The sequence below is a fragment of the Flavobacterium sp. genome (assembly GCF_036759525.1).
Lineage (GTDB): Bacteria > Bacteroidota > Bacteroidia > Flavobacteriales > Flavobacteriaceae > Flavobacterium.
In genome coordinates this window covers 1-56,034 of the sequence record NZ_DAIOUN010000016.1, presented here as the reverse complement: position 1 = coordinate 56,034, position 56,034 = coordinate 1, and the positions used below count along the sequence as shown (strand labels likewise).

Below are 56,034 nucleotides of genomic sequence, written 5' to 3'. Positions count from 1 at the left end.
AAACCCCGGAAATCTCAAATTAGGAACATTAACTATTTTATCTCTATTTTCAATCATTACATTATTATTTTTTTTATTGTCAGTATTAAGGATTTTCAATAAAATTTAAACATTAGTTTTCAGTACTCTTTTTTCCCCTCTACAGAAAGATGCAATACCTGATAAGTGCGACACAATTGTATTTACTTCTACTTTAAAAATATCTAATACTGACGCTTCCTTTGGTGGAGACATCATCATAGCTTCGTGATGCCATTTAAATTCTGAGCAGTTTTTTTTAACCTTTTCATCTTCAAAAGATATTGTCGTTTTGTGAGCAAAAAGATTTCTAATTTCAGCCAATTTTTCCAAATCACTTTTAATTACTTTATCAATAAAACCCAAACAATAAAGCATTTCAACTTTTGACAAAAATGTTCCCAAAAAACCTTTATGACTTAAAACTTTTTCAACAGTTGAAGAATTTGAAGGGAAAAAATTTTCCAAACAATACGATAATAAATCTTCTACATAGGCCATTCCTACAATAACTATTGCTCTGTCATTATGCTCATAATTGAATTGCATATGAAAGGACTGCAATCCTTCTAATGAATCAAAATATCTTTTTAAATCTTTTCCTTTAATTAAATTCATTATTTCAGTTTCTTTTAAATGTTTTCAAAAACCAATCCTAATTCTTTAAAGTAAACATCTATTTCTTTATCCAATTCAGATCGCTTAGCTTCCAATTGTTTTATTTCACGCATAACTGCCTCTATGTCTATGGCTTCTTCCTCTTCAAAAGTATCCACATATCGCGGAATATTCAAGTTATAGTCATTAGTAGCAATCTCTTCCAAGGTGGCTCTATAACTATATTTTTCTAGTGAGGTACGATTTCTGTAAGTATCGATAATTTTATCAATGTGTTCATCACGCAAAATGTTTTGTGTTTTCACTTTATCAAAATCATTACTTGCATCTATAAATAAAATATCTTCCGGATTTTCTCTACATTTTTTAAATACCATGATACAAGTTGGAATACCGGTGCCATAGAAAATATTTGCGGGTAATCCTATAACAGCATCTAAATAATTTTTATTTTCTATCAAAAATTTTCTAATATGTTGTTCGGCAGCACCTCTAAACAAAACACCATGGGGTAAAACAACTGCCATGATACCGTTTTCAGCTAAATGATAGATCATATGCTGTACAAAGGCAAAATCAGCTTTACTGGCTGGTGCTAGCTTTCCATATTGACTGAAACGGTCGTCACTTGTAAAAATGGGATTGGCACTCCAATTAGCAGAAAAGGGAGGATTAGCCACTATGGCCTCAAAGGGTAAATCATCAATATGTTGTGGATGCTCTAAAGTATCTTCTTGCTTAATATCAAAATTTCTGTAATGAACACCGTGCAAAATCATATTCATTCGAGCGAGGTTATACGTTGTACGGTTCATTTCCTGTCCATAGAACATAGCTACATCTTTTACTTCTCTGGCTACTCTCAATAACAAAGAGCCTGAACCACAAGTAGGGTCATAAACTGACTTTAATTTATGCTTCCCGGTAGTTACAATTTTAGCTAATATTTTTGAAACTTCTTGTGGAGTATAGAATTCTCCAGCTTTTTTTCCTGCACCACTGGCAAATTGGCCAATCAAATATTCATAAGCATCACCCAAAACATCCAACTCGGTATTTTTTAATTTAAAATCAATTTTATCCAAATGAGATAAAACTTTTGCAATGATGGCATTGCGTGATTCAGGATTTCTACCCAGTTTGGTACTATTCAAATCCATGTCCTCAAAAAGATTATCAAAATCCTCTTCACTTTCTGTACCCATGGTACTCAACTGGATATTGGTCAGAATCTTTTGTAAATCCTCTAAAATGAAATTGGTTTTGGTTTCATCAAATTGGTCCACTTCAGTATTATCACCCATACCTCTTTTGGCAACTTCTGAAAAAAGCTCTTCCGGCTTTAAAAAGTAACCTAATTTTTCCAAAGCTTCTTCTTTAATCGCTTCTAAAAATTCATCAGCTTGTCTTGTTTTGGGTGTAATCTCTCTGAATTGAATTTTGTCCTGAAGCAAAATATCATTAGCAAACATTTCCATTTTTTCGCTCAGGTATTTGTAGAAAATAAAACCTAAAATATAATCACGAAATTCGTCGGCATTCATTTTGCCTCTCAAAGTATTGGCAATATTCCATAGTTGATGCTCTAATATCCTTTTTTGATCTTCTGACATTTTTCAATAATTTTATGAATGTCAAAACTATTCATATTATAGCGTAAAAGCAATCATTTTGCGACTTAAGTCTTAACAAATTTAAAGACTCTCAAAGTGGATGTTTTACCATATTTTGAAAAAATTTTGACATAGGTTTAAATTGTAACAATATAAATTTCCTAAGAAAACAACAACATTTTATTAGGAGTTAATAAAACATTCTTTATTCAGCTTGTTCTATCCTACGATGAATTAACGAAATTGTTGACAGTATATCTAGTGCATCGCTCTCATTAATTGACCATATTATTTTTGGTGTATGAGCTGTTGTATTTCTGAACATTCCGAAAACCCCTTTAATTAAATTTGCAAAGCCTTTTTGTTCACTTTCCTCAGTTTCATTCGATAGTTTATTTATTTTTAATAATGGATTCTTTGTGGAAAAAGCAAGATCAATTAATTCACCACCATCTTGAGAAAGTCCAGTTTTTTGTCTTATTGTATCAGCAATACTTTTTACCGCTTCAAAAACTGAATGAAAATAGTTGTCAGTTAAGAGTTCAGCTTTGCAATACTCAAATATTTTTTCATGTGTGTTTCTTAACTCTAATTTACTTTTTAGCCTATTGGCCTTTTGTTCAGCTTCTGAAATTGTTGTTGTTATTTCTGTCAATGTGAACTTTCCATTTTCTTTAAGCTGAAGACCAGAAAAGGATAAAATTTTATTGAGTTCAAATCTCAAATGCTCAAACTTTTCATACTTACCAATAAATCTTGCTGGACTCATAGATTTATTTATAAAACTTAAAATATTGTTTGAGTTTCTATATTTATTTTGATGGTTAACAAATGCATTAAATAATCTTTTCCATTTAGTTATTCCTGGTTCAGTATCAGTAATATTTGATTCATGCAAAAATTTTGATATTTCATCACCTGTTAATCCATTATTAGTTTCTCCCAAAGTTCTACTAATACCTTCAATTACACTTCCTGAAAGTGGGTCAAATATTTTTTTTGGCTTATTCATTTTCTTATTTCATGGGTTTCGAGTAAATAAATTGCTAATGTAGTTGAAGCACCAACGGCTAGTTTTGCATGCCTTGGTTGTAAACCTTTAAATTTCCCATCTTTTCCATGACCACTTCCATACTCATTTCTGATTTCACCTATACCTTGTACAACGGAGGACAAACTACCAAGAATTTGTTTTATTGAACTAGAGGCTTTGGTTTCATTTGGAATATCCTCGGGTGTTAATTTTAAAAGCTTGGTTGTTTCCTTCATTAATTTTGGTAAGTCCCAATTCTTATCATAGCTAATTTTTTTATCTTCAAAGATTGATTTACAACAAGTCTCTATAAGTTCTTTAGCTAAACCAATTGATATGTGTGGTGAGTTATCAATAGATGACTCCATTAAATTTATTTGCTGAGTAACATATTCAGCATTTAAGATTCTCTTTAAATCAGAACCCTTATTTTGGAGAGATTCTTTTCCAGTAATTTTTAATCTTCCTACAAAGATTGGTCTTCCTGATATTTTTGTTTTTTCAACAATTTCATAATTGTCTTCTTTTAGATTTTCATTAAAAATTTGTAATAAACGATTAACTTCCGATTGATCAATTCTAACAATTGGATGAATCATTTCACATAAAAAATTCAAGAAATTTGAATCATCACAATATAATAAATTGAAACGCGAATCATTAAAAATCCAGTTATCATCCCAATCATTTGGATTGTTTATTCTATGTTGCCAAATGTCTCCCGCTGCATTATCAAACCTACTATCGGATGAAGGTAGTCTTTCTAAATCATACATTCTTGATAAAAAATCGGTTTCTTCTAAACGACCGGACCACCAAAATTTCTCTACTTGGATGTAATCAAAAATATTTCTTCTTGTCAGTTGTGTAATTTTATTATTCAAAATCTTTTAAATTGACTATTATATTGTTAAGTTTTTATGAGGGAAAGCTAATATAAAATTTATTAATGCTTTATTGAAAAACATACTTGGTCAAAATACAATTATTTTCATAATGCATATCGTACTTTATTCAAATAATTTTTCAATAATGTTGTCTATTGTAAAAGGTCCATTTAGGCCTTTTGGTTTTGATATAGGTTTTCTAAAAACATAAACATATCGTGAAAGTTTATTAGCTCCGTTTTTTGAGGGCCGATTAATTGTTCCTTTTTTGCTGAAATAAGACTCTATTTCATTAGCATAATCCATTGTTTCAGCGTCAAAAGTTTTCCAAAATTTTAATTCTAAGGTATTAATTTTGTGTTCAGCTTTTCTTCTATCTATATCATTAGTAATTCCCACATACCAGGAGCTCAATCTTGGTTGTTTTGAACCCATTGATTTTAGGATATGCTTTGTTATTTCAGATTTAATAGATGTCTTGTTCATAAGTTAATTCAGTTGATTAATAAATTGTATTTATAGAATCTTTAAATTATTGATATTTATTCTAATTTAACCTTCACTTGAAGTTAAACCATACAGTTGCTAAAAAAATATTTCAATCTATTTTTAAATATTTCAATTATTCCTGTTTCAACTACAACATCCAAACACTTAATAATGACAAATATAACCCCTTCAAACAAAACTATTTTACGGATTTCCACAATCCTATTAAATATTTTATAAAAAACCAAAGTAACCCTTTTCACAACATTCGCAATACGTATAAATACCCGTTTTTCAATTTCCTATAAAACAAAAAAAGATGCCTAAGCATCTCTATTTCTTCATATTCTTCCAACTATCATTCCGCCACTTATATTTAATTTTAAAAACATAATCGCAGATAAAAGCCTCAATAACAATATCAACCATTTACCCCTTTAATATGATGCCAATCCAGTTATAAAATAGATAAATTATATATTACTCTAAAAGGATATAAAAAATGTATCAAAAAAGTTAAATAATAAAAAAGGACATTTTTTATCTAATTAATTATCTTGTAACCTTTAATCCTTTCAGATTTTTTGCGATAAACAAATCATTAATAGAATCCCTTTCTAAACAAATAGATGTTTTCTCATCAAAACCGATACATTGAACATTAGGTGTTTTTGAAAGAGAAACATCAATTCCATTAATGATTAACTTTTCATTCCAAAGTGAATACAAGTTGAAAAAATAACTTTTTTCAATTTCTATTTTATTTCTTGAATCTCCACTTGAATCTTTTTTTGAAACGACTTTAAACCAATCATCAGCTTTTTTTAAGTAAACAATATAGTAATCATTAATTGAATCTATTTTACGAACTGTGAAAATAGAATCTTTACTAGTATCAACAACTAGCTTTTCTGAATTTTTAACAAAACCTCTATTACAAGAAGATAGAAGAATAATAACAAACAAAAAAATTAATTGCTTAAATTTTAGGTAGTCTCTTTTCATTGTATAAACTAAGGATAAATTAAAATCGTTTGTGGAGTTCTTGAACCTTGCTGGACAAAAAATTCTGCACGTACTGCATTAGTATAAGGTGATTGAAGGATATTTCCTTGTGCATCATATACATTACGATAGATTGGGAATTTTTGAGGTGTTGCTGCATTATGAGCTCGGTTATAAACGCTATTAGGATTTGCGACATCAGCTTGAGTAGCCATCCCTGCTGAAACCCCTGATTGCTGAGAAATCAAGGCTCCTTGATATGATTCTGTTACTTCATGCAGGGTCAAAGAACCTGAAGTCCCAAAATAATTATCAGCTATCGATAATACATTTGGATTTATTTCTTGAAGTGTACTTACGGTACTAACCAATGGAAAAACACCTACTGTAACAGTATTTCCCATAAAAGCCCCTCCTACATACAAATTCCCCGAAGAAGTAGTTTTAGTATTCTCTGCTATAACATTAACAGTAATCGAACTATCATTTATTGCATTTACTAATTGTGTCGCATCTGCTGTTAAAGGTCCTTCTGTATTTTGTGTATATGTTACTTTCCCGTTGTTATCCATTGACAAGGTTAATTCTCCACTAACAGAGCTTTGTAATTCATTAAAAGCTGTTTGACTTTCTGATCCTTTAATAATGACATCATCATTTTCCAACAAACCCGTTGGGTCATTGTATCGAATAGGATTGTTAAACCCAAACCTGTAAGGCGTCCAATTGGGATATTCCTCAGCCAAGGGATCAGGAGATAACCATCGACTAGCTATATCCCCGATCGGTCTTGCAAATTCTCTGTACGTGCTATCCGGCACAACAACGCCAACAATTTTCATTTTCTCCACATGAAATCTTACAGAGCCAATGGTTACGATACTATCCAAATCATGAACTTCAAGGTACTTGCCCTTGCTCAATGTTGCGACTTTGGCATTGTAGCCAAACTGTTTGAACGGGTTGGCTGCATCAATATTATTTTGACGTCTTTGCTTTTCTTCTTTGGATAATTCTACCTGTGCACTCACTCTAGAAAAAGACACGATGCACAGCATTAAAAAATATAATCTCCTCATAAATTATTTTTTGTTAAAGTTAGTCAATTTTTTGTTTTCGTATTTGTCTCTTTCTGTTTTTAAAGACACTAGCCAATTGAGATACATATCTTCCGGCATAAAACGATATCCTAAAACGTGAATATGGGCGTATTCCTGTTCCAGTTTTTTGAAGTCTTGTTTTGCTTTTAGTGGATCGATTTCACTTTCAATTTGTTTTTTGTGAAGCTCTGTTTTTAATATCAAAGCAGAAGCAAAATTTGGGTAAGCTTTGACAGCAGCTTCAGCACATTTCATCAAAAAAGTACCGTCATTTTCAGGAAAAACCTTCTGATATGCATTTGCCAAGTCCATCATGACCAAAGCTATACTTTCCTTATTGTTCAGTGCTTTCATATAAACACCGTTTTTAATAGCATCCACATGAATAAAGCCGGAAGCCATCAGCCAGGCATCATTGGGAAAAATACCGCTTGTTAATTCCGTATTATACCAGCCATGCTTTTTGTTTTGGTGCTTGATATAAATATGATTAGGGGCAAGAGCAAGATGTGCCGTTGTACCAAGTTCCTCGCAAATGATTTTGTAAAGATACGGCAGTGAATGACAGTTGCCTTTTCGGGTTTCCAATAGTTTCGACACAAACATATTTGAATATTCTTCGTTTCCGAATACATCATTAAAATCATATTTGTACGGTATGTATTGATATACTTTGTTTTCAATGACAACAGGAATACTATCACACATCACCTGATAGGCGGATGCCCATTTGTTGACATCTTCTTTATCATTTTCTACATAGGCTAAAAAACGGTCTTTAATTAATGAATGACATAGACTGGTTAGCGACCTGATTTTGGCATTAACAAAAACCGTATCAAGTTTCCCATTCAGGTAGGCATTTTCAACCGAGAAAACCGCTGTTTTGAAATTGTACTTACTCTCATCTAAAAGCATCGCATTGAGTTCTGCAAAGCTTTTGTCAAATAAAGTTTGCTTATTTTGTGCTTTTACCTGAAAGAAACACAGGAAAAAAAATAGTGATAATAAATTTAGTGGTTTCAATCTTTTATAGTTTTAATCTGTTTTGGTAAAATCTTTTCAAGTTGCCTTGAAATGGCTTCGTTTTCCTGCTTTTGCGTTTCCTGTTTCATGGCTTGCAACCATAGCTCATAAGCTTCCTGTGGCATAGGTTCATAGCCGAGATTATCAATGAGCAGGTGTTGATTGTTAAGGTCTCTCAGCATTTGCACCACTTTAGGATATTCCAGTATCTTTTGCCGTTGCACCTCGTCATCAGGATTAATACCTAATTGAAGTATCACATAGTCAAACCTAGCCATATCTACCTTGGCTTTAAACATTTGTGCATGAATACTATTGGGGTAAAGGCTCAAAGCTTTATTGATTACATCGGCAACAAATTCATCATAACCAAATTTGTGAATATACCCATTAGTTAAATCGGTCAGCAGATTGGCAAGCAGTTCCTTTTTGGAAAGGTTCTCCATGTAGATTTTATTTTGAAGGGCTTCCGATTTGATATAACCGGATTGTAAAATATAAGATGTTGTAGAAAACATCCCGTTGGTTAGCTCGATATTATACCATTTTCTTTTATCATCCGGAAAACGGATATAGGAGTGATTGGGTGACAGGGCAAGATAAGCCTCTGCCTGAATTTCATCTGCCAACATCAAATACAATAGTGGCATCGAATGACATTGACCTGAACCCGTTTCAAGAAGTTTGGTCACAAACATTTTGGCGTGATTTTGCATACCCATATAATCGTCAAAATCATAAGTAAAAGGCAAGTGCTTTTCTTTTGTGGATTTTAACTGTAATGTCTCGGAAAAATACTGAAAGAGCATAAAGTTTTTAGCAGCATTGCTATTCAGGTCATAGCCCTGCTCTTTCATTTTTTGAATTAAAAATTGACCGCTTTCTTGAATTGTTCTTTCAAACTTTTCCTTGCTCAATACGTTATCAAAATAAGCATTCTCGATATCAAAAACGACATCTTTTAACGACACATCCTCTCCAATAGAAATGATTTTATCAAATACTTGTCGGTACAATTCCGAGCCTTTTACATTTGATAGAGAAGGCAAGGTATATCTAATGGAACTCGAAAATTTTTCAATATCAGCTCGTGCTTCCTGCATTGCTTTTTGTTCCAGTGCTATTTGCCTGTCTGCTTCTTGTATCAGTCTTGCATTTTGCTGTTGCTGATTTCCTGGCAATGGAATTTCTATATTTGGATTTTTGTTTAACGATTGGGGATGTGTGTAGTTTGGAATTGAAAAATTATTAAAACCACTTGTCGTTGGTGGCTGTTGCATCGGAACCTGACAAAAAAGAGCGTCAGACCCTGTAAGTATTAAAATGCAAATGAAGAAAAAGCTCTTTTTTATCCAAGTCCTCATGACTAACTAAAATTATATTTAATGATTGGTTTTATATCATCATAAAGTATCAAAATGTTCGAATTTTTTTTAGTGAAATAAAACAACAAAAAAACGACCGCATTTAGATACCGGTTCGTCACGTTAATTTGTTTTGGAAAAATTAGCTCTGAATCAAATATAGTAAATAAAAACACACAAAATAAAAAATCCAATTAATTCTTAATGAAATCTTTGTAAACAATACTCTCTCCAATTTCTATGATTAGCATATAAATTCGCGAGGAGAGAATAAACAGAAATATAATTTTTTATGTAAAAAAAAGATGCCACAGCATCTCTATTTCTTCCTATTCTTCCAACTATCATTCCGTCTATACCCATTCCGTTGCTCATAAATCCAACCCCTTATGTAGAGACCCACAACCCAAGCAACTATAAAACCTAAAATCTTATACCATTCCATTCCTCAAAAATAGAACGGTGCTTTGAGAATGCTATCATTCTCAATGCAGTTACTCCCGAATTGACAAGAAGTTATCCCAATTTAACAAGTTTATAAACATAAAAAAAGATACTCAAGCATCTTTCATTATTCTCTTATTTTATTAGCAGCTATAGATATCAAATACACTTTGTATATTTTATCGATAATATATTATAAAAAATGCCCACTTAAAAAGTGAGCACTATATAATAAAATAATATTCTTAATTTTTACATTCTATTCTTTCGCTAATTTAATAGCAATAGAAAGCTCTTTTCTAAAAACTTTTGCATCTCTTTCTGTTCGAATAGACTTAGATAAATTATCATTAACCATTCTGTTAGAACTCTTAGCAATAGAATTAGAAACACTACCTTTAGCTAATGCTTTAAGATTAGTAATCTTATTTTGAACTGTTTGTCTCATAGTACAAAGGTATTAATTTATTTTAATTATTTAGAGAAAAGATATAATATCTATATAGATCTCTAGGATTTCTTTTTAAATCAAATGGTTCAGGTCTTGGTTTAAAAAGTGGTAATCCATCACTATCTCTTTCAATATCTGTGCCATTTCTTAGTAGTTTAACATACCAATCAACACCAACTGTAACGATGGTATCAGATAGAGTGTCGCTATTATACCTAAACATCCTATGATAAAGATAGGCTCTTCTCTCATCAGAACCATCTATCCCTATAGAATAGTTTTCTTCCTTATTAACCTCTAAAAATGTTATAGCAAAAAGAAGTATAGTCGAAAAAACTTTGTTTATGTTATGATGAGGCACAGCAATTGAGTCATTTATTTCATTATCATCTCCTAAAGGACCAAATGCTAAATTAAATACATTAGGTAAAAAAGGATCAGGGTGTTCACTTATCAAGACATGCATCTCTAAGTTTGTACTATTTTTTAGTGGAGAAATAAACGTAAATCTTTTAAAATCTTCACTGGCAGAAACAGCATCATAGGTATCATCTAAGTCAATTTTTATCATGTAAAACTTTTATTTTATTATCAAAACCTAAAATATTATACCATTCCATTCCTCAAAAATAGAACAGTACTTTGAGAGTGCTAGTATTTTCAAAGTAGTTACTCCCGAATTGACAAGAAGTTATCCCAAATTGACAAATAAAAAAATAGGAGTTTAAATTCTCTTGAAATTCGTCTAATAATTTTACTTAACTCCGTAACTTATGAATAGAACCACTACTTAGCCACGGTTTACTTTTTCGTTTTGATCATACAACGAAACCCCAATGTTATATGCTGTATTTATTTCAGTAAATTGATGATCTCTGGCAAATCGGTTTTGCTTTCTATATACCAATCTTTTAGAGTTTTAAAGTTTACTGATAAATAATGTTTTTCCATTTTTATGCCTTTGATATCAACTACACAATTTTTTGAATATTCAAACATAGGTTGAATTCTTGGATCTAATCTTAGATTGCTAAGAATTTTTATTAAAGGTAAAAAAAAACTTTTTTCAAGTTTAAATATATCATAGTTTCCATCATTAAGATATGGTAATATTTCTGAATTGAATAAATCAAGTATTGGTTTATATCTTAAATCATTAATTGGATCAAAACCTAATTCTTCCTCCAAAAGAATTCCATAAGTTACAAATTTCCTTTGTAAAATTTGAAGATTTTTTGAGAGACTTGTTGTAAATGAAGACACATTGTTTTTATATTGTTCAAATTGAATTCTGTAGTTATTATTATGACTTTTAAGGATTGTGATAAAACCATTTATTGAATTAGAATTTTCAATCGCAATTTCATCCTTATTTTTTTTGAAACATAATAAATACTCAACGAGTTCTGATTTATCTAAAGAACTAAAAATTTCACAATCTAAAGTTGTGATTAACCTTGGATTTGGTATTGCAAAAATTTCTTTTTCATGCTCTAATAAAAAAGCATCAATATTACTAATTTGATTTTCTATAGGCTTACCTAAAACTTGTAGTTCTGATAACCATCTCTTACCAGATTTTTTAATTTTATTTCTTTTATTATTATAATCAATTAGCTTATTAATACCAATACCTAATAAAAGTGTTATGATTGGAAAAATATATTTGAAGTAATCAGTACTATCCGTGTTTTTTAGATAAATAATAGTTGAATTATCTGAACTACTTTTTTTATTTAAAACCAAGGTATCTTTCAATTCATAAATATTATCTTTTATGGAATCTTTAGATTCACTTTTAATATTTATTGTTTTTACTGAATCAATCACTTTTGAATTATATTGAGAAAAACTATAATTTGAAAGAAAAAGATATAAATAAAAAATTGCTCTTATTTTCATTCGTTTCGATTAATATTACCAACAATGATTGATAGCTTGGTGATGTGTGGTATTTTTAAAGCCAAATCTTTCGATTAATGACTAATTTTCCTCATACAAGATAAATTTTAAAATAAGTTAGTTCGACAATATAACCTAATAACAGTTACAAAATATTGTTATTATTCCGTTTTATTCGTATTGATTTCATTACCCCCGCCAGGAAATAAGTCTTTAAGTATAATGTAGACTAAACCTAAAACTTGGACTGTAGTGGTGGTTAAAAGAGTTACCAAAACAGTATCACTTAAATTATAATGATTACAATTATTTCCCACAAGAATTAGTATGACGGACACAATCCAAAAAATTATAACAATTGTAAAAACTTTTGCTAAATTGTCTCTTAAAACAGTGTTACCTCTGTAACGTTCTTCTTCGGGACTAATTGATTTGTTCCATAGTTTTACGTCAGATAAAGCTTCATCTATATCAGCATCCCTGAAGTTATCAGGTATATTGTCAGGCAATCTACTTAAATCCATCTATTAGGAAGCTGACTTTAATTTTGGAGAATAGTGTTCAATTATAAGATCATCAGGAATTTCAGAGTTACAATCTCTACAATAGACCTCTCTCCAAGGAGTTTTTTCAGCGTGTGTCATAGCACTTAATTCTACACCATTATATTTACCGTATAAACTCCATATTTTATCTAAAAATTCAGCATCCTCGCTTGAAATAACTTCTTCTTTATCATTAGGTAAAGGCTTTTCAACTTCGATTGTACCCTCACTCTTTATTACTTTGTATAAAGAAGGAAAAACCGGTCCGTACTTCCAAGCCTGAGCTTTTTCAATTGTAAGTGGATTTTGTTTCCCTTTCAAAGTGATATACCAAGCATAAGAAATATATACCAATTTTATCAACTTCATTGAAGTTAGTTTTCCAAACTTGGCTTTCTCTTGTATAAAGTAGTTTGCTATAGTTGTTGGACTGTATGCCATAATGTTGTTATTAACTTTTTAATGTAAAAACATTTTTTGTTTCCACAAAGATACTAAAAACAAGACAATTAACAAAATTGCAATTAGTCTGTATTCCCTTTATATATTGGTTTTTCAATATATTAAAAAAGATGCTCTTAAGTATCTTAATTTCTAATATCGTCTTGTCTTAAATCAAAGTCAAAATCAAAAAGTTCTTTAGGTTTAACATTTAGACCATACATTAAATTCAAAATCGTCTCCAATGTTATATTTTCAGTGCCTTTTTCAATTTTACTAATAAAACTCGCATCTAAATCACAATTATCAGCTATTTTTCTAAAACTCAATTTTTTCTCCTTCTTAATTTTACTCAACTGATTTGCAAATTTCAGTATAAATTCTTTTTTTGTTTCTTCATCAAGCATGTTAGTATATTTTTAAGCAAATTGCCTAATTTGAAGAACAAATTCGTGGTAATATATTACCACTTAAATATTTTTTTATTATATTAGCCCCGAAATAATTAAATTTGCGATTCTTCATTTAAATAATTGAAGCATTCGCTTTGAATCTCGCTTTTGAAAACTGGTAATTTTTAATGGGAACGAGATGATAAGTAAGATGCTCACGTCAATACCGGCGTGGGCTCTCTTATTGTTCCCCGGTATACCAGTACCTCAAAGGCAGTAAGTTGAGTTCCACGCTTTTTTATTTCCCATTGGTTCTCACTTCATTCTTAGCACTGCTTTATTTTTCAAAAAGTTTCGCAATAGGTCTCATCAATTAATTTTTTAGTTAGTGGGAAAGATGCCGCTCAACCTTGGCTGCAACAAGCACGAGCGGCATACTTTCCTTAACCTTTAAAACCAGTCGCCTATGCTATAAAAAAAGAAAACAGTCTCAGTTTCTCAGTTTCTCAGCTACTTAGCACCTCAGCTACTCAGCTACTCAGCCACTCAGTAACTCAAAAAAAGGTCCCCTAACCCGTCGCCAAACTAGATAGAGGACCAAAGCAAACAAAACCAATGTTTCATTTAACTAACCAATTTTATGAATAAAATTTTAAAAAACCAACAATCCAAAGCATTAAGTTACCTATGCCTACTCGCATTACACTTAATAGCTTACACTACAACAGCACAAACTCAGCAACCCATCACCGGAACCGTCTCCGATACGCAAGGAACACTACCCGGAGTAACCATCCAAATCAAAGGCAAAGCCTCTGGAACACTTACCGACGAAAACGGTCAGTTTTCCATCAACGCCAGCCCAACAGAAGTTCTAGTCTTTTCTTATGTCGGTTACAAAACAGTCGAAATCACTGTAACCAACCAAACAACACTAAACATTCAATTAGAAGAAGATACCACCACATTAAAAGAAGTAGTCCTCAATGCGGGCTACTACTCGGTAAAAGAAAAGGAAAGAACAGGAAGCATTTCCCGAATTACATCAAAAGATATCGAAACCCAACCCGTTACCAATGTCTTGGCTGCCATGCAAGGGAGAATGTCAGGTGTAGCAATAACACAGTCAACAGGGCTTCCCGGTGGTGGATTTGCTATTCAGGTCAGAGGCTTAAATTCCATTCGAGGTACGGGTAATGATCCATTGTATATTGTCAATGGAGTTCCTTTTGCATCACAAGCTATGGGAAATGCCGAATTAAACAATGGTGTGCTCCAAAACCTTGCCAACCCATTAAACTGCATAAACCCTGCCGATATTGAAAGCATTGAAATACTGAAAGATGCTGATGCAACAGCCATTTATGGTTCAAGGGGAGCTAACGGCGTAGTCTTGATAACAACCAAAAAAGGAAAAGCAGGAAAATCACGTTTTGATGTCCATGCGGCAAGCAGCGTGGGTAAGACAACCAACCGTATGAAATTATTGAATACAGAGCAATACCTAAACATGCGTCAACAAGCATTTTCAAATGATGGGTTGACAGAATACCCTTTTACAGCTTATGATGTGAATGGAACTTGGAGTCAGGACAGATACACAGATTGGCAAAAAGAATTGATAGGAAAAGAGGCAAGGGTCAACTCCTTACAGCTATCGCTTTCAGGCGGAAGTCAGGAAACACAGTACATCCTTTCAGGAACTTTAAGAAACGAAACAACAGTATTTCCCGGCGATGCAAGATACAAGAGAGCGGCACTTCACACAACGGTATCCCATCAGTCAAAAGATGAAAGATTGAATGTTCGCTTTTCTATGGACTATGCCAATGATAACAACAACTTACCAGGTGCAGATTTAACTCGGGATGCCTATACCTTGGCTCCAAATGCTCCAGCTCTCTTCAATGCAGAGGGAAACCTGAACTGGGAAGACGGAACTTTCGAAAATCCATTGTCCTATTTAGAAGGCACCTATCAGACAGATACACAGAACCTCATAGCAAATACCTTTATATCCTATAAGCTCGGTTATGGTTTCGATTTTAAATCGAGTTTCGGCTTTACAGATACGCGTTTGTCAGAAAGCAGAATTAGGCCAAGTACGATGTACAATCCAATATTTGAAGTAACCAGTGCCGATTCGCAATTTATAGTAAATGACAGCAAAAGAAGATCATGGATTTTTGAGCCACAGCTTAACTGGACTAAAAACTGGAATAAGGCAACATTCAATGTATTGGTGGGAACAACTTTTCAAAATCTGCAACAGGAAGCCATTGCAATTGACGGCTACGGTTTTCCAAACAACGCAGTGATTTCAAATCTATCAGCGGCAACTTTCCTCACTATTCTAGACAACAGTAATTCCGAGTATAGATACAATGCAGCATTTGGTAGGTTCAATATGAACTGGGATGGCAAATATATTGTAAACCTAACCGCAAGAAGAGATGGTTCAAGCAGATTTGGAGACAATAAAAGATTCGCCAATTTTGGGGCTATTGGTGCGGCTTGGATTTTCTCAAAGGAAAAATTCTTGGATAACAATGAAGTGATAAGCTTCGGAAAAATCAGAGGTAGTTTCGGAACTACTGGAAACGACCAGATAGGCGATTATCAATTTCTAGACACCTACTCTGTAACAGCAAACATTTATGATGGAATAACAGGCATGGCTCCGTCAAGATTGTTTAACCCTAATTTCGGTTGGGAAACAAATAAAAAAATAGAAGCCGCTTTAGAACTTGGATTCTTAAAGGATAGACTATTCTTAACCTCAGCTTTTTTCCGAAATGTTTCAGGAAATCAATTGGTCGGTGTGCCTTTGCCGGGTACAACGGGTTTCACTACAATTCAGGCAAACCTAGAAGCTACTGTGGAAAACAAAGGATTAGAATTTGATTTTCGTTCAGTAAACATAAAATCCAAAGACTTTAATTGGACAACAGCAATAAACCTATCCTTCTTGAGAAATAAACTGCTGGAATTTCCGGGTCTCGAAGCCTCAACCTACCGAAATAATTTTGTAATTGGTGAATCCTTAAACATCAGCAAGGTATATCAATCCACAGGTATTGATTCGGTCACTGGTCTTTATACTTTTAATGATTTTAATGGGGATGGCACCATCACTTCAAACGAAGACAGACAGCTAATTTTTGACCGTACACCAGAATATTTTGGAGGACTTTCCAATAATTTGAAGTATAAAAATTGGACACTGGATTTCTTATTTCAATTCGTAAAACAAAAAGGTCAGGATGTTTTGGCAACCTTTCCGGTAACAGGTTCATTTTCAAACCAGCCTACCAGTGTACTGAATAGTTTTCCTCAAAATGGAGCTACAATCCAACAATACACAAGTGGCGAAAATCCTGAGGCAATAAATGCTTTTAGCAATTTTACACGTAGTGATGCAATGATAACAGATGCTTCCTTTATCAGATTAAAGACAATTGCCTTAACATACCAACTGCCTGCATTTATAAAAGGAGGTAATGCAAACATCTACCTACAAGGACAAAATTTACTAACATTCACAAAATACAAAGGTCCAGATCCCGAAAACCAGTCAGGGGTTTCACTGCCACCTTTGCGTCAAATAACACTTGGGGTGCAACTCTCTTTTTAAAGAAGGGTTTCAACATTCCATATAAAATAACCATTAAATGAAAGATAAGATGAAAATACAAATTAAATATTGGATAATTATAACAACCTTCATGAGCTTGATGGGTTGTGAATCTTTTATCGAAGTAGAGGCACCAAACAATCAAATCTTGGCGGTGGATGTATTTACAACCAAATCCGGAGCAGAGTCAGCTTTAGCAGATATATATGCTCGCATACGGGAAGAAGGTGTAGTAACAGGAAACACGGTTGGAGGAACAGTGATAATGGCGGCTTATAGTGATGATTTAATATTCTTCGGAACAAATACAACACTACAGCAATTTGCAAACCATACATTGATTCCTTCCAATACATCCATAAATACCATTTGGCGTACAACCTATGCTCATATTTATGCAATTAACGCGTTTAAGGAAGGAGTAGCAAATTCAGTGAATATAACAGAAGAGGATAAAAGTAGGTTTCTAGGCGAAGCACTGTTTCTAAGAGCCTTTTTACATTTCTACCTTGTCAATTGCTATGGTCAAATTCCGTATTGTACCTCAACAGATTATACAATAAACCAAAACATTTCAAAAAAATCAGAATCAGAAATTTACAACCTCATCCTTCAGGATGTAACCGAAGCCAAAGAGCTTATTCCTGAAGATTACCCTACTGCTGAAAGAGTAAGACCTAACAAGTCGGTTGTGGATGCTTTCTTAGCCAGAGTCCATTTATACAATCAGGATTGGCAAGAAGCAAACGATGCTGCAACTGCCGTTATAGAAAACCAACTTTACAGTTGGAATCAAGACATTGAACAGGAGTTTTTAAGAGACAATCCGTCAATAATTTGGTCGTTGCATCCGGGATTGCCAGGATTAAACACGAGAGATGCCCGTAGTTTTGTTTTCGCTTCTGGTCCTCCTACACGTCCTACTTTAGCACCTGATTTGCATAACGCATTTGAAACAAATGATTTTCGCAAAACGGCTTGGATTAAAACAATTCAAGGTACTGGAGGTCCGTGGTACCATGCCAACAAGTATAAAAAAATAACCAATACAGGAGTTTCAGAAGAATATACAATTCTATTCAGGCTGGCAGAAATGTATCTGATTCGGGCAGAATGCAAGGCAATGTTGAATGATCTAGAAGGAGCAAAAGACGACTTAAACAAAATCCGAAATCGTGCAGGAATAGTAGACACAGGAGCTAACACACTGCAAGATGTGTTACAAGCCATTCTAAACGAGAGAAGATTGGAACTTTTTACAGAGCAGAGCCATCGCTTTTTCGATTTAAAAAGAACTGGCAAGGCAAACGAAGTGCTTTCAATAGTAAAACCTAATTGGAGGGAAACAAATCGTGTTTTTCCGCTTCCCGAAAATGAATTGTTGCTGAATCAAAATCTACTTCCTCAAAACCCAGGTTATTGATATGAACAAGATAACTATGCTTTTAGGACTGCTTTTGGCAGTCCTAATGGGCAATGCCCAGTCAAAAGGAAAAATCCCGACCAAAGATTTTCAGATATGGGTAAAACTGAATAATGAAAAATTGGCATCAAACGGAAAATGGATTTCGTTCACGATAGCTAATACTTCTGGAAAAGACACTTTATTGTTGTTAAATACGGTAAACAATCAAGTCCAAAAGATACCAAGCGGTAGAAACGGAAACTTCTCACCAGATGCTAATTGGTTTACCTATAATAAGGGTAATGAACTAGTGCTGATAGACTTGAACAATAACAAAGCAAGAAATTTTAGCAATAATAAAAAAGCAATATTTTGTAAAATGAGCGGAAGAGCAGCTTTGCTAAGTAAGGACTCCATGTTACAAGTGTTTAGCAAAAATGTAACAAATCCAAAAACATTCTCAGGTATTTTAGACATGGCATGCAACAAGAAAGGGGATTTGGCTTTAGCTACAGCAAAAGGGATCGAGTTGATGAAAAAAAAAGAAACAAGTGCTATGCTTTTGACAAAGAGTAAAAATGCTACTGGACTGCTTTGGGATGATAAAGATGAAAATCTATTCTATTTTGAAGCAACAGCAAGCAATAAGAGTACATGGGCGGTTTTCAATGTAGCAAACAAAAAAGGGAAAAATATAAGTGAAGAAAAACGTAACGCGTTAGAAATTGAAATCCAAACAAATAGACCATTGTTATTAGCCACTGAGATAGGCAAAGGTTTTGTTTTTGCAAAAACCACAAGAACGTTGGACGCAACAGACGACTCATTGGTTGAAGTTTGGGAATCGTTAAGTCCTTTGCAATACTATTCCCAAAAAGAATTGGAAACAAGTGCAGGAAATCCCAAAATGTACATTTGGGACTTAGAAAATGATGAATTAAAAAAAATGGTGGCAGATTCCCTGCTGAGGGCTTTCGTACTGCCAAATAGGAAGTATGTTTTAGCTTACAATCCTATTAGCAGAGGGCAATTGCAATATGCAAATCCAGTGGCTGATTACTATCTGTATGATACTAAGAAAGAAAGCTACGAATTACTGCTGAAGTCACAAACGACAGCAGTTGGAAAACTGATGCCGTCTCCCGATGGAAGATATTTGGGGTATTTCAATCAACAGGGATGGAATCTTTATAATCTCAATTCAAAAAAGCACAGCCTCATCCTTGATAGGAAATTCATGGAGGAAAATACAATTGCTGAAAATGAAAATCTATCATGTTACGCTTGGTCAAATGATGGTAAGTACGCTGTTTTAAACATAGGTACTGATTTTTGGTTGATAAGTCATGAGGGTAACGAAAAGATAAAGATGACAAATACAGCTGATTCTCATGCTGGTTATAGGTTGGTGAATGAAATGCACAAGAACAAAAAGCAATTTTTAAATGAAGAAATAGCCTATCGAACCATCAATCTAAAAGCAGGCATTTACTTTACAGCTTACAATCCTGATAAATCCATGTCACTATACAAATGGACTTTAGAAAAAGGACTACATCTGATATACAAGAGCGAAGGAAAGATAGCAATAGCTTCAAAAGACGAACAGGGAAAGAAAATCCTAATTAGAGAGGAAACGGCACAGAAACCGCCAATAGTGATACTGCTGGACACAGAAACAAAAAAAAGTAAGGTACTATACCAATCAAATTTGCATCACACCAAATATGATGATCCTAGAGTGGAACTAATGGCATACAACAATAATAAAGGTCAATCATTAAATGCATTGTTGCATTACCCAGTCGGATATGATAAGGCTAAGAAATACCCAATGATCGTGTACATCTATGAAACATTGTCCCAAAATAGACAGGAATACAATTTTCCTTCAGAGTACCATCCCACGGGTTTCCCATTGGCGAATTACACAAACGATGGATATTTTGTGTTGCAACCGGATATTAAATACAATATAGGCGATCCTGGAGAATCCATGTTTGATTGTGTAATGAAAGGAGTTGAAAGGGCTTTGGGAACAGCAAACATAGATTTTAAAAGAGTTGGAATCATTGGCCATTCCTATGGAGGACATGAAACAGCTTTACTAATCACAAAGACACCATTTTTTGTGGTCGCGGTTTCAGGTGCAGCTTCTACAAACATGATAAGCGATTACCTGAGCCTGAATGAGATTACAAACGACGTGAAATTTTGGAAGTTTGAAATGCATCAATATAGAATGGGATCAAATCCTTTTGATAAGTTGGAATCCTACATTAATAACTCTCCTGTGATGAATGCTCAAAAAATCACAACACCTTTGCTAAGTTGGTCTGGTAAAGCCGATGGTACGGTTGACTTTCGTCAAAGTGTTGAACTTCATTTGGCTCTCAAAAGATTAGAAAAAAACAACACTTTTCTTGTTTATCCTAACGAAGGCCATATTCTAACCAATCCGAAGGCTCAGTATGATTTAACACAAAGAATTAAATCTTGGTTTGACTATTATCTTAAATAAATTCAAACATTAAAAAATACCAAAGCCAAAACCAGTAAAGATTTGGCTTTGGTATAAACAAATTATTGATCAATCTCCCACAACAAAGTAGGACATGAAGTGCCACTTATGTTCATTCTTCTTAACTGAACAGAACCAAAGTAACACGGCTTTCCATTATCTGTAGACTGACATTCAACAAATTGGTTAACACAATTCCCTGGCGACACCTGAAGATGCCCATCATAAATTGTCAAAGCACTTTCTTCAAGAACTGGCTTGAAAGCAAAAGCACTGAAAATAGCGAGACCAAATGCAAACAGCATCAGTGTTGGTCTTAAAAACAACTTTTTCATAATAAAAAATTTAAATTAACGATCTACTCTGTTACAGGTTTTCGATCTTCCCCTGACACTGCAGTATATTTTAATTTGTTTAATAAAAATCCTTTTTAAATCTGTAGGTTCTGATATAATTACCGTTAAGTGTATATATTAAATCTTGCGATATCTTAAAATCCTTTACTTTACTTTGTAACTTATCATCTATATAAAAACTAAATTGATAGGTATTGTTTGTGAAGTCATAAACATCTATAATGGAATTATTGTCCCAATTTTCTTTAGGCTCATAACGCCCGAGTAACCCGGCATGTATATAAAGATAATTGCCATAGGTTGCAGTTCGTTTATTAACAGTAACTGCGGGTTCAATCAATTTTGAGCCTTGTTTGGATGCAATATATTTTACTTTAATTTTTGCCTTACTAGTGGTGTCTATGGTTTTGCCATATTGATATTCTTGCAGAAGGGTATCACAAACAGCATATTGGTTTCTGTAATAATAAGTATATAATATCTTATTGTGTTGCTTATTATAAAGATGTGTACCGTCTGTATCAAACAGCCCATCAACTTGTTTGATAAGTATTGATGAGTTTAATGCAACTTTTACAGAATCTGTAACTACCAATGTGCCAAGCACACTTTGAAAAGTTTCACTACTGATAGCTCTAATTGAAGCCCTACTTTTATTAATAGGAACAAAAGAAGTAAAATAAGCTTCACGGTCAATATAAAGTGAAGCTTTCCAATCATCAGTACTTCCTTTATAAACAAAAGCTTCTGTTCCATCCCAAACATAAAAGTAAGGAGGATCAACTGTTAAAGTCAGACTTTTATATTTAAGAGTTGATTCTGGCAAAATTATATAATGTTCCTTTTTGTAATGTAGCGAAGAGTCTATTTCAGTTACGATTAATGGTGCGGTATAATTACCTAAATATACTTTGTCAGGGCTAGAACCAGCTATGTAATAAGAATTGAATTTTAAATCCATATCATTAACAAATTTTGTTGGGTAATGTGGAAAACTCCTTGTGAAATTATTTCGTTCTTGTTTCATCCATTCAGAAGTATGAAACAATACATAAATTGATAATAAACTAACTGTAAATAGGAATAAAAGTCTAATACTGGTCTGTTTTATAAGTGCGTTATTCTCTATATAAAGAGCTAGAGTGCCCAAAATCACAAAAAACATATTAAAATAAAGATGTTCTTTCCAATTTAATTGTTCTAATATTCCTCCGCATGAACAAGGTACATTAGGACTAAAATTAATCATTACAAAAATGTAAGCTGAGAAAGTACTCATTAAAAAGGTGCTCAAATGCAAACTCGTCCTTCTCGATTTAGGAAAGATTAAAAAAAAGGCAAGTAGTAATTCTAGGATAGGGATAAAAAACGAAATAAAACCAGCAAAAGAGCTTATTAAAGGTGATTGCCCTAACTGAACTTGAAAATTTTCAAAATCTAAAAGTTTACTAACTGCAGCATAAACAAAAAGTAAAACAAAAAGCAGACAAATAAGCTCTAAAAATATATTCCGTAGTGTAACTGAAAATTTCATCACTCAATAGTTTCTATTCTATGGAGTAAAATTCATAATTAAAAATGTAAAACACTTGTTACATCGGGAGGTTTACTTATCCAAAAAGGATAAACTCACTAGTAATTAATCAGTTGTGTCATAAGTATCATTAACAACACTTCGGACAACTTCATTGGGTGATATTCCAAATTGCTTTTTAAACGATTTTGAAAAATTAGGATAGTCGGTAAAACCATTCATCATAGCAATATTCTTTAAGGGTATGGTAGTTTGCTGAATCATTAGGCAGGCTCTTTTCAATCGTTCTAAAGTGTAAAACTTATAGATACTGGTTTTAAAGAAATGCCGGAATCCGTCTTTTAGTTTATATTCATTGGTACCAAAATACTTAGACAATTCTTTCAAAGAAGGTAATGGCTCTTCCAAATGGGCAAGTATATAATCATAAACTTTTTGAATCAAAAGAGCATCTGTTTTTCTGGAATTAGTTTGCTTTTCTAATTCTTCAGTATTTTTTGATTCTAATGAAACGTTAGTATTTTGAGGTACTGACACAACAAAACTCAAAATAAGTTCATCTCGGTTAGACAATTTGGTGATTGAACAATCGGCAGTAAATATCAGTTGATCTTTAGTTAAAAACTGTAAAGGAATCATCGTTTGAGTAGAAATGTTATCATGAAAAGCTTCTTTAACAATATTCAATTTCTGATAGGAATCAGGAGTTAAAAATGTTTCTAGAGAATGACCAATCAGGTCAAAACTCTCATAACCTAATACAGTAAGTACTGCTGGATTAAAACTTTTAACAAAAAACAAATGGTCCAATAGCAAGTTAGTTTGCGTAATAAATCGATAGGTGCTGTGAGGATTTACATAACCGGCATGGAAAATAGATTCTTTCATTTCTTCAGCAACCATATTAACTAAAACAACCAAAGTTTCCAATTCGTCATCATACGAACTCAAAGGAATTCGATTGCTAAAATTACCCCTCGCCATTTCAAATAACATTTGATGCAAAGCAACAACTCTATCCTGATTATGAGATTGATTCATTGGTTTATTGTCTGAATAGTTATAGATAGTTTTTTAAATAAGCGATACCTTCCTCTTTAGTAGTAAAAAGTTTAGTTGGCACAGTGGGCTTGCTTACTTGCAGATAAAAATTACTAATAGTTAAAGATACTTTCTGATGTACTATCAAACCCACAGCTTTTGTCAATAAGGAACCTGATTGTGCTAGATAATCCCTACCCGATTTGTCCGTATCGATAATGCCTCTGATATCACATAGCACTGGATAGTATTTCTCATTTTGAAATTGAATACGATCAGCCACAACTCGTTTTGCAACATTCAAATTAAGAATGGTATCAGGTTTATATTCAAAAAAGAGAATGCCGTTTTCAACCCAAAATAGGGCATGCTCATTCTCATAAGTGTCATGAGCTGCAATCATGTTTTATGGAGTGTTGGTTAGAATTTAACAAAAATAAAAACAATTTTAATCATTCTTATTGTCAATTTGGGATAATTTGATGAAAAATATAAGATTTCTTGTCAAATCGGGAATATAACTTGTCACAAACGGAGCAATGAATAATGTAATACAAATCATATCAAATTTTATATTGAAATTTAAAAACTAAATCATGATTAGAGCAATTTAAATAAAAAAACTAACTAACCAATTTCAATAAAAAATGGCAAAAATCAAACACAACAATTTCATCGATACGGTCGATGAAGTTTTATCAGGTGCAAAAAATGTAGGTGTGTTGCATCTCTACGCAGAAGACAAAAAACTAACAGGCAGAACGATTCAAATCAAAGGAAAAGAAATGTATCACTTTGGAACAACGGGCTACTTAGGTTTAGAGCAAGATGATAGGATCAAAGAAGCGGCTATTCAGGCAATAAGGAATTACGGCACACAATTCCCACTTTCAAAATCATACATTTCGCATCCGCTCTACAGCGAACTGGAAGCAAAAATCGAAGAGATGTATGGTATTCCACCAATCATTACCAAAAACAGTACATTGGGGCATTTGGCAATAATTCCAACGTTATTAAGAGATGAAGATGGTGTAATTATGGATCATCAAGTGCATTGGAGTGTACAGAATGCCTGTCAATTATTAAAACTAAGAGGTATTCCCGTGGAGATGATTAGACACAACAATTTAAACATGTTGGAAGAAAAAATAAAACAGCTTTCTTCTAAATGTGATAAGATTTGGTACATGGCTGATGGTGTATATTCTATGTTTGGAGATTATGCTCCTATTGCAGAACTAATTGAATTAACCAAAAAATATAGTCAATTACACCTCTATTTTGATGATGTACACGGCATGAGTTGGATAGGTAAAAACGGCACAGGATTCGTTTTCGATAGTATTAAGGAACTTCCTGAAAATATTGTGGTCGTTGGAACATTAAGCAAAACCTTTGGAGCTAGTGGAGCAACGTTGTTTTGCAAAAACCAAAAACTTCGTGATAAGATTAAAAACTTTGGTGGTCCCTTAACCTTTTCCGCTCAATTAGAACCTGCTTCAGTCGGAGCGGCAATTGCTTCAGCTAATATTCACTTGTCACCGGAAATTACAATTAGACAAGAAGAACTAGCAGCTAAGATTGGGTATTTCAACCATCTACTATCACAAGGCAATCTACCTATCATTTCCAAAAATGACTCTCCAGTGTTCTTTTTAGGAATGGGAACTCCAATAGCATCTTATAATTTTGTCCATCGCTTGTTTAATGAAGGATTTTTTCTCAATCTAGGGATTTACCCAGCTGTTCCAATCAAGAATACTGGTATTAGAATCACGCTGTCAAGTCACAACCAAAAGCAAGACATTCACGAACTAGCAGAAGCAATGAAATACCATTATCCTAAAGCTTTAGAAGAAACAAACAATAGTGATGAAAAAGTACGAAAGGCTTTCGGTCTAAGTCTCGATAATACTATTCATATCAAAAAGCAAACTTATGATGAGATCACAATTGAAGAAAAAAATACGATTAATGATATTGATAAAAATGATTGGAATAAATTAATGGGTAAAAATAATATTTTCGATTGGGAAGGTCTAGCATATCTGGAAAAGGCCTTCAAAAACAGCATAGACCAATACAATAATTGGGAATTCTTTTATTATACAATAAAAGATAAAAAGGGTAAAATATTACTAATAACATTCGGAACTTTTGGTTTGTGGAAAGATGATATGTTAGCTACAGAATCAGTTTCCAAACAGCTTGAAGAAATCAGAAAAACTAATCCGTTTCATCTAACTTCCAAAGTAATAAGCTTGGGCTGTCTTTTCACGGAAGGAAAACATTATTATATCAATCACGAAGAAGAACTGGCTGAAAAAGCAGTAAAATTACTATTAGATAAACTAGAAGAAAAATACAATGATATAAAAGCGGACATGCTGGTTCTAAGAGATTTTGAAGAGAAAAATACTTTGGATAAAGTCATTCAAGAACAAGGATATTTCAAAATTAATATGCCAGAATCTTGTGTGTATAATGCAGAAAAATGGGATAGTTACGAGGACTTTTCAAAAATACTATCACCTCGTTCCCGCAAGCATTTTAATAAAGAGATTATACCTTTTGAAAAATACTATAACATAAAAATTAAAGACAGCTTAAACAATCAAGAAATGGAAGTAGCATATAATCTGTATGAAAATGTAAAAAACAATAATTATGCAATCAATACATTCCAATACGCCAAATCGGTTTTTGAAAAAATGAATGATTGTCCAAATTGGGAATTCATTTTACTACACCTCAATACAGTAGAAAATAGTCCTTTAGTAGGTGTTATGTTTTGCTACAAAAATCAAAACCACACTTACGTACCGGAACTTATTGGTATGGATTATAGATGGGCAAAAGAATTCAATCTATATCGTCAACTACTATTTCAAACCATAAAAAGAGCCAATGAATTAAACTTCTCGCAAATCGATTTTGGGGTTTCGGCTTCTTTTGAAAAAAGAAAAGTGGGAGCCAAAATAATCCCTAAAGTGGCTTATGTGCAGGCTCGCGACAATTATACCATGGAAGTAATGAATACGATTCAAAACGACTTTAAGTCAATATCTTAATACGGTAAACCAATGTGCAACTAATTTTTAAATGATGTTCAAGAAGACAATCGAAGCTTTCAATACAAACTGTAACGAAATTTTAGAATCAAATGATACCATGCTCAATAAAGCAAGTAAAGGAATCATATTGTGTAATCAAACCTTATCCAGTTTAAAAGAGATTGTGGACAAACGAGATTTTAATACAGTTCCCGAAGAAATTGATTTCTTTAAAAATAATAAACCTATTCCTATGAGTTTATTGATTTTCTTCACTGAAGTAAGGTCATGCGAATTGAGAATGCCAAAAGCTGGAACAACCTATAAAGTACAATTTTTACAAAAAGAACTACGTAAAATAAACAAGTTCTTTTATAAAAATGCCGACTTTGTACATTACATGGAACAGGGATATAGTTATTTAGACCATCAATTCTTTACCCGAAACCATCGGAATAATTTCCCATTTACACCAATGACAGATTATTATCAGTTTCCGGAATTTTCAACGGCACAAGATATGCTTTGGGCAAAAGTAAAAGCAATGTATCGTTTCATACATTACATCCGTCAAGCTTTAAAACGCCTGAAAGTAGATGACTCTGAAATTTTTGAAGAAAAAAAGCACAAGGTAATCGTTTGGACAGGTCCAAAAACAGCTTTAACAGAATTAATTTATGCCTTATTTTCCAATGGAGCAATCAATCACGGAGCCGCTGATATCAATTTGATTACCTCATCATTCGAAGATTTTTTCAACATCAAACTAGATAATATCTACAAAACATATTCCGAAATCAAGGCTCGTAAAAGCAGTAAAACCAAATTCTTGGAAGAACTCACACTCAATCTACAACAAAAAATGGCAAAAGAGGATATGGACTAATATCGTAACTACGAAAGCACAAGGCAGTAAACACCTAATTTAATTGGAGTTTACTGCTTTTTTTATTTACAACACTCTAACAAAATGATAAAAAGTATCATTTCTTTTCCAAAATAATAATCAAGTCATATAAAATCAAAAATAAGAAGCCAGCAACAACGGTGCTTGATTAAATTTTGATGTTAAATTTTATCGGTACTACGAAACGTATTGGGATAAAATGAAATAAAATAGAAGGTATTTTGTAATAGTAAAACAATTGATACTAATTAAAATCAAATCCTATGACACTAGAAATCCTAACAAAAGAAGACCTCTATCAATTCAAAAATGAACTTTTAGCTGATATCAAAAAAATTATAAAAGGGGATGATAACGCAACCTCAAAAAAATGGCTCAAATCAAAAGAAGTCATCAAGCTATTAAACATATCCCCAGGAACACTCCAAAACCTCCGCATCAATGGAACCCTAACCTACACCAAAATCGGTGGCACACTCTATTATGACAATGCCGACATCGATAGACTACTAAACACCAACAAAACAAACGCAATACCAACGCTTTTCAAATAAGGTGGAAATTTGTCATACTGAGCTTGTCGAAGTATCTCCTGCAAAGCAGGTCAACGCTTGAACGCAGTTCAAGCAATCAGTCTTAATACTTAATACTCCAATCTTAATACGTCCAAATGAATTACATAAAGCATTTAACCGGCTTCTTCGAAAAAGTAGTACTCGACAAAGCACTAAATCCAACCCATGTCAGCCTATATATGGCCTTATTCCAGTTTTGGAACTGCAACCGCTTCAAAAACCCTATCAGCATTAATCGCGATGAGGTAATGCGAATAAGCAAAATCAGTTCCAAAGCAACCTATCACAAATGCCTGAAGAACTTACACAGTTTGGGTTACATCAACTACGAGCCATCCTACAATCCATTTAAGGGAAGTCACGTCATTTTATTCAATTTTTCCGAAGACCTAAAACCAGCTCCAAAAAGTGAGAGAAAACTAAAAAATGAACCACTTATTGAATCGGTTTCAGAACAAGCGCTGAACAAGTCTTGTACTAGTAATGAAACAAGTACTGAACAAGCAGTAGTACCTTCTATAAACTATATAAACAATACAAACAGTTCAAACGAAAAAAACGTTGCAAACTTGAACGAGCAAGCAAAAAAAATTGAAGAAGAAAATAATATTCAATTAAAAAATCAAAAATCAAAAGAAGAAAAAAGTTCCGCGAAAAAAAAAGAAAAAGAATTTGTTTTCACTTCGAGCAAAGTCGAGAAGCCAACAATAGAAATTGTCAAAACCTATTTTCAAGAAAACAACTTCCCGGGACTCGAAGCACAAAAATTCTTCAATTATTTCTCCAGTGTAGGTTGGCTAGTCGGTGGCAAAATCCCAATGATCAATTGGCAAGCAGCTGCTCAAAATTGGATAATAAACAGCGTCAATTTCAATCACAACACCGACACAACACCGACAAATCGACCAAAACACCTTAACACAGCAACCGATAAAAACTATGCCGAACCTCTTTAACCTGAACTGTCACCCTGAGCCTGTCGAAGGGCTTTGCGTCCCGAAAGCTTTCGGGATTGCGTAATCCTTTGCGGACTTTGCGGTTAAATATAAAACTCTATAAATAGCACAAATGAAATCCGCGTAAATCCATTATAGCGAAGCTATCAAATCCGTGTAAATCTGTTTAATCTGTGTCATCCGTGTTCCAAAACCTTCGCTTTAGCGAACAAAAAACAACCCAATGAATGAAAATATAAAATCCCACTACAGCTATTCAGAAGTCATAATATGGCTAGAAAACAAAGGCATTGAACTATACGGCAATCATTTCAAAATAATAGAAACCGATTACCCAATCGTGTACAAACTCATTGCCTATTTTCTTAAAGACGAACCAACTTGCTTTCAATATGGAATAAACCTCGACAAGGGAATATTATTAACCGGACCAATAGGTTGTGGAAAAACATCACTTATGAACCTAATGAAATACCTAACAGCAACCGAACACAAATTCTACGTAAAACCCTGTCGTGACATCAGCTTTGAATTTATCCAGGACGGCTACCAAATAATCCACAAATACAGCATCGGCAAACTCTACCAATCCGAACCAAGAACCTATTGCTTCGACGATTTAGGCACAGAAAACAACCTAAAATACTTCGGAAACGAGTGCAACGTAATGGCAGAAATTCTATTAAGCAGATATGATCTATTCATCTCTAAAAAACTAAAAACCCACATTACCACAAACCTATCAGCCACAGAAATAGAAACCCATTACGGCAACCGAGTTCGCTCCCGATTAAGGGAGATGGTTAATTTAATAGCATTTGAAAAAACAGTTCAAGACAAAAGATAAAAATCAGTAATAATCCGCGTTTCGCCCCGGCGAATCTGTTTCATCCGCGTTCCAATAACCTTAGCACCTCAAAAAAATGAATCCAATTCAAAACTTCTGGCAACTATTCCAAAAAGAAAACATAGCTCTCTTTCTTTTAAACGATCTTCCAAAAGAAGTCACTTTAGAAAAATTAAATGCATTAACCCAAGTTATGAAAGAATACAACAAAGATTTGGGCTACATCATAAAATCCGGAACCGAGAAATCCGAACTGATTATAACAGCCCACGGAAATCCCTATCTGTTCAAAGAAGTAGAATTATTGGTCTTTCACGCCCCAAAACTGGAACGTTGGAAAATAACAGCATTTCTACAACCCGAAATAGATATAGATGCCTACGAGAACGGCACCGATAAACCACTAGAATTTTATGGTATTAGCCTAAGGATTAGTGAAATATATTTTCTACCATTAGAAGTCCCTGGAAAACCACACGAATTTGGCATCAAAGTATTACTCAAAAACTACATTGTTCATAAAGACAACCCGAGACTTAGAGAAGCTTTATACGTTCACATCGAACATTTAATCGGTGAAAAATCCTTTGCAAACGACCTATCCTTCATAGAAATAGACCAACTAAAAAACGAAGATTTAGAAGACGAGTGTGTACTTGAATTATACAATCTAAAGTTTTTCATTGACTCCTTTGAATACGATTAAGTTTTGGCATTAAATCCTATTCATTGCCAAAGCTTAACTGATAAAAAAGATGTTTCGTAGTAAAATAATCAGGTTCAACCTGACAAAACAACTATAAATGATCATAGACCCTATTGCATATCGCAATGTTCAATATTTGTCTCAATTATTGAAAAATAGAGTAGTGAAGACAAGAAAGTGGGTAGAAAAGGTGGGTAGATAATTAACCTACAATCTCTTTATGTCGTATTGCTAAGCAGCTGATTTATTGAATAATAAAAAATAATAATTTTCAATTCAAGAGAAATTAACATCTAAAAGTGGGTGAATAAGTGGGTGAATAAGTGGGTGGAAAAATTGTTAAACAGTAAACACCTCATAAACAAAATAATAAACCTGTTTTTACACAATAAACCACATTAGTTTACTATCAATATTTTAGTTTATCGTTTGCAATACAAAGTATATCTCAATACGCAACAAAAGAAATCTGCTATATAATTTTGGCAAAAAGTAGGTTTTTTTGCCAAAGTTATACCACAACTAAAAACCATTATGTTTGTTATTTCAAACATAAATAGTATATTTGTTCAGAATAACAAACATTTGATATGGCAACAACCAGTAAAAAGCAATCCGTTTTTCCAAAATACGAGAAAGTATTAGAGCAGATGGGAGAAAATATAAAGATGGCTCGTAAAAGGCGAAAACTTACGATGATTCAAGTGGCGGAAAGAGCTGATATTGCGAGATCAACTTTACACCTAATTGAGCAAGGAAGCCCAAGTGTGGCTATGGGTGCCTATTTCAATGTACTACGAGTGTTAGGCCTACAAGATGATTTTCTAAAACTAGCTGCAGACGACGAACTGGGAAGAAAACTCCAAGACCTAGAACTACTTAAATAAAAATCAAAATGTCCACAAAAACCGATATATACGTTTACGCTCATTGGATTGGAATGCAAGAACCAAAGATAGTTGGTATTTTGTCTGCACAACAAGCCAAAGGCAAGAAAGCATTTAGCTTTGAGTACGATAAGGACTGGCTCAAATCAGGACAACAATTCTTACTCGACCCCGACATACAATTGTATGGTGGGCCACAATATCCAAATCAAAAAGAGAACTTCGGGATTTTTCTCGACAGTATGCCCGATACTTGGGGACGCACACTAATGAAACGTAGGGAAGCACAAAAGGCAAAAGAGAAAAAAGAAAAGCCTAAAACACTCTACGACATTGATTATTTGTTAGGAGTTTACGATGAAAGTCGTATGGGAGCATTGCGTTTTAAAACAGATTTAGATGGAGACTTCTTAGACAATAATAAAACAGCTCCCACACCACCTTGGTCGTCCATTAGAGAATTGCAGAACGCAGCACATATCTTTGAAAATGATACGGATAATGAAGAAGTAAATCGATGGCTAACTGTATTGATGGCACCCGGTTCATCATTAGGGGGTGCTCGCCCCAAAGCCAATATTCTAGACGCAGATAAAAGTCTTTGGATTGCCAAATTTCCATCCAAAACAGATACCATTGACAAAGCAGCTTGGGAATTTTTAGCGTATCAATTGGCAACTAAGGCTGGTATTGAAATGGCACCTTGTCGTATGGAAAGAATTTTAGGCAAACACCACACCTTTTTTACAAAACGTTTCGACCGTGAAAACGGAGAACGAATCCACTTTGCATCCGCAATGACAATGACCGGAAATAATGAAGACACCATTCGAGACAACCAAGCAAGCTACTTAGACATAGCAGAATTCATAAGTAATCACGGAGCAAACATAGAAGCCAACCTACACCAACTATGGCGAAGAATAATTTTCAACATAGCCATTTCCAACACCGATGATCATTTAAGAAACCACGGATTTATACTAACCAAAGAAGGTTGGATATTATCTCCGGCTTATGACCTCAATCCTTCCATAGACAAAGACGGCTTAGCCTTAAATATTGATACTGATAACAATGAATTGGATTTCGATTTAGCAAAAAGTGTAGGTAAATATTTCCGTTTAAACAATAATCAAATGGAGGTAATTATACAAGAAGTCTTAGAAGTTACAAACAAATGGAAAACAATGGCAAATGAAATCGGAATTTCCAGAAGCGAACAGGAATTGATGGAAAAAGCATTTAATATATAATATTATCGAAATTTGATATCACGATTTAAAAATAAAGTATGAAAAATGATAGGAGAATAGGTTTAAGTTTATCAGGTGGAGGCTACAGAGCTACAATATATCATTTAGGGACATTAAGAAAGTTAAAGGAAATGGAACTCTTAGATAAAGTTGATGTAATTTCGACTATCTCAGGAGGATCTATAACAGGAGCTCTTTATGGTCTAAAAGGGAATGATTTTGAAAGTTTTGATAAAGGGCTTGTAAGCATTGTAAAAAAAAGCATTATTAGAGGAATATATTTTTCATTTCGATTTATAACTATAATTACAACAAGTCTATCAATAATCGGCTTATTAATATTTTTATTGTTTACAAAATATGCTTGGGCTTCAACACCATTATTATTAATAACGATTTTTATAATAATTAAATTTCAATTTAGAATATTTCCTGTCAGTGAAATAATAAATAGGCTATATTCTAAATGGTTTTTTGAAAACAAAACACTTAAAGACTTCAATAAAACTCCAATAATAGCTATAAATGCTACAAACGTAGAAACAGGAAGGCCGTTTACATTTTCTAAGAATAAAATGAGTGATTCTTCATATGAATTCCCTTCTAATGGTGAAAAATCAATTGAATTTATACCTGATGAATTCCCAATCTCTTTGGCAGTAGCTTCCTCTACATGCGTTCCTTTTGCTTTCACACCTATTTACATAGAAAAAAAATACTATAAAGATGAAAAAGATTATACTAAAATTAAGCCTTGTTTAGTTGATGGTGGTGTTTATGACAATCAAGGTGTTCATAAGTTAACGCATGGTAATAGTTCGTATGTATGTGATATTGTTATAGTCAGCGATGCGGGAAACATGATGCCTAGAATAAATTCTTTCAACAACGTAGTGCAACTTTTAGTTAGGACCAGCGATATTTTTATGAATAGAATAAAAAATTATCAAATGATACAACATGTATATGACAATTATAAATTCAATAAAAAATCGGTTGCTTACCAATCCTTAGGTTGGGATTTTGATAGCTGTATAAAAGGTTTTATAGACAATTTGAAGAGAGGTGCTATTTTAGATGAGGTCATAGATGCTCACAAAATTTCGCGAGAGGATATAGAAGGTAAAAATTGGGAGGTTATCCAAAGTAGCCTTGAAAAAAAAATTAATTATTCAGTTATCAGATTAAAACAACCAACTGTTGAAGAACTTAGAATTGCTAGATCTGTTTCTACCAATCTGAAATCTTTAAGCGATAATCAAATTAACTCTTTAATAAAACAAGCAGCATGTTTAACTGAAATACAAATAAAACTATATTGTCCAATGCTAATTAACTAATATGTTAATTTCAATTTTAAAATTACTTTTCCCTTATATTTAAATGCTAATTAAAAACAAATGGGATAATTTTTTTTTGAGTTACAATTATAGCACAGGTTGGGATGGGAGTTTTTTTATTGATCTCTTTTAGCTTTTCAATTGTTTTTAAATCTGTCATACTTAACTTTTCTAAGTTCATTGGATGAGTATGCCATTCTCCAATATAACCGATAACTTCTCCGGTTTGTAATTTTATATCATCAATTTGTTTAGGTAATCCTGTTATACCTCGTGTGAAAGCAACAGGGGTTCCTTCACTATCTATAGGCTGTTCAATAACATCGAATACGTGGATAATCTTAGTTTTATAGTTTGCTACGCCAACCAAAACTCCACCTGTTTCTTGCCTGCCATACTGTTTACACAACTGTAAAAGTATATTGCTCAATCCTGAAAATAATCTCAAAGACCATCCACTATTATTTTGGCATTCAAAAATTTCAAAAGGCTCTACCTCAATGTACTCATTTGAAATTTTTGGAAATCCATTCTTTTTTCTAGAAATATTTAAATAAATTAACCCTTTTCCACTAAAACTTTCCATCGGATATGATGCCAGTATCTGAGAAAACGTGCTGGCATGAAAACTTATCAAATCATCCGGCATAATAGTAGTTATTGAATTACATCCAAGTCCAATGTTCAATGTGTCAGGCTCTCTTTTAGCATCATTAAGTCTCCACAATTTTAAATCAGGATTTTTTGTAGCTAAAAAACACGTATAATTAACTAAATCATCCATTCTAGGATTACGGTCTTTCCCTTCAACATATAACAATCCAAGTTCACCATCATCCACAAGTTCACAACGTGTATATATAGAGTTTTTATTAAGGTTTCTTAAAGTTAAAAACTGTAAAACTTGTTGGCTAGCTGTGGAATCTATTATTAAGCTATATTTGTCTATGTCAGCATCTTCTAGGTCTGAAACATATTTATCGTAATATAACAAATCACTTGTGGTATCAAGTGTATAGAATCCCTTCACTTCATCAATCATAGCTTCTGCTTTATTTTTACCAACTTTGTTTGAATACAACACATGCCTTCCAAGATTATGCTGTTCAAATTTATCATTGTCTACAACTCCCATTTTCATTTTCCCTATTCTTGCATCATGCATTAATATTTTAGACCCTAATGAACCAGCTCCGACATATAAAGTATTTGCTTCTCTTTTTTCATTACTCAACATTGTAGCAATTTTGGAACTAAAGGGTTCTGAATGTGAAGCAATACAAATTTTAGTTTGATCATTTAAACCAATAATTCCTTCATCGGGCAAGTCTATTAAATAAGTAAAAAATTCATAATTCCCATCATATCCAATTACTTTCTTTGGTCTATTCACAGTATGAATTATAGGTAAATAAAATCTAAATTTTATATCTAATTCTTCAATATTTAAAATCATAGATTCAATATCTATTCCTTTGAGATTTAGAAAAATTTTTAATTCTCCATAAGTAGTTGGTAAATTTGTACTATAATAATTTTCAATTAAATTTTCATTGTCCCAAACCAAAAGAGAATAAAGTGGTAAAACTTTAATACTATCTTTTGAAGAGAAAATTTTTGTAAAAACTTGTTTAATTGAATTATTAAAAATTTCGAGAGTAACAAAGGGAATAGCGGTAATTGATTTAAATGTTTCATTGTAACTATTTTGCGACTCGTAAATGCAACTCAATATTAAAGCCATTGGAAAATGAGAGACAAACCGATTATTTTCGATTACTATATCTCTAAAAGTTTCATATTTGAAAATATGTTTTCCTGATGTGTTATTTTCCAATCTAACTGGGTCAAACTCATCATTATCCTTTAAAAGTGTACCTGAGGCGGCTTTATAAAACCATTGAGAACCAACAAGCAAAAAATCTGCCATTGTTACAGTTGAGAACCATTGGTTCAGATTAGCTCTAACTAAACATAAAACAGCTGGTTTGCCATCAGCACTATAATATAAATGTGGCAATCTGTTTTTTGGAAAATTTTTCCTATCTGACATTATTGTAGGAGCACGTTCAGGGTATTTTGCTAAGGAAATCTTAATTAATATAGGTTCAATACATAATATAAGATTATCTATTGAACCTCTAGAAGGTAACGAGATTTCAAATTCAGCAGCAACAGCAATATTAAAAGTATCCCACACGTAAATCTTTAGGTCGTCTCTATTGAAATATTTTTTTATATCTTGAATTGCTTCAGAAACAATAGGACTAATTTCTCCTTGATATATTTTTAAGTCATCACTATACAGCATTATCCCTGCGATATTATAGTAGAAGCAGCCCCGCTACCTCCTGATGAAGTTAAAGCACCACTAGTGTTTTCATTACTTTTTCGTGCAGGTCCATTTGCCGTAATATCAAAAATTATTGGTTTTGGTTCATCTTCATTAGGTTCAATTGCTGTATTCAAGAATTTCTCTTTTGATTCAACTTTTTTTAGGTATTCTTTTTTTGCATCATAATGTGGGGGATTATCATCGTCATTAATAATTTTTTTACAAGGAGCAACTATAAAAGCTCCTTGTCTAGCATAGTCCAAGGCTTCTATTGACGTTTCTATTGGTTCATCTTCACTTGTATCATTAAAAAATGTCCAAGAGCAATGATGAGGTGTCATGAATATATCCCAATCTAACGCATTATGATTTACGTCATTCTTATATCGTTTAGTTCTCTCAACTATTTGCTTCCAAGTTGTGTGGTCAGAATCTCCTCCAAACATTGCTAAACATGAAAAATCAGTATTCCAACTATATTCTTTAAATCTTGCCTGAAATACTATACTTGCAGAATTCTTGTCTTTTTCAGGTGAATCAAGTTGTATTTTAAATGGAGCATGAATAAAAATCGAAAAAGTTGTTTGTTCCACGTTATTAAATTTTGTAACCAATTCACCCGGCTTCGATCTCAAATGATTAAGATCGTCATATTGCTTACTGCCATCATAACCTACTATTCTAATCCGATTACCTGGCAAAAACTTATCATCAGAATTACTTCTTTGAACTTCTAATCTTCTTTCTGCTTCTTGTTGATAAGCATCTTCATGGTCATTAGTATACTGCTCTGCTATCATTGGTGAAAACCACATGGCATCCATCATTATGAGACCATTTTCTTTATCAGTTTTAGAATATTTTTTTGGATCTCCCTGATAAAAGTTGTCTTTAAATCCTAAGCAATGATCTTTATCTCCGTGTGTTAAAATAAACACGTCAAGATATGGAATTCCATCTCTATCCTGTATGGAATCTAATAAATCCTTCTTCACATCATATACGGATTTATCATTTTCATCTTTTGATGCTACTTTAATGTTACAGTCAACCAAAATTGTTGTTTTATCTGCTAAGGTAATTAATGACATATCACCATTATTAACAGGGTAATATTTAATTTGAGGATTTTTAGATACAGGCATAGTTTTTTGTTTTACATTGTTAATATTTTAAGATTTTTTTTAAAAACTAATCAAACTCTGTGCCTCTTAATTTTTTCTTAATAAAAAGACAAAATAATTATAAATTATGCACAACAATTTCTTAAGAATGACATTATGTCATAAATAGTAAGTTAAAATTGCCACTCCTTCCCAACGCTCCAAAAGTTTTTGTATGCCAGGAGTTTGTCCCTCCGATAGATAAATAGTGCAAGGCAACAAAAACTTTCCCAAAGCTTCTTTACATAATGTGGCATTATAGGGCAATAAAGAAAATCGTACTCCAAAACAAGATGGTGCATTGCCCTATAATAACATTATGTAAAAAAGCCGCTCGGCCAACGCTCAAAAGCCCCGCTCCAGCCACACATTTTTGGCAGCTTTCCTCGCACCACCCAGCTACCAAAAACACGTGGCTTCGCGGGGCTTACTTCGTGTTTTCATAAGAACGTTTATCGTTTGCTTAAAAGCCTTTTTCCAAAGGATGTTTTACCCATTTGTTTTTATCAACTAACCGCTTAAATAGGAAGTATTTGCATTATCTTTTGAAGGTGCATAAACTTTTCAATAGAAGAAAAATGCTAACTGTGACTGAGACTGCCAGCTAATTAAATCATGCACCCTCAAAAGATAAAATTGCCCAGCAAGAGTATGTTTTTTTGATTTGTCAGAATATGGAGTAGTAATTGCTTTCTGGTTGCTAATGCTTTAGAATTTCTAAGAAAATCATTCAAACTTCAAGCCTTTTTATTTAATGACAAGTGAAGCATCAGCACCCAAAAAAGCAATCAGAAAGTAAATACTAACAAATCAAAAAACCACACACTTGCTTTCGCTACTGCCCACGCACTCGGTAGTATTTGCATTGTTTTTTTGAGGTGCTTCCCATTTTCAATAGCAAAACATTGCTGACTGAGACTGCTACTAAATACTATCACGTTCAAGCACCACAAAAAATCAAACAGTGCAGCAAGAGTTTCAAATTTCGGTTCCGGACAAAAGCGTTATTAATTGAATTTTTGTTTTTTGTCCAGCCCCAAAATTTGAAACCCTTGCAAGACGACCACGACTCCGAAACAAAAAGAACCGACTTCCAAAGAAAAATCCTGCTCCGAAAGCAAAAAAATAAAATAAAAAAAAGAGAGCAAAGTTAAGTTCCAAGTTTACAAAAAAGCAAGTTCAAGCCCTGCGGGTTTTTTAAAAAATCTCCACCACCCATACGTTTTTACAACAACTTTCCGACCAAGCAACAAATCCCAACTTCCATAGGACGAATCAGGGTGGTAGTATTTTTTAAAAAAAACTTGCTTTTTTGAAACCCTCCACTTGACGAGAGTGCTTTCTTTTTTTTCTTTTTTTCTTTTGAAAAAATTTTAATGGGAAAGTGTGTCCAGTCGATAAATCCTTAAAAGCCACGATATGATAAATTTTAAAATGAAGCACCACCAAAACGGAGTAAAATACGCAAATCCTCATTTTTTCATCCTAAACAAAGGGTTAAACACAGGCAAACCTTTAGATGAACCCTGCCCGAATTGCTTTGTTATCATTTTCCAATGTTCAGAAGATTGCGAAAACTTGGAATCCATCTGCAAAAGCTTATGGAGAGTAAAATTTTGGCATCAATTCCTTATCGGTTCCGTAATTCCATACATCCGAATCAATGACTTTGCTAAAAACCTAAACCTTAAAGCAAATGAAATGATGACCGATTTTGAACAACACAAAAAAAATGTAGCAGCTCTCAAAGTGCTGGAGCAAAAAGAAAAACAATTTCATGAAAACATCAATTTAATCAATGATTTAAGAAGAGTCATTTTATATCGCTATTGCAAAAAATAATCGTATTTAACCTTTAAAATAATCCTATGAGCATTTTTTTATTATTTCAAACAGACAGTTGGAAATCAAAAGAATCAAGAGTTCTTTTTGGTGCTTTTGATAGTAGAACCAAAGCCTTAGATTACGCAAAATACAACGATTTGTATTGGTATAATTCCGAAGTAGTAATTGTTGAGGTTGTAATCAATCAATTTGGTGAAGTCTAAAGCTAAAAAAGCCCATTCCTTTCGGTTTGGGCTTTCATTTTGTCTAACTCTAAGGTCACCACAACGAGAGTTAAACTTATTTTTTGTGCTTCTTGCAAAGGTATTTAAGCAACACCGAAATTGAAAAACTCACTACAGCTCCAACAGTCGCTAAAATAACTGTTTTAATTAAATCCTCTGAGTTCAAATTCGGTACTATACTCAAAAAAGTACCTCCGGCTGTTCCAACCAAAGTTGAATTACTGTGGCTGTTCATTCCTCTCAACAGTCAACTGACTTACAGCTGAGATAACACCACCAGCAACTGCAACATAACCACAAACGGTAGTCACAATTACTGGCAAAGAAACTGGTGCAGTTAAAACAGCAGTACCAACAGTAGCTAATACCAATCCAATAGTTCGAAGCACTTTAAAAAACTTTGGTGTGGGAGCGGTAGCTCTCTCTACAATTTTATTCATAATCGTAATTTCTAGGATTGAACAATTAATTCGACACTTTCTTTGTTATCCAAAGCTTGATAAACAATATCTTTCAGCTTATTAAAAGCTTTCCGAGACATCAAACCAAGTCCAGGACCAGAAAGTTTTGTAACAGGAGCAATACAGCCTTGTAATTCCTTTTGAGCATTGTTAGCAGGATGAAAAAGAATAAATTTTCTATTTGGAACATCCTTCACTTCCAAATGCCATTTGTATTTGGCACTGTATCGCTTTCTAATAAAATATTTCCCCTCAGGAATGCAGGAAACCTTCGTTTCGTTCATCTTCCACGGTAATTCAATTGTATTGCAAATCAATTTACCTTCGCATTCGAGTTTACCATTTGTTCCATCAGGGAAATAAGTTCTTGACAATACTAAAACCATCTTCTACAAGCCACTAACTTGCACCAAGGAAAGTGGATTAAATGCACCGTTTTTCAACGGATACATTTGCCCATTCACTTCTTGATAGAACTCTAAACCAAGAGCCAAAAACAAAGGCTTTGTACTGTTTGGCGTAACAGTATTCACTTGGTTAATTGCTACCGTTGGCAAAGCATTCCAAGGTAAAATCGCAGTTTCAGAATTCTCTACCACAAACGTTTCTGCTTCAAAATCAACTTCCGCTCCCGCAGAAATAATTTTAAAATGAGTCGTTCCGGTAGGAGCTGCAATCATGTTCGCTGGCACAAACGGTACCAAATCAACACTCATTTCACCCGTAACTCGATCAATGTTGGTTGTAAAGGGTGCATACAAACTTGTACCAAGTTTTCCACGAATGTTAAACTCAAAACCCGTTAGTAATTCAGCCTCACCATCAATCACATTTCTCAAACCTCTCTCACTCACTTCATCAGCTTGAATCACTTTCATCATTCGCTGAGTCAATCGGCTCACCATTCTACTATCAGCAGAATTCAAAAGCAAAGCTCTCAAAGAAGTTCTCAAAATCTTTCCGGCTTTCCCGGCACGTCCAAACTCAGCTCCATTTTCTCGCGTTCTCTGAAACGCTGGATCACTCGCGATTCTACTAGCGTCGATGCCGCCTTTTTCTCTCGCTAAATGGCCATCTTGAGTTTTGTAAAAGGTAATATCTCCGATAGTACCTTTCAATTTAATTATGCCTTTCTGTCTAGCCATAACTTCAAAATTTAATTCAACATTTGGTTTGCTTTCACAAACCTCTCACGACTCCATCATTTTAAATTTTGTTGCAACAGTCTCAAATGATCTCAGCAAAGATTACAACTCATTATTCTAAAGAAAAAACTACGAAAGTCCAAAATGTCCAAAATGAACTTAAATGTCCATAATCGACTCAAATGTCCGCTACTTCTGTTTAAAAAAATATAGTTAAATTGCAAAAGATTTTCTGTAACTCAGAAAGTAGTCAAAGCCTAATCAAAGGCATGGATAAAGTATGAAAGCGACACCGAAAAGAATATGTATCTATCCAAAAGACATTGAACGAATCACTGGTAAAAGTTACAAACAGAGTACCAGAATATTAAAAGCAATCAAGAAAAGCAACAACAAACTTGATAATGAATTAGTAACAATTGAAGAGTTCTGTCAATACACAGGTTTGAAAATTGAACAAGTAGAACCGCTCATTTTTGGGTAGTATTTTAAAATGATAAACTAGAATAACTATTCTTAAAAAACTCTCGTATTTAATTACAACTAGTTCATTTTTTGGTTTAGATTAATTTGCTAAATACCTCATTATTTACTAACTTTACACTATTAAGATTTAGGAATAATTGCATCCCAAAAAAGGAGCATTATCGAGACCAAGTAGTTTTTAAAGTTTATATTTAACTATATATCAAGGGATTGTAGATAAGGTTTTGAACCCTCATCGCCCACAAAAAAACTCCTTAATTTTTTAAGGAGTTTTTTTTATTTGGGTCATTAACTCAGTTGGTTTAGAGTGTCACGTCGACAACGTGGAAGTCATTGGTTCGAATCCAATATGACCCACTCCTATTTTTAAATCTATTTATACAATTTTAGGAACAATTCTTTCAAGTGACATTCCCCTAGATCCCTTTATCAAATAAAACGTTGGTATTTTTGCCGGGACAAAATCATCTTCAAAAGCTTCATAGGTAGTGTAAAATTTGAAATGCGACAACTCCTTTTTAGAGGCATAAAAATGACTTCCCACAAAAAAACAGAGAATCCCAGATTCATCCTGAAGTCGATTTACAATTTTCTGGTGTTCAAAACCACTCTCATTACCCAATTCAAACATATCACCTAGAATCAATATTTTAGAATGCTTATCAAGCTTTAAGAAATTTGAAATAGCCGCTTCCATACTACTAGGATTGGCATTATAAGCATCCAAAAGCACTTCATGATTGCCTCTGGCAATTATCTGTGATCTATTGTTGTCTGGCGTGTAATTTTCTATTCCTCTTATGATATTTTGTATCGACACATTAAAATATAATCCAATAGTTATAGCAGCCATAATATTGGTGGAATTATAAGCTCCTATTAAGTTTGATTTAAAAGCAAAATCTTGATAGTTTACAACAACAAAGGGATTGGATTCTATTTTTGAAAATGGATAATCTACACTTTTAGTATTGTGTCCAAAAGTAACTCTCGGAATTGCAACTGTCTTTTCCAATTGAATTGGGTCATCTGCATTAACAAAAACTTTTCCCGTTCCAGAATTGAAAAAATCGTACATCTCACTTTTACCTTTAATCACACCTTCAACACCACCAAAACCTTCAAGATGAGCTTTTCCAAAATTGGTAATATATCCCAAATTAGGTTGAGCTAATTCACATAAAAATGAAATCTCTTTTTGGTGATTTGCACCCATTTCTACTATCCCTATTTCTATATCTTTGGTAAAAGACAAAAGAGTCAAAGGAACCCCAATATGATTGTTTAAATTGCCAAATGTAGCTTTGGTTTTATACGATTGAGACAAGACAGCTTGAATAAGCTCTTTCGTTGTAGTCTTGCCATTACTTCCGGTCAAAGCAAGAATTGTTAACCCAAGATATTTTCTATGATATTTAGCCAGTTCTTGTAAGGCTATCAAACAATCGTCTACCAACAGTGTTCGCTCATCAATATAATAAGCCTTATTGTCAATTAAAGCAAAAGAGGCTCCTGCTTCGAGTGCTTGGGCTGCAAATGTATTTGCATCAAAATTAGCTCCTTTAAGAGCTACGAAAAAGGAATTTGCTACCACCTTACGTGTATCAATAACAACCCCTGAAGATTTTAAAAACAAAGAATGAATGAACTCTATATTCATATACTAGGTTTAAAAAACAAAAGCCCTAAAAGGGCTTTTGCGTACATATTGTATCTTGATTATCTTGAAGCTTTAGGTTTACCTTTAGCCGATTTTTTATTAGACTTTGGACCTACTTTAGACATCGCACATCTGAAACCGATATCATCAGTAGCAATATCTTGTGGGAAGAATCGTCTTTGTGCCGGATCTAACCAATAAGCTCTATCTCTCCACGAACCTCCTTTGTAAACTCTTACATTATCATCAATTAAGGTTGTACGTTTTGACGATGTATCGTATTTTCTGATTAATCCACCTTGAGTAGTGTCTGCAGAAACTTTATGTTTTGGAGCATCATACATTCTGTTTTTCTCTTTAGTAGCTTCTGAGTCGTCCTCAGAACCGAACTTATAGTAACGAATAGACTGCTTATCACCATCGCGATAATTTCTGTTATCACTTTTATCAAAGTTTTGTCTTAAATACGTTTCTTTTTCATCTACAGGAACCTGAGCAATTTGACCTGGCAAACTTCTGGCAATAATTTTACCGTTTGCTAATGTATCGTATTTTATAGTTTCTGTTGAAACTAACTCTAATTTTCCGTCTTGACCGATTTTGTTTTTCATGTAAACGTTCCCACGGTAGTAGTTGAAGTCATTTGCTTCATCATCAACAATAGGTCTGTACACGTCGGCAACCCACTCACTAACATTACCAGCCATATCATACAATCCAAAATCGTTTGGAGGATAAGATTTAACTACTTGAGTAATATCTGCACCATCATCAGACCATCCTGCAATACCACCGTAATCTCCTTTTCCTTGCTTGAAGTTAGCCAATTGATCTCCTCTAACTTGTCTTTTACCTGAACGTGTATAACTTCCTGACCAAGGGTATTTCTTTTGTCCTTGATACAGGTTAAACTCTCTGTTTCCTACATTGGCTACAGCAGCGTATTCCCACTCTGCCTCGGTAGGCAATCTGTACTCTGGTTGTAATAAACCCGAAGTTCTTTGAGCATAAACATTTTTAGGCTCAACCGTTTCACCGGCACGATTGGTAGTTGATTTAGATTTACCACCTCTTCCTTTAAGTACAATTTCTTCATCTCCACCAAAAGCCTGACTTGGTGTATTGATATAAGTTTCTGTATCAAAAGATTTCTCTGCAGAAGCATCCATCAACTTCGCATCTTTTTTCAAATACTTGTTTTTTTCCAAGATATCTTCATTAACACGATTGGTTCTCCATTTACAGAACTCAACAGCTTGAATCCAATTTACACCTACAACAGGGTAGTCTTTGTAAGCAGGATGTCTCAAATAGTTGTTGGTCATCGTTTCATTATAACCCAAACGATCTCTCCACACTAAGGTATCCGGCAAGGCACCTTCGTAAATGTTTTTATAATTTTCATCATTGGGGTCAAAAATTCTCTTTAACCAATCCAAGTATTCCAAATACATTAAATTAGTTACTTCATGCTCGTCCATAAAAAACGACTGAACATGTTGCTGATTTGGCGTATTGTTCCAATCATGCATTACATCATCTTGAACTTTTCCCATAGTAAAAGTTCCTCCTTCAATTGCAATAAGCCCTGGGGCTGCTTCTTGCTTTTTGAAGTTTGAAGCGTACTGAAAACCACCTTTTTTATCGTTGATTTTCCAACCGGTAGCAGTTGACGAGTTTTTGGAGCTAGACTTTTTGCTACAACTAGCAAAACCAAACATTACTACTAATACAAGTAGTAGCTTTAAAGTCATCTTTTTGTTTACTTTCATACTATTAAGTAGGTAATAAATTTAGTGCCGCAATATAGCAATTAACCTTTATATTACAACCGTTTTTTAAAATAATTGTCAAAATTACAATTTTACAGTATTTTAACACCATAGTAACGCAAAAAAAAATAGTTTAGTATATAATTATTATCTACAAAATATCATTGGTTTGTAATAAATTTGCATTCCCTACGTTTATTTTCTGTTATGAAAAAAATTTTATTCCTATTTATATTACTGAATTCTTTATTTGTTTTGGCTCAAAACAATGTTTCTATAACAATTAATTGGAATGAATCTAACAAACTCATATTTGACCATTACAACCTGAGCATTCCTAATTTTCAGTTTGAAAACTTTCAATACGACGATTTAAACAAACAGATTTTCTTTAATCAAAAAATAAACACCAATGGTTTAGTAAATGAAAACTCTGTTAAAATAAATTCGGCTACCTATGAAACTATTACACTCAACCAACTTGGCGATTTAAACAGCACGGGAATTCCTTCTGAATTAAAAATAATAGCAAAAAGTAGTTTTGCCAAAGAAACCATTCAAACTTTATTTACTTTTTCACCAATAATCAAAACAACTGAAGGATTCAAAAAAGTTACTTCATTGCAATTGAGTTATGAAATTCTTAATTCCAGTACCCTAAGAAATAGCAATAATGCCGTTGAAAACTTCAACACTATACAAAATTCTGTTCTAGCTACCGGTGATTGGTATAGGTTTTATGTTGAAAAATCGGGTGTTTATAAAATAACACGAGCTTTTTTAAGTCAGCTTGGCATGAATACCAACGTTGACCCCAGAAGAATAAAGATTTACGGCAATGGAGGCAGAATGATTCCGCTTTTGAACAGTATTGAATATCCGGCAGATTTGACAGAAAATGCCATTCAATTTATAGGAGAAGAAGACGGCATATTTAATCCGGATGATTACATTTTGTTTTATGCCGAAGGGATGGACAACTGGAATACTGAAAGCTTAACACATTTGAACCTCTATGAAGATAAATCCTATTATTACGTTACTTCCAACGGAGGAATAGGAAAAAGAATAGGAATTTTGAATGAACCGGACGGTGCCAGCACCACTCTTTTAACCCAATTTGACGATTATCAATTTCATGAGAGAGACCTTAATAATATTGGCAGAATTGGAAGAACTTGGTATGGTGAACAAATTTCCAGTCAAAACCCATTAACATTAGCATTTAACTTTAGAAATATTGTGGCAGGCTCACAAATTAATGTAACCGTAAATGCCGGTGCTGCTTCTTTTGTTAACACTACGATGAGAGTAAATATTGCCAATCAAGAAGAAACTCTTGGTTTCACTGCAATTCCTAACTTTAGCAGTCAACTTTTTTCGATTGCCAATTCAAATTTTACTATACCTTCTAATGAAACGGTTAATGTTTCATTTACTTACAATAATAATGGCGTACCCAGTTCAAGAGCTTTTTTAAATTATATTATTTTGAGAGCTAGAAGAAATTTGTTGGGTTTTGGAAAACAATTTCGTTTTACAAACACAGAAATAGCTTCACTTTTGGGTATTGGCGAATATCAAATTGGAAATGCCACAAACATCAGTCAAATTTGGGATATAACCGATATTTATAATGTTAGCAAAAAAGAAAATAATGGTTCTCCCAATTTTTCGTTTAAAGTCAATTTAGGCTCTACCCGAAATTTTATTGCTCTGGACCCTTCCGATTATTTTACACCTCTACGAGATTCTCAACCCAGAGTAGCCAATCAAAATTTAAAAGGAACCGTATTTAATGATGCTCAAGGTCAAAATACCGATGTTGACTATCTAATTATATGTCCGCAAAATTTAGTCTCCGAAGCTGAGCGATTGGCAAATTTTCATAGAAATCAAAGCCAATTAATCGTAAAAGTTGTTCCGTTAGACAAAATATATCATGAGTTTTCTTCAGGCAAACAAGATATTGGTGCCATTCGCAATTTTATAAAATACGTATATTTTAATGCCTCAAATCCTGGGAATAGAGTCAAATATGTGAATTTATTTGGAGATGCTTCATTTGATTTCAAAAACCGAATTCCCAACAACACCAATATAGTACCCATTTTTCATAGTTTGAACAGCAATTCCTTGCTAAGTTCAACCATGTCTGATGATTTTTTTGGGATGATGGACCCCAACGAAGGAAGAATGCTTTCCAGCATAGATGGCCTGGATATAGCTGTGGGCAGGATGCTTGTTTCCAGTATAGCTCAAGCCCGTGAGATGGTTACCAAAGTAATCGAATACCACGATATTAATTCCTATGGCAGATGGAGAAACAATTTTACATTGGTGTCAGATGATGTAGATGAGAGCTGGGAAGGGGTTATTCAACAACAATTGGACAATTTAGGTAATACTATCAGTTTTCAAAAACCATTTGTAAATGTGATAAAACTGCATGCCGACTCCTATGTTCAGGAAGCAACCGCAGGCGGCCAAAGGTATCCAAAACTGAAACAGGACCTAATAAATACAATACAGCAGGGCTCTTTAGTTTTTAACTATTTTGGTCATGGAGGGGAAGAACAACTTGCCGGAGAGCGAATTTTTGAAAAATCAGATGCTCAACGTTTAAACAATCGCTTCAGATATCCTCTTGTAGTAACTGTAACGTGTGAGTTCACGCGTTTTGACAATCCTTACAGACAAACTGCAGGCGAATTTACTTATTGGAACCCAAGTGGAGGAGCAATTTCACTGGTAACAACTACAAGGCAAATTGGTGTTCAAACCGGACAAGACATAAACAATTTCTTTTCTTCCTTTTTATACGGATTCAACTCAAATGAGGAAATTACAATTGCAGAAGCTTTAAGAAGATCCAAGAACGCCTATAATAACAATACCTTAATGGTATTTTACATTGGGGATCCCGCTCTAAAGTTGGCTATCCCAAAACCAAGTATAGTTTTAACGCAAATTAACGATGAACCCATAAACAACTCCACTGTTGTTCTCAATGCGTTACGTAAAATCAAGTTGACCGGCGAAGTTAGAGACTTAAATGGCAACAATCTTTTATCAAATTATAATGGAGATATTGCGGTACAAATTTTTGACAAACCCATTAATAGAACAACTTTAGGTAACGATGGAACTCGAATTGGCGGACAACTTATATTAATGAATTTTCAAACTTTGGGCGAAACCATTTTTAGAGGAAATGCGAGTGTGGTAAATGGAATGTTTTCTTTAGAGTTTATAGTTCCAAGAGACATTTCTATTCCACTAGGCAATGGCAGAATTAGTTTTTACGCCAAAAGCAATCAGCCCACTCTACAAAACCAAACCGGTTTTAATACCACAATTCAAATTGGCGGAATCAATGAAAATGCACCCGATGACAACCTAGGCCCGAGAGTGAAATTGTATATGAATGATGAAACATTTATTTCGGGTGGAATAACCAATGAAAACCCAATTTTTCTGGCTTTTTTAGAAGATGAAAACGGCATAAATACAGCGAGTGGCATTGGTCATGATATTGTTGCAATTTTAGACGGTGACGAAAACAATCCTTACGTCTTGAATGACTATTATGAAACAACCCTTGACGATTATACTCGTGGAAAAGTTCGCTTCCCATTCAGAAATTTAGCCAAAGGTTTACACACCATTACTTTTAGAGCTTGGGATGTTTACAACAATCCGGTTACTGCAGAAATTCAATTTATCGTACTTGGCGACGAAACTCTAAGTTTAACCAATGTTTTAAACTACCCCAATCCCTTTGTTAATTATACTCAGTTTTGGTTTTCTCACAATCGCCCTTTTGAACCCTTAGATGTTCAAGTCCAAATTTTTACCGTTACCGGAAAAATCGTAAAAACCATAAATCAAGTTATCAATACCGAAGGATTTCTCTCAAGAGAAATAACTTGGGATGGTAAAGATGATTTTGGAGATAAAATTGGAAAAGGGGTATACATCTATAAATTAACCGTCAAATCAAACCTTACCAATAAAAAAACCGAAAAAATAGAAAAACTTGTAATCCTTTAATAAAGTACTATATTTGTTAAATCTTATTTAGATGATATAATGAAAAAAATAACCGTAATACTAATCTGCTTTTTCTCCATTTCTAATTCATTTGCTCAAGAACCTACACGTGTTATTACAACCGGCGTACCCTTTCTCTTGGTTGCTGCCGATGCTCGTGCTGCCGGTATGGCCGATATTGGAGTAGCTACTTCATCCGATGCTTATTCGCAACAATGGAACCCGGCAAAATATGCCTTTTCACTTGAAAAACAAGGATTTGCTATAAGCTACACCCCTTATCTAACCGATTTGGTAAACGATATTTCTTTGGGACAATTGAATTATTTCAATAGAATTAGCGAAAGAAGTGCTTTTGCAGGAAGCTTACGCTTTTTTGGATTGGGTGATATTGAACTTAGACAAAATTTTGACGATGTCCCCAATATTGTAAGTCCAAATGAATTAGCCATAGATGCATCATATGCCTTAAAATTGAGCGAGCGTTTTTCCATGGCTGTAGCCGGAAGATATATTCGTTCTCAACTCAGAATCCCCGACTCACAAGGTGACGCTTCTGCAGCAAGCTCATTTGCGGTTGATATTGCCGGTTTTTACCAATCTGAAGAAATTGCCTATAATGATTTTAACGGGAGATGGAGAGCTGGATTTAATTTCCAAAATTTAGGCCCAAAAATCAATTACGATGGTGATATTTCTGGTGAATTAACATCCAACTTTTTACCAGCCAATTTAAAATTAGGAACCGGATTTGATTTTATCTTTGATGATTACAACAAAATAGGTTTAAATCTAGAAGTGAATAAACTTTTAGTACCTACTCCCCAAAAACTTGAAGATGTAAATGGAGATGGAGAGATTAATAGTCTTGATCAAACTCTTATAAATAATGACTACAGAAGCATAGGCTGGGTATCCGGAATTTTCCAATCTTTTGGTGATGCTCCAGATGGTTTTAGTGAAGAATTAAAAGAGTTTACGTGGGCTGTTGGTGCAGAATACAACTATCAAGATTCGTTTGCATTACGATTGGGATATTTCAATGAAAGTGTAGAAAAAGGAGCTAGAAAATTCTTTTCTTTTGGAGCCGGATTTAAATACAATGTTGTAAAACTGGATGTATCTTATCTATTCTCTGCTTCAAATGTGAGAAACCCTCTCGAGAATACACTTAGATTTTCATTATCCTTCAGTTTTGGTGACAAATACGATGAATATTAACATGTGAATTAATTCAAAAAAAATCCAAATTTCTTCTGTTGAAATTTGGATTTTTTTTCCCCTAATACTATGAAAAAAATTACCATCTCAACAGAATTTAATGTATTTGAAAGCATAGAACAACTTCCGGAAGAAATTAAAATCTTAATGGAAGAAGCTATTGCCATCCGAAAAAAAGCTTATGCACCTTATTCAAAATTTAGAGTAGGTGCCGCCATCTTATTAGACAACGGAAAAACGGTATTGGGTTCCAACCAAGAAAATGCCGCCTACCCTTCCGGTCTTTGTGCAGAACGTGTGGCTATTTTTCAAGCCGGAGCCATCTATCCGGACGCCAAAATTTTAAAATTGGCTATTTCTGCTACCTCAGATGCAAAACCGGTTACGGCTCCTATTCCACCTTGTGGCTCATGTCGTCAATCAATAGCCGAATATGAATTCAAACAGAACACCCCTATTGAAATTTATTTTATGGGAGAATCTGGTGAAATTTACAAATCCGATTCACTAACCAACCTTTTACCCTTGGTATTTGACAAAAATTTTCTGTAAAATAATTTTCCCAACTAAAACGTTATCGTAAATAACTTTTCACAAAGATTGTTAATTTAAGACGATTATATTTTTACATCTACTTAGGATGTCTTATTTTTGCTACTCGCAATTTTATGGACAATCCAAAATTTGCATCAACCAATCAAACCTAAGATTTAAGAAAAAATAAAATGAAAAAAATCACCAAAGAAGTTTATCTGCAATGGTATGAAGACATGCAGTTTTGGAGAAAATTTGAAGACAAATTAGCTGCCGTTTACATCCAACAAAAAGTGAGAGGGTTTTTACATTTATATAACGGTCAAGAAGCTGTTTTAGCCGGAGCATTGCACGCAATGGACTTGTCTAAAGACAAAATGATTACAGCTTACAGAAACCACGTTCAACCTATCGGAATGGGAGTTGACCCCAGAAAAGTAATGGCTGAACTTTACGGAAAAGCTACCGGAACATCCAAAGGAATGGGTGGATCCATGCACATTTTCTCAAAAGAACACGGTTTTTATGGTGGTCACGGAATTGTAGGGGCTCAAATCCCGGTTGGTGCCGGAATGGCTTTTGCAGATAAATATTTTAATACTGGTGGGGTTACCTTAACCTATTTTGGAGATGGTGCAGCTCGTCAAGGTTCGCTTCACGAAGCCTTCAATATGGCTATGCTGTGGAAACTTCCTGTTGTATTCATTTGTGAAAATAATGGATATGCTATGGGAACTTCTGTAGAAAGAACTGCCAACCATACCGATGTTTGGAAACTAGGTTTAGGGTATGAAATGCCATGCGGACCGGTTGATGGAATGAATCCGGTAAAAGTAGCCGAAGCCATGCACGAAGCAATCGAAAGAGCTCGCCGTGGAGACGGACCTACTTTCTTAGAAATGAAAACATACCGTTATAGAGGTCACTCCATGTCTGATGCTCAATTATACAGAAGTAAAGAAGAAGTAGAAGAATACAAAAAAATTGACCCTATCACACAAGTTTTAGATATTATCAAAGAAAACAATTATGCTACTGATGCAGAAATTGAAGTAATTGATCAACGTGTGAAAGACTTGGTTGATGAATGCGAAAAATTCGCTGAAGAATCTCCGTTCCCGGAAGTACAACAATTGTATGACGTAGTGTACGAACAAGAAAACTATCCTTTCATCCCACATAAACTATAAGCACTATGGCAAAAATTATAACCATGCCACGTTTAAGTGATACAATGACAGAAGGAGTTGTAGCAACATGGCTTAAAAAAGTTGGCGATACCGTAAAAGAAGGTGATATTTTAGCTGAAATTGAAACCGACAAAGCAACAATGGAATTTGAATCTTTCGACTCAGGTACGTTGTTACACATCGGAATCCAAGAAGGCGAATCAGCTCCCGTTGATTCTTTGTTAGCCATTATCGGCAAAGAAGGTGAAGATATTTCCGGTTTATTAGCCGGAGGAAGTGCTGTAACATCGAATAGTAATTCAAATGCTTCAGAAGCTCCCAAAAAAGAGGAAACTCAACCGAAAGCTGCTGCCGAAATTCCTGCCGGAGTAAAAGTTGTAACCATGCCTCGCTTGAGTGATACCATGACAGATGGCACCGTTGCTACTTGGTTGAAAAAAATTGGCGATTCAGTGAAAGAAGGTGATATTCTTGCCGAAATTGAAACGGATAAAGCTACAATGGAATTCGAATCATTCAATTCCGGAACATTACTTTACATTGGTGTACAAGAAGGTCAGTCTGCTCCAGTTGATAGCGTTTTAGCTATTATTGGTCCCGCAGGAACGGATGTTTCGGGTATTGCTGAAAATTTCACTAAAGGTGGTGAAGCTCCTAAAGCTGAAAAAACAGAAAGTAAATCAGAAGATGCTAAACCATCCACAGAAAATATAGAAGAAGCATCCTCTTCCACCGAAACAAACGGAAGGATTTTTGCCTCACCATTAGCCCGACAAATTGCTAAAGAAAAAGGAATCAACCTTGCTCAAGTAAAAGGTTCTGGAGAAAATGGTAGAATTGTAAAAAGTGATGTTGAAAACTTCACTCCTACAGCTGTTGCCCCACAAAAAGCAGTACAACAAGAAACTATTGCTCAACCTGTTGCTGCTGTTCAACCATTCGTACCAGCTGGAGAAACCTATTCAGAAGAAGTGAAAAACTCGCAAATGCGTAAAACCATTGCTCGTCGTCTTTCTGAATCTAAATTTACCGCTCCACATTACTACTTAACGATTGAAGTAGCCATGGATGAAGCCATGAAATCGAGAGCTGTTATCAATACTGTTCCGGATACTAAAGTGTCATTTAACGATATGGTGGTGAAAGCTTGTGCAATGGCATTGAAAAAACACCCACAAGTAAATACACAATGGAAAGAGGATGTAACGGTTATCAATCATCACGTAAACATTGGCGTTGCTGTAGCTGTTGAAGATGGACTTGTAGTTCCTGTATTGAAATTTACAGACCAAATGAGTTTAACGCAAATCGGTGCTGCAGTGAAAGATTTAGCCGGAAGAGCTAAAAACAAAAAACTACAACCTGCCGAAATGGAAGGAAGCACATTTACGGTTTCTAATTTAGGTATGTTTGGCATAACAGAATTTACTTCTATTATCAACCAACCTAATTCTGCTATTTTATCCGTAGGAGCTATTATCGAAAAACCGGTAGTAAGAAATGGTCAAATTGTAGTTGGTAACACCATGAAAGTAACCTTAGCATGCGACCACAGAACGGTTGATGGTGCAACAGGTGCTCAATTTCTTCAAACGTTACGAACGTATTTAGAAAATCCGGTGACTATGTTAGCTTAGATTTATCTGAAACTATATATGAAAGCGAGTTCAATTTGGACTCGCTTTTTTTATGCTTTATTCTTCTCCTCAATCCATTTTGCCATATACTTGGTACTCTGCAAATAATGATGCATCAACATTGAACCAATAAAATTTCGTTGACGATATTTTTCTAAATTTTCAAATTTATCAAATGTCATTTCAAGGAAAGCATCTTCAAATAAATCTCTCAAAAATCGATGTTTAATAATCTCAAAACCATTTTGTTGAGCATTTAACCATGATGTTTTATTTTGATATAATTCTATCGCTTTTTCAGCAAAATCTTCTGGAGAATTGGATATAAATCCATTCCACAAAAAATCACCATTCATGGCTTCCGCCCCTATCGTAGTAGTAACACTTGGCGTTCCAAACTGCATGGCTTCCAATAATTTTCCTTTAATTCCGGCTCCAAAACGAATGGGTGCCAAAAGCACTCTTGCTTTAGAAATCACTTCAAACGAACTTTCGGCTCGACCACAAATAAAAAAATTCAGCTTCGGCTCATGCAATGATTTTATTTTTGGTGTAGGATAAGCACCGTAAATCTGCAACTTTGCTTCGGGAAATTTTTTAGATAATAATGGCCAAATCTCTTCTTTTAAATAGATAACAGTATCGTGATTAGGAGCATGTAAAAAATTTCCAATAAATACAAAATCGTCTCTTTCTTCAAAACTTGGTAAATCTAGTGTTTCATTCTCAACCCAAATCGGCAAATAAAACAATAAAAAAGAAGGCACTTTAAAATAGGTTTGCAACAATTCCATTTCAAAATCCGAAACCATCATCGTCACATCACAGCGAAAAATACTGGCAATTTCACGCTTTGCCAATTCATTATTCAAGTCAAACGGTTTACTCTTTAAAACTACCAAACGCCTTGCTTCACGCAAACAATGTAAATCTTCTGTATCCAACATTCGAAGTGCATCTGGGCAATGTTGTGCCACTCGCCAACCAAATTGTTCCTCCGTCATAAACCGATCAAACAACACTAAATTCGGTTGTAGTTCTGTCACAAAATCATCAAACGAAGAACAATTCAATGTAATTAATTTTGGGTCAACACCTTCCAAAACTTCTGAAAATTCAGATTCGGCAGCTGTACTGGCAAAAGTAATTTTTGCTCCATTTTCCTTAAAAAACGAAATCAATTGCATCATCCTACTTCCAGCAGCCGATGATTTCGGTTCAGGCCAAACAAAACCGATGATCAAAATCCGTTTATTTTCAAATGCATTCATCCTACTAAAATAGCAATAAATGTGTCAATTCTATTCAAATAAAAAGCATTATTTTTGCAGTAAATCTCACGAATCATGTTAGGATTAAAACTTAAAACCGACCCAAGATGGGCCAATATCGCCGAATCAAACCTCGAAGAAATTTTATCCGACCATTGCTGGTGTGAACAAAAAGCGGCTGCCAATGCACTTTATATCATCACCAACAATTCCGAAAACGTTGAATTAGTAACCGAAATGGCTAAAATCGCCATCGAAGAAATGGAACATTTTCAAATGGTGCATAACATCATTCAAGAACGTGGTTTTGAATTTGGTCGTGAAGTAAAAGACGATTACGTCAACCAACTCGTAAAATTCAGCAAAAAAGGGGGTTCTCGCAACGATGCCTTGATTGAACGATTGCTTTTTGCTGCCATGATTGAAGCACGCAGTTGCGAACGTTTCAAGGTACTTTCCGAAAATATAAAAGATCAAGAATTGGCTAAATTTTATCGCGAACTTATGATTAGCGAAGCCAACCATTATACCACTTTTTTAAAATTTGCCCGAAAATATTCCGAAAATGTCGATGTTGATAAACGATGGCAAGAATGGCTTGAATTCGAAGGTGAACTCATTTCCAATTACGGAAAAAAAGAAACCATTCACGGTTAGTATTTAAATTTGGGCGTGCCCACAAGGGTCG

Annotated in this window: 48 protein-coding genes and 1 tRNA gene; 22 read left to right on the top strand and 27 right to left on the bottom strand. The window is 33.9% G+C overall.

Annotated elements, in window-relative coordinates; genetic code table 11:
* Positions 1-105: 105 nt before the first annotated feature.
* The 15 genes from V7M80_RS10810 to V7M80_RS10740 all read right to left on the bottom strand — a co-directional run bounded on the left by V7M80_RS10810 (position 106) and on the right by V7M80_RS10740 (position 13,343).
* Positions 106-636, bottom strand: coding sequence for an MltR family transcriptional regulator (locus V7M80_RS10810; protein ID WP_333696045.1), 531 nt, complete (start codon positions 634-636; stop codon positions 106-108).
* A gap of 14 nt (positions 637-650) precedes the next feature.
* Positions 651-2,249, bottom strand: coding sequence for a type I restriction-modification system subunit M (locus tag V7M80_RS10805; RefSeq protein ID WP_333696043.1), 1,599 nt, complete (start codon positions 2,247-2,249; stop codon positions 651-653).
* A 205-nt stretch (positions 2,250-2,454) separates the two neighbouring features.
* Positions 2,455-3,261, bottom strand: a complete 807-nt coding sequence (locus V7M80_RS10800; RefSeq protein ID WP_333696042.1) for a TIGR02391 family protein — start codon at positions 3,259-3,261, stop codon at positions 2,455-2,457.
* Positions 3,258-4,166, bottom strand: a complete 909-nt coding sequence (locus V7M80_RS10795) for an abortive infection family protein (protein ID WP_333696041.1) — start codon at positions 4,164-4,166, stop codon at positions 3,258-3,260. Before V7M80_RS10795 ends, V7M80_RS10800 begins: the two co-directional genes overlap by 4 nt.
* Positions 4,167-4,292: 126 nt before the next feature.
* Positions 4,293-4,655, bottom strand: coding sequence for a hypothetical protein (locus tag V7M80_RS10790; protein WP_333696040.1), 363 nt, complete (start codon positions 4,653-4,655; stop codon positions 4,293-4,295).
* Positions 4,656-5,210: 555 nt separating this feature from the next.
* On the bottom strand, positions 5,211-5,663 hold the full coding sequence (locus tag V7M80_RS10785) for a hypothetical protein (protein WP_333696038.1): 453 nt from the start codon (positions 5,661-5,663) through the stop codon (positions 5,211-5,213).
* 8 nt (positions 5,664-5,671) lie between these two features.
* A complete protein-coding gene (locus V7M80_RS10780; protein WP_333696036.1) occupies positions 5,672-6,742 on the bottom strand; it encodes a hypothetical protein in 1,071 nt (356 codons plus the stop codon).
* Between the two features lie 3 nt (positions 6,743-6,745).
* Entirely contained in the window at positions 6,746-7,789 is a 1,044-nt protein-coding gene (locus tag V7M80_RS10775) for a hypothetical protein (RefSeq protein WP_333696034.1), read from the bottom strand.
* Complete coding sequence (locus tag V7M80_RS10770; protein ID WP_333696032.1) at positions 7,786-9,153, bottom strand: hypothetical protein; 1,368 nt, start codon at positions 9,151-9,153, stop codon at positions 7,786-7,788. Before V7M80_RS10770 ends, V7M80_RS10775 begins: the two co-directional genes overlap by 4 nt.
* Before the next feature lie 703 nt (positions 9,154-9,856).
* Positions 9,857-10,045, bottom strand: coding sequence for a hypothetical protein (locus tag V7M80_RS10765; RefSeq protein ID WP_291283745.1), 189 nt, complete (start codon positions 10,043-10,045; stop codon positions 9,857-9,859).
* A gap of 22 nt (positions 10,046-10,067) precedes the next feature.
* Complete coding sequence (locus tag V7M80_RS10760) at positions 10,068-10,619, bottom strand: DUF6934 family protein (protein ID WP_333696028.1); 552 nt, start codon at positions 10,617-10,619, stop codon at positions 10,068-10,070.
* 281 nt (positions 10,620-10,900) lie between these two features.
* Positions 10,901-11,950, bottom strand: coding sequence for a hypothetical protein (locus V7M80_RS10755; RefSeq protein WP_333696026.1), 1,050 nt, complete (start codon positions 11,948-11,950; stop codon positions 10,901-10,903).
* A gap of 161 nt (positions 11,951-12,111) precedes the next feature.
* Positions 12,112-12,474, bottom strand: coding sequence for a hypothetical protein (locus V7M80_RS10750; RefSeq protein ID WP_333696024.1), 363 nt, complete (start codon positions 12,472-12,474; stop codon positions 12,112-12,114).
* 3 nt (positions 12,475-12,477) lie between these two features.
* Entirely contained in the window at positions 12,478-12,936 is a 459-nt protein-coding gene (locus V7M80_RS10745; protein ID WP_333696023.1) for a Panacea domain-containing protein, read from the bottom strand.
* A 146-nt stretch (positions 12,937-13,082) separates the two neighbouring features.
* The gene (locus tag V7M80_RS10740; RefSeq protein WP_333696022.1) at positions 13,083-13,343 is read right to left on the bottom strand and encodes a helix-turn-helix domain-containing protein; all 261 of its coding nucleotides are present in this window, start codon (positions 13,341-13,343) and stop codon (positions 13,083-13,085) included.
* A gap of 625 nt (positions 13,344-13,968) precedes the next feature.
* Here V7M80_RS10740 and V7M80_RS10735 point away from each other — a divergent pair.
* Genes V7M80_RS10735 through V7M80_RS10725 form a run of 3 tightly spaced genes read left to right on the top strand, consistent with a single transcriptional unit; the run spans position 13,969 to position 20,888 of the window.
* Entirely contained in the window at positions 13,969-16,962 is a 2,994-nt protein-coding gene (locus tag V7M80_RS10735) for a SusC/RagA family TonB-linked outer membrane protein (RefSeq protein WP_333696021.1), read from the top strand.
* A 49-nt stretch (positions 16,963-17,011) separates the two neighbouring features.
* On the top strand, positions 17,012-18,385 hold the full coding sequence (locus V7M80_RS10730) for a RagB/SusD family nutrient uptake outer membrane protein (protein WP_333696020.1): 1,374 nt from the start codon (positions 17,012-17,014) through the stop codon (positions 18,383-18,385).
* Between the two features lies 1 nt (position 18,386).
* A complete protein-coding gene (locus tag V7M80_RS10725) occupies positions 18,387-20,888 on the top strand; it encodes a S9 family peptidase (RefSeq protein WP_333696019.1) in 2,502 nt (833 codons plus the stop codon).
* A 62-nt stretch (positions 20,889-20,950) separates the two neighbouring features.
* Here V7M80_RS10725 and V7M80_RS10720 read toward each other — a convergent pair whose 3' ends face one another.
* The 4 genes from V7M80_RS10720 to V7M80_RS10705 form a co-directional block, all read right to left on the bottom strand.
* Positions 20,951-21,223: a hypothetical protein gene (locus V7M80_RS10720; RefSeq protein ID WP_333696018.1), complete on the bottom strand. Its 273-nt coding sequence runs from the start codon at positions 21,221-21,223 to the stop codon at positions 20,951-20,953.
* A gap of 79 nt (positions 21,224-21,302) precedes the next feature.
* Positions 21,303-22,778 (bottom strand): MauE/DoxX family redox-associated membrane protein, encoded by a 1,476-nt coding sequence (locus V7M80_RS10715; protein WP_333696017.1) that lies wholly within the window; start codon positions 22,776-22,778, stop codon positions 21,303-21,305.
* A 105-nt stretch (positions 22,779-22,883) separates the two neighbouring features.
* A complete protein-coding gene (locus V7M80_RS10710; RefSeq protein WP_333696016.1) occupies positions 22,884-23,819 on the bottom strand; it encodes a helix-turn-helix transcriptional regulator in 936 nt (311 codons plus the stop codon).
* 19 nt (positions 23,820-23,838) lie between these two features.
* A complete protein-coding gene (locus tag V7M80_RS10705; protein ID WP_333696014.1) occupies positions 23,839-24,222 on the bottom strand; it encodes a DUF7793 family protein in 384 nt (127 codons plus the stop codon).
* Positions 24,223-24,466: 244 nt separating this feature from the next.
* On the opposite strand from V7M80_RS10705, the gene V7M80_RS10700 reads away from it, so the two are divergent.
* The 9 genes from V7M80_RS10700 to V7M80_RS10660 all read left to right on the top strand — a co-directional run bounded on the left by V7M80_RS10700 (position 24,467) and on the right by V7M80_RS10660 (position 34,349).
* Positions 24,467-26,893 carry an aminotransferase class I/II-fold pyridoxal phosphate-dependent enzyme gene (locus V7M80_RS10700; RefSeq protein WP_333696013.1) on the top strand — a complete coding sequence of 809 codons (2,427 nt, stop codon included), beginning with the start codon at positions 24,467-24,469 and terminating at the stop codon, positions 26,891-26,893.
* Between the two features lie 31 nt (positions 26,894-26,924).
* Positions 26,925-27,761, top strand: a complete 837-nt coding sequence (locus tag V7M80_RS10695) for an RteC domain-containing protein (RefSeq protein WP_333696012.1) — start codon at positions 26,925-26,927, stop codon at positions 27,759-27,761.
* 284 nt (positions 27,762-28,045) lie between these two features.
* Positions 28,046-28,336, top strand: coding sequence for a helix-turn-helix domain-containing protein (locus V7M80_RS10690; protein ID WP_333696010.1), 291 nt, complete (start codon positions 28,046-28,048; stop codon positions 28,334-28,336).
* Positions 28,337-28,452: 116 nt separating this feature from the next.
* Entirely contained in the window at positions 28,453-29,313 is an 861-nt protein-coding gene (locus V7M80_RS10685; RefSeq protein WP_333696009.1) for a transcriptional regulator, read from the top strand.
* 223 nt (positions 29,314-29,536) lie between these two features.
* A complete protein-coding gene (locus tag V7M80_RS10680; RefSeq protein ID WP_333696008.1) occupies positions 29,537-30,160 on the top strand; it encodes an ATPase in 624 nt (207 codons plus the stop codon).
* A gap of 76 nt (positions 30,161-30,236) precedes the next feature.
* On the top strand, positions 30,237-30,866 hold the full coding sequence (locus V7M80_RS10675) for a hypothetical protein (RefSeq protein ID WP_333696007.1): 630 nt from the start codon (positions 30,237-30,239) through the stop codon (positions 30,864-30,866).
* A 590-nt stretch (positions 30,867-31,456) separates the two neighbouring features.
* Complete coding sequence (locus V7M80_RS10670) at positions 31,457-31,753, top strand: helix-turn-helix domain-containing protein (RefSeq protein ID WP_333696006.1); 297 nt, start codon at positions 31,457-31,459, stop codon at positions 31,751-31,753.
* An 8-nt stretch (positions 31,754-31,761) separates the two neighbouring features.
* Positions 31,762-33,009 carry a type II toxin-antitoxin system HipA family toxin gene (locus tag V7M80_RS10665; RefSeq protein WP_333696004.1) on the top strand — a complete coding sequence of 416 codons (1,248 nt, stop codon included), beginning with the start codon at positions 31,762-31,764 and terminating at the stop codon, positions 33,007-33,009.
* 38 nt (positions 33,010-33,047) lie between these two features.
* Entirely contained in the window at positions 33,048-34,349 is a 1,302-nt protein-coding gene (locus V7M80_RS10660) for a patatin-like phospholipase family protein (RefSeq protein WP_333696003.1), read from the top strand.
* Positions 34,350-34,395: 46 nt separating this feature from the next.
* Here the strand turns inward: V7M80_RS10660 and V7M80_RS10655 are convergent, their stop codons facing one another.
* Complete coding sequence (locus V7M80_RS10655; protein ID WP_333696001.1) at positions 34,396-36,660, bottom strand: ThiF family adenylyltransferase; 2,265 nt, start codon at positions 36,658-36,660, stop codon at positions 34,396-34,398.
* Positions 36,660-37,829 (bottom strand): hypothetical protein, encoded by a 1,170-nt coding sequence (locus V7M80_RS10650; RefSeq protein WP_333696000.1) that lies wholly within the window; start codon positions 37,827-37,829, stop codon positions 36,660-36,662. Before V7M80_RS10650 ends, V7M80_RS10655 begins: the two co-directional genes overlap by 1 nt.
* 1,437 nt (positions 37,830-39,266) lie before the next feature.
* Between V7M80_RS10650 and V7M80_RS10645 the strand changes: the two genes are divergently transcribed.
* Both V7M80_RS10645 and V7M80_RS10640 read left to right on the top strand, forming a co-directional pair.
* The gene (locus V7M80_RS10645) at positions 39,267-39,689 is read left to right on the top strand and encodes a DUF6943 family protein (protein WP_333695998.1); all 423 of its coding nucleotides are present in this window, start codon (positions 39,267-39,269) and stop codon (positions 39,687-39,689) included.
* A 26-nt stretch (positions 39,690-39,715) separates the two neighbouring features.
* Positions 39,716-39,895 (top strand): hypothetical protein, encoded by a 180-nt coding sequence (locus tag V7M80_RS10640; RefSeq protein ID WP_333695996.1) that lies wholly within the window; start codon positions 39,716-39,718, stop codon positions 39,893-39,895.
* Between the two features lie 239 nt (positions 39,896-40,134).
* Here the strand turns inward: V7M80_RS10640 and V7M80_RS10635 are convergent, their stop codons facing one another.
* The 3 genes from V7M80_RS10635 to V7M80_RS10625 are packed head-to-tail and all read right to left on the bottom strand — an operon-like array spanning position 40,135 to position 41,522.
* A complete protein-coding gene (locus tag V7M80_RS10635) occupies positions 40,135-40,356 on the bottom strand; it encodes a hypothetical protein (protein ID WP_333695994.1) in 222 nt (73 codons plus the stop codon).
* Between the two features lie 11 nt (positions 40,357-40,367).
* Complete coding sequence (locus tag V7M80_RS10630; protein WP_333695992.1) at positions 40,368-40,763, bottom strand: DUF5675 family protein; 396 nt, start codon at positions 40,761-40,763, stop codon at positions 40,368-40,370.
* A gap of 3 nt (positions 40,764-40,766) precedes the next feature.
* Complete coding sequence (locus V7M80_RS10625; RefSeq protein WP_333695991.1) at positions 40,767-41,522, bottom strand: hypothetical protein; 756 nt, start codon at positions 41,520-41,522, stop codon at positions 40,767-40,769.
* 280 nt (positions 41,523-41,802) lie between these two features.
* On the opposite strand from V7M80_RS10625, the gene V7M80_RS10620 reads away from it, so the two are divergent.
* Both V7M80_RS10620 and V7M80_RS10615 read left to right on the top strand, forming a co-directional pair.
* Positions 41,803-42,006, top strand: a complete 204-nt coding sequence (locus tag V7M80_RS10620) for a hypothetical protein (protein WP_333695989.1) — start codon at positions 41,803-41,805, stop codon at positions 42,004-42,006.
* A 284-nt stretch (positions 42,007-42,290) separates the two neighbouring features.
* Positions 42,291-42,365 (top strand) — tRNA-Val (locus V7M80_RS10615).
* Positions 42,366-42,384: 19 nt separating this feature from the next.
* Here V7M80_RS10615 and V7M80_RS10610 read toward each other — a convergent pair.
* The gene (locus V7M80_RS10610) at positions 42,385-43,668 is read right to left on the bottom strand and encodes a UDP-N-acetylmuramoyl-tripeptide--D-alanyl-D-alanine ligase (RefSeq protein ID WP_333695988.1); all 1,284 of its coding nucleotides are present in this window, start codon (positions 43,666-43,668) and stop codon (positions 42,385-42,387) included.
* A 59-nt stretch (positions 43,669-43,727) separates the two neighbouring features.
* Positions 43,728-45,440, bottom strand: a complete 1,713-nt coding sequence (gene gldJ, locus V7M80_RS10605) for a gliding motility lipoprotein GldJ (protein WP_333695986.1) — start codon at positions 45,438-45,440, stop codon at positions 43,728-43,730.
* Between the two features lie 207 nt (positions 45,441-45,647).
* Here gldJ and porU point away from each other — a divergent pair, with 207 nt between their 5' ends.
* The 5 genes from porU (at position 45,648) to V7M80_RS10580 (ending at position 54,075) form a co-directional block, all read left to right on the top strand.
* A complete protein-coding gene (porU, locus tag V7M80_RS10600) occupies positions 45,648-49,493 on the top strand; it encodes a type IX secretion system sortase PorU (RefSeq protein ID WP_333695985.1) in 3,846 nt (1,281 codons plus the stop codon).
* A 39-nt stretch (positions 49,494-49,532) separates the two neighbouring features.
* Positions 49,533-50,714 (top strand): type IX secretion system outer membrane channel protein PorV, encoded by a 1,182-nt coding sequence (porV, locus tag V7M80_RS10595; RefSeq protein ID WP_333695984.1) that lies wholly within the window; start codon positions 49,533-49,535, stop codon positions 50,712-50,714.
* 69 nt (positions 50,715-50,783) lie between these two features.
* Positions 50,784-51,266, top strand: coding sequence for a cytidine deaminase (locus tag V7M80_RS10590; RefSeq protein WP_333695983.1), 483 nt, complete (start codon positions 50,784-50,786; stop codon positions 51,264-51,266).
* 173 nt (positions 51,267-51,439) lie between these two features.
* Positions 51,440-52,438 carry a pyruvate dehydrogenase (acetyl-transferring) E1 component subunit alpha gene (pdhA, locus tag V7M80_RS10585; RefSeq protein WP_333695982.1) on the top strand — a complete coding sequence of 333 codons (999 nt, stop codon included), beginning with the start codon at positions 51,440-51,442 and terminating at the stop codon, positions 52,436-52,438.
* A 5-nt stretch (positions 52,439-52,443) separates the two neighbouring features.
* Positions 52,444-54,075 (top strand): pyruvate dehydrogenase complex dihydrolipoamide acetyltransferase, encoded by a 1,632-nt coding sequence (locus V7M80_RS10580; RefSeq protein ID WP_333695980.1) that lies wholly within the window; start codon positions 52,444-52,446, stop codon positions 54,073-54,075.
* Between the two features lie 50 nt (positions 54,076-54,125).
* Here V7M80_RS10580 and V7M80_RS10575 read toward each other — a convergent pair whose 3' ends face one another.
* A complete protein-coding gene (locus V7M80_RS10575) occupies positions 54,126-55,346 on the bottom strand; it encodes a glycosyltransferase (protein ID WP_333695979.1) in 1,221 nt (406 codons plus the stop codon).
* A 75-nt stretch (positions 55,347-55,421) separates the two neighbouring features.
* Here V7M80_RS10575 and V7M80_RS10570 point away from each other — a divergent pair, with 75 nt between their 5' ends.
* Positions 55,422-56,003: a tRNA-(ms[2]io[6]A)-hydroxylase gene (locus V7M80_RS10570; protein ID WP_333695978.1), complete on the top strand. Its 582-nt coding sequence runs from the start codon at positions 55,422-55,424 to the stop codon at positions 56,001-56,003.
* The last annotated feature ends 31 nt before the right edge of the window (positions 56,004-56,034 follow it).

Bases quoted from the DNA above. Each gene is read 5' to 3' on its own strand.
- V7M80_RS10810 (WP_333696045.1), bottom strand. From the start codon at position 636: ATGAATTTAATTAAAGGAAAAGATTTAAAAAGATATTTTGATTCATTA.
- V7M80_RS10805 (WP_333696043.1), bottom strand. From the start codon at position 2,249: ATGTCAGAAGATCAAAAAAGGATATTAGAGCATCAACTATGGAATATT.
- V7M80_RS10800 (WP_333696042.1), bottom strand. From the start codon at position 3,261: ATGAATAAGCCAAAAAAAATATTTGACCCACTTTCAGGAAGTGTAATT.
- V7M80_RS10790 (WP_333696040.1), bottom strand. From the start codon at position 4,655: ATGAACAAGACATCTATTAAATCTGAAATAACAAAGCATATCCTAAAA.
- V7M80_RS10785 (WP_333696038.1), bottom strand. From the start codon at position 5,663: ATGAAAAGAGACTACCTAAAATTTAAGCAATTAATTTTTTTGTTTGTT.
- V7M80_RS10780 (WP_333696036.1), bottom strand. From the start codon at position 6,742: ATGAGGAGATTATATTTTTTAATGCTGTGCATCGTGTCTTTTTCTAGA.
- V7M80_RS10770 (WP_333696032.1), bottom strand. From the start codon at position 9,153: ATGAGGACTTGGATAAAAAAGAGCTTTTTCTTCATTTGCATTTTAATA.
- V7M80_RS10765 (WP_291283745.1), bottom strand. From the start codon at position 10,045: ATGAGACAAACAGTTCAAAATAAGATTACTAATCTTAAAGCATTAGCT.
- V7M80_RS10760 (WP_333696028.1), bottom strand. From the start codon at position 10,619: ATGATAAAAATTGACTTAGATGATACCTATGATGCTGTTTCTGCCAGT.
- V7M80_RS10755 (WP_333696026.1), bottom strand. From the start codon at position 11,950: ATGAAAATAAGAGCAATTTTTTATTTATATCTTTTTCTTTCAAATTAT.
- V7M80_RS10750 (WP_333696024.1), bottom strand. From the start codon at position 12,474: ATGGATTTAAGTAGATTGCCTGACAATATACCTGATAACTTCAGGGAT.
- V7M80_RS10745 (WP_333696023.1), bottom strand. From the start codon at position 12,936: ATGGCATACAGTCCAACAACTATAGCAAACTACTTTATACAAGAGAAA.
- V7M80_RS10740 (WP_333696022.1), bottom strand. From the start codon at position 13,343: ATGCTTGATGAAGAAACAAAAAAAGAATTTATACTGAAATTTGCAAAT.
- V7M80_RS10735 (WP_333696021.1), top strand. From the start codon at position 13,969: ATGAATAAAATTTTAAAAAACCAACAATCCAAAGCATTAAGTTACCTA.
- V7M80_RS10730 (WP_333696020.1), top strand. From the start codon at position 17,012: ATGAAAATACAAATTAAATATTGGATAATTATAACAACCTTCATGAGC.
- V7M80_RS10725 (WP_333696019.1), top strand. From the start codon at position 18,387: ATGAACAAGATAACTATGCTTTTAGGACTGCTTTTGGCAGTCCTAATG.
- V7M80_RS10720 (WP_333696018.1), bottom strand. From the start codon at position 21,223: ATGAAAAAGTTGTTTTTAAGACCAACACTGATGCTGTTTGCATTTGGT.
- V7M80_RS10715 (WP_333696017.1), bottom strand. From the start codon at position 22,778: ATGAAATTTTCAGTTACACTACGGAATATATTTTTAGAGCTTATTTGT.
- V7M80_RS10710 (WP_333696016.1), bottom strand. From the start codon at position 23,819: ATGAATCAATCTCATAATCAGGATAGAGTTGTTGCTTTGCATCAAATG.
- V7M80_RS10705 (WP_333696014.1), bottom strand. From the start codon at position 24,222: ATGATTGCAGCTCATGACACTTATGAGAATGAGCATGCCCTATTTTGG.
- V7M80_RS10700 (WP_333696013.1), top strand. From the start codon at position 24,467: ATGGCAAAAATCAAACACAACAATTTCATCGATACGGTCGATGAAGTT.
- V7M80_RS10695 (WP_333696012.1), top strand. From the start codon at position 26,925: ATGATGTTCAAGAAGACAATCGAAGCTTTCAATACAAACTGTAACGAA.
- V7M80_RS10690 (WP_333696010.1), top strand. From the start codon at position 28,046: ATGACACTAGAAATCCTAACAAAAGAAGACCTCTATCAATTCAAAAAT.
- V7M80_RS10685 (WP_333696009.1), top strand. From the start codon at position 28,453: ATGAATTACATAAAGCATTTAACCGGCTTCTTCGAAAAAGTAGTACTC.
- V7M80_RS10680 (WP_333696008.1), top strand. From the start codon at position 29,537: ATGAATGAAAATATAAAATCCCACTACAGCTATTCAGAAGTCATAATA.
- V7M80_RS10675 (WP_333696007.1), top strand. From the start codon at position 30,237: ATGAATCCAATTCAAAACTTCTGGCAACTATTCCAAAAAGAAAACATA.
- V7M80_RS10670 (WP_333696006.1), top strand. From the start codon at position 31,457: ATGGCAACAACCAGTAAAAAGCAATCCGTTTTTCCAAAATACGAGAAA.
- V7M80_RS10665 (WP_333696004.1), top strand. From the start codon at position 31,762: ATGTCCACAAAAACCGATATATACGTTTACGCTCATTGGATTGGAATG.
- V7M80_RS10660 (WP_333696003.1), top strand. From the start codon at position 33,048: ATGAAAAATGATAGGAGAATAGGTTTAAGTTTATCAGGTGGAGGCTAC.
- V7M80_RS10655 (WP_333696001.1), bottom strand. From the start codon at position 36,660: ATGCTGTATAGTGATGACTTAAAAATATATCAAGGAGAAATTAGTCCT.
- V7M80_RS10650 (WP_333696000.1), bottom strand. From the start codon at position 37,829: ATGCCTGTATCTAAAAATCCTCAAATTAAATATTACCCTGTTAATAAT.
- V7M80_RS10645 (WP_333695998.1), top strand. From the start codon at position 39,267: ATGATAAATTTTAAAATGAAGCACCACCAAAACGGAGTAAAATACGCA.
- V7M80_RS10640 (WP_333695996.1), top strand. From the start codon at position 39,716: ATGAGCATTTTTTTATTATTTCAAACAGACAGTTGGAAATCAAAAGAA.
- V7M80_RS10635 (WP_333695994.1), bottom strand. From the start codon at position 40,356: ATGAATAAAATTGTAGAGAGAGCTACCGCTCCCACACCAAAGTTTTTT.
- V7M80_RS10630 (WP_333695992.1), bottom strand. From the start codon at position 40,763: ATGGTTTTAGTATTGTCAAGAACTTATTTCCCTGATGGAACAAATGGT.
- V7M80_RS10625 (WP_333695991.1), bottom strand. From the start codon at position 41,522: ATGGCTAGACAGAAAGGCATAATTAAATTGAAAGGTACTATCGGAGAT.
- V7M80_RS10620 (WP_333695989.1), top strand. From the start codon at position 41,803: ATGAAAGCGACACCGAAAAGAATATGTATCTATCCAAAAGACATTGAA.
- V7M80_RS10610 (WP_333695988.1), bottom strand. From the start codon at position 43,668: ATGAATATAGAGTTCATTCATTCTTTGTTTTTAAAATCTTCAGGGGTT.
- gldJ (WP_333695986.1), bottom strand. From the start codon at position 45,440: ATGAAAGTAAACAAAAAGATGACTTTAAAGCTACTACTTGTATTAGTA.
- porU (WP_333695985.1), top strand. From the start codon at position 45,648: ATGAAAAAAATTTTATTCCTATTTATATTACTGAATTCTTTATTTGTT.
- porV (WP_333695984.1), top strand. From the start codon at position 49,533: ATGAAAAAAATAACCGTAATACTAATCTGCTTTTTCTCCATTTCTAAT.
- V7M80_RS10590 (WP_333695983.1), top strand. From the start codon at position 50,784: ATGAAAAAAATTACCATCTCAACAGAATTTAATGTATTTGAAAGCATA.
- pdhA (WP_333695982.1), top strand. From the start codon at position 51,440: ATGAAAAAAATCACCAAAGAAGTTTATCTGCAATGGTATGAAGACATG.
- V7M80_RS10580 (WP_333695980.1), top strand. From the start codon at position 52,444: ATGGCAAAAATTATAACCATGCCACGTTTAAGTGATACAATGACAGAA.
- V7M80_RS10575 (WP_333695979.1), bottom strand. From the start codon at position 55,346: ATGAATGCATTTGAAAATAAACGGATTTTGATCATCGGTTTTGTTTGG.
- V7M80_RS10570 (WP_333695978.1), top strand. From the start codon at position 55,422: ATGTTAGGATTAAAACTTAAAACCGACCCAAGATGGGCCAATATCGCC.